Below are 45,595 nucleotides of genomic sequence, written 5' to 3'. Positions count from 1 at the left end.
ATGGACGAGCCCGAGCTGAAGATCATCGACGTCTTCATCTGCAAGCTGCGCAAGAAGCTCGCCAACGCCAGCCAGGGCAAGAACTACATCGAGACTGTCTGGGGCCGCGGCTACATCCTGCACGATGGGAATGGCGGGATGCGAGCCATGGCAAGCTGATGGGCAGGCCCCGGAATGCGGGCTCTATTACTGCAGATCCTACCTCGTCGCGAGACTGGGGCGAACTTTCTCAAAGCATAGGAAGAGCCGTAAGCAGCCCTGGTGTCTAAATATGAGGCCTCCTTGGGGTCTTCAACGATGCGAAGGGCCTGTTTGACGACGCCGGAACTGGGTGGCTTGTAGGTCGGGTCGGCCAAGCAGATGGGGTGGATGGCTCCCGCTCCAACTGACGGCACCTCGGTGCCAAGATGTGGTCGCTGCCGAAGCAGCAGCCACGCAGATGCAGGAGCCATCCCCATGGAGATCGCCACCGTCGGCATCGATCTGGCCAAGAGCATCTTCCAGGTTCACGCCGTCGACGCGGCCGGGCACGTCGTTGTTCGGAAGGCGCTGCGGCGGGCGCAGGTCATGCCGTACTTCGCCAAGCTGCCGCGCTGACTGGTCGGCATGGAGGCATGTGGCACGGCGCACCACTGGGCCCGGGAACTGATGAGGCTCGGCCGTGACGTGCGGCTGATGCCGCCGTCTTACGTGAAGCCGTATGTGAAGCGCGGTAAGACCGATGCGAACGACGCCGCTGCCATCTGCGAGGCAGTGACGCGCCCGAGCATGCGGTTCGTGCCGGTGAAGTCGACCGAGCAGCAGGCGGCGCTGGCGCTACACCGGGCGCGCGACCTGCTGGTCAAGCAACGCACGCAGCTGGTGAACATGATCCGCGGCCTGCTCGCCGAGTTTGGGATCGAGATGGCGCGGGGCCTGCGGCACGCGCTGGAACTGGCGGCCAGGCTCTCGGCCGGAGACGCGGCCGAGGTGCCGCCGCTCGCCCAGCGCGTGGTGACCGGGCTGGCCGATCAGATCGGAGCCTTGGAGAGCCAGCTTACCCGGCTGGAGAAGGAGTTGCTCGCCTGGCATCGAGACAGCGACCTGTCGCAGCGTCTGGCGACGATCCCGGGTGTCGGCATCGTCTCGGCGACCGCGCTAGCCGCCTCGGTGAGCGAGCCCGAGCGCTTCCGCTCCAGTCGGCAGTTTGCGGCCTCGTTGGGACTGACACCGCTGCAGAACTGCAGTGGCGGCAAGGAGCGCCTGGGCCGGATCTCACGCATGGGCGACCGCTACCTGCGTCGCCTGCTCGTGGTCGGCATGACCTCTCTGATCCGCCGCGCGAAGGCGACGCCGACCTCGGTCGACCCGCGGTTGCCGGCACTGCTGCAGCGCAAGCCGGCGCGCGTGGTGACCGTTGCGGCGGCCAATCGCACGGCGCGGGTCGCCTGGGCGATCATGACCCGCGGCGGCACCTACCGCGCACCAGCGACCGCGGTCGCCTGACAGCACGAAGAAAAGCGTTTTTGAGGTTGCGAGGACGATGAGAGTTGATGGCGAACCGGTCAGACCGGGAGCTGGGACACCCCGCGTAACGTCTAGGGCGTCATAGCCCGCAAAGCAGAGTGGGACCCAGTTCGCGGATACCATCAGGGCCAGCAGTCAACATGAACGACTGCATCGACAGGCCGGACACAAGACTGCACCCGACCAACGCGTCAGAAGCTCAATTCGCCACTTGCAATGCGGGAGCCATCCACACAAGACGTTGTTGCCTCGTCTCCGTCCCAGACATCCCGGTTGTCGAAGGCCGTTCATTACCCTTCGGCGGCCATCTCAGGTTCAGGCAACGAACAAGACGGATGCTGAGCGCATTCCGGACAAGTCGGCCCTGGCCTTCCCGACGGTAGATCAGCGGATAGCGGAGAGGCAGTTGGCCCAGTGAGCATTGACGTGGTGTCGCAGAACCACGTGGCTCACAGGTCCTGCTGAAGGCACGCAGGGTTGGATTGATTGCGTCCGATCCGCCACAAGTTGTAGTAAATCAACCTCTGAACGATCGAATGTCGATCCTTTCTGCTCTAGGATAAATAGAAGGAAACGGCGCTCGTTATTCGCTTGTTTACTTTAAATTATTAATTTCTAGATTGTTTCCGCATCCGGCTTGATCTGGCAGCGGCTTTATTGCTCATGAGATTGCCGCAGAAGCGGCATGTTGAGTCAGAAAGATAGCCAATCATGTCTTCGATCACTCTGTCGGCCGCCACGCGCCAGAACCTGCTCTCGCTGCAGGACACCGCCCAGCTGATGTCGACCACCCAGAACCGGCTCGCGACCGGCAAGACCGTCAACTCCGCCCTCGACAACCCGACCAACTTCTTCACCTCCCAGGCCCTCGACGGACGCTCCTCGAGCCTGAACTCGCTCCTCGACGGCGTCTCCAACGGCATCCAGTCGATCCAGGCCGCCAACCAGGGCATCACCTCGATCCAGAAGCTGGTCAGCCAGGCCAAGTCGATCGCCAGCCAGGCGCTCTCGACCCAGCTCTCCACCACCGGCACCGCCGCCAACGCCTACAGCGCCAGCACCGCCTCCCAGACGGTGCTCATGACGATCAACGGTACCTCGGTCTCGGCCACGGTCGCCGCCTCCTCGAGCATCAGCGCCACGGTCGCAGCCCTGAACTCTGCGGTCGGCTCGGCCTCGACCTCGTCCAGCGGCTCGTTCGGCGCCGGCGCGATCTTCTCGGTCGACAGCACCGGCACCAAGATCGTCCTGAACGCCCAGGCGGACGTGGAATTCCAGAACTCCGGCAGCCAGACGGCGCTCGGCTTCACCGCCTCGGCCACTACCGCCTCGACCTACGGCACCGCCGCCAGCACCGTCGTCTCCAGCGACCTGTCGATCTCGGGCGTGACGCAGCGCGCCTCGCTGGCGAGCCAGTACAACAACCTGCTCAACCAGATCACGCAGCTCGCCGGCGATGCCAGCTACAACGGCGTCAACCTCATTGCCGGCAAAGGCAATGACATGAACATCAAGTTCAACGACACCGGCAGCTCGAACCTGAACGTCGCCTCGGTCGACGCGACCGCCAGCGGCCTCGGTCTGTCGTCGATCACCGGCTCGAACAACTCGACGAGCCAGAACGGCCTCGGCAACTTCCTGCTGAACGCGGACGTCAACAAGACGCTCGCCACCCTGACCAACGCCGGCAACACGCTCAACTCCGCGGCGAGCGCGCTGGGCTCGAACCTGTCGGTGGTTCAGAACCGCCAGGACTTCTCCAAGCAGCTGATCAACGTGCTGCAGACGGGCTCGGCCAACCTGACGAACGCCGACCTGAACCAGGAGGCGGCCAACTCGCAGGCGCTATCGACCCGCCAGTCGATGGGCATCTCGGCCCTGTCGCTGGCCAACTCCGCCCAGCAGGGCGTCCTCCAGTTGCTTCGGTAACCCATAACGGCTGGCACGGTTGAACCGCGGCGTCGTTAGTTCTCTGAGCAGGAGGGCCTTGATGGCGCGGTTTGATCTGACGGATGCGGAGTGGGCGGTGATCGAGCCGCTGTTGCCGACGGACGTGCGCGGCAAGGAGCGCGTGGATGACCGGCGGGTGCTTAACGGGATCTTCTGGCGGCTGCGCACGGGCGCGCCCTGGGCTGACATCCCGGCGCGCTACGGCCCACATACGACCTGCGGCAACCGTTTTCGGCGCTGGCGCAAGCGTGGCATCTGGGATCGGCTTCTGGACGCGGTGTCAAAGGCTTACGACGTCGACCTGCAGATGATCGACGCCACCAGCGTGCGGGTTCACCAGCATGCCGCATGCACCCAAAAAAAGATGGCCGATCCGGTGGCATGGGTCGCTCGCGCGGCGGCCTGACGAACAAGATCCACGCGCTGGTGGACGCCGAGGGCCGTCCGGTGGCGCTCAAGGTCACCGCGGGTCAAGCGCACGATGGGCGCGCGGCGGCCGACATGCTGGGCGGTCTGGGCACGGGCCAGATCCTGCTGGGCGACCGAGCGTACGACAGCGACGCGTTACGCGCCCAGATGGCTGAGCAGGGCGCGTGGGCGAACGTCAGGCCGATGCCCAACCGCAAGAAGGTGTTGGCCTTCAGCCCGTTCCTGTACAAGTACCGCAATCTGGTCGAGCGCTTCTTCAGCAAGATCAAGCACTTCCGGGCCGTCGCCACGCGCTACGACAAGGATCCCGACAACTTCCTCGCCAGAGTCAAGCTCGCAGCCGTGCGGGTCTGGCTGCGAGCTTAATGAGTCCGCGACCTAGACCATCGAGGTCACTTTTCAGGAGGCACGTGCCAATCTCGAGGTCGAGACACAGCGGCAGTGGTCCGACACGGCGATCACCCGCACCACGCCCTACCTGCTCGCCCCGTTCTCGACCGTCACACGGCTGACCGCACGCCTCTCGGCTCGCCACCGGCGACGCATCGCTGCGGCTACGTGGTATCCCAAAACGCGCCCAACCTTCGGCGCTCTGGCCGCCGTGCGCTGCGCGATCTGGCGCGAGCGGACTTTGGCAACATCACCGCAACGCCGCGTCCGAATAAAACCCCGCTTCCATTTGTCCGCGCCCAAGCAGGCTGTTGAAGAACTCGGCCAGCCTCGAGCGATGAAGGGGATGTCGTCGCCGGCGTGGAAGCCGATTTCGCCCCAAAGCGGTCGGTTGGCCTCAAGCTCGGCCCGTCCGGAGCCGCAGGCCTCAACCATCCCGTCGCTGCCGTTTCAGTCGAACTCAACGGCAGGCTAGTCACGGGTGAGAGACAGGAAGGACCCGTGGCACCGAAATAAGATGACTGACGTTTATAGACCGCCTGGCAATATGTCTATAGGGTCCAGCGCGATTGGCCTCGCTGGTTCGCGTTTTATATAATATTTGTGCGTCTAGCATATTTTCCATCGCGCAATCAGTATTTCTGAGACAAGATCGGCGGAACGTATAATATCAGCTTTCGAATTGAATATTTCCGCAGATTTCTCTGCCGCCCCAATCGTCAGCAAAACGCCGAAGTTTACATCGAGATTCATACCGATAGGCCTATCGCGTAATACACGTGCTATCAATTTCCGGAACAAATTGGAACCTCGCGCTATAGCCTCTCGATATTCGACCGTGTTCCACATATCTACAGCAGCCGCTCGGATAGCTCTCTTCAACTCCGCCTCCTGCGCTTCAATCAAAAAATATTCTCGGATGAAAATCCGGAACATTTCCGCATCACCCAAAGATTTATCGATCAGAATGGGAGAAAGATGAGCACGCTCCTCCTCCCAACTTAGGTGAATGAGATGCAATAGGAGCGCTTCTTTGTTCGGAAAATAGCGGTAAAGCGACGCGATATTGACATCTGCTTCCTCAGCCACCCGGTTAGTCGTAAACCTCCCTGCACCATCTCTTGTAAGGACGGTTACTGCCGCCTCCGCGATGTTAGCGACCGTCGCCAGAGCGCGTTTCTGCTTGATCTGTCGGCGTAACAGGTAGCTATCACTGAGCATTGTGCGACACAATCCCGATTGACTTTGTTTAAATCACAGATATACGAGAATAAAAATATAAATATGGGAAGTTTTTACGTGTAGAACGATCGGATGTTTTATCGAGTCAACCGAGCTTCGGATATCGCTTGGACAAACATTGCCTGCAAGGCATTATTTATCTCTGCAGAGCTGCTGGCTGTATAGAAATAGCCGTCGGAGGCGCAAGATTTAAGCGAGCCGGGAACGCTCGGCAAAAGAGAATTTACCCTTTGGTTCTCATAACCTACGTTGGTATTAAAAGGCTGTTGAAGTGGCATATATGGGATGTACAGAATTGATATTTTGACGCCTTGATTTTTGAGGGGAGCACAAAGATTAGGATCAAGAAGGTTTGAGTTCGATCCTGTCCACTTGCTCTGATCAAATAAGCTTGCATTACCATTGTAATACTGAGAATTCGCGACCCCGTCCGTGACAAGGAAGACGTAGGGCTGTGCCTTTGCCGATGAAGATCCATCACCAATTCGATTGGCCCGGATTTTATTGAGTATTGCAGGCAAGACATTCTCAAAATGTGTCCCTCCACTCCCGCGGGGGGTGCTGGAGTCGCCGACGTCCATATAGCTTTCGAGATTTCCAGCGAGCGGCATGAGAGTGTCGATCGCGGCGGTAAGATCCGCCGCCGTCTCTATATAGCTCACGAAGGGATACAAGCCGATGCGGAACTGATTGTTTAGCGTCGCTTTTTGCTTCGCAGTACTTATAAGCTGAGCGACGGCGTTGCCAACTGTTGCAATTCTGAGTTCGACGCCGCTTGCTTTTGCAATTCCATATCCGTGATTATTTGTTGCAGTTTCTGGAAAATGGCAGGCAAACGCACAATTATTAGATGTTTGACCATTATTCATGTCAGGGTTCTGCTTGGCGAAGCTCACTTGCTGGTCAGTGCTTGTGGGAAATCCCATTGAGCCGGAAGTATCGAGTAAAAGATAGAAATCGGCGTAAGTTCCCATCTTGAGACGCGAAGATACGTTACCGTTCAGAACTACTATCGGTTGTCCAAACAACCGACCAAACGATGATGAATAGCTACCCTGATAGCTGACGGTGGCAATTAGCTCCTGACTACTCCGCTTGAGGTCAACAGTCGGCTTGGCATGTACGGCAGTAGTCGCGCTTGCGGCATTAGCTTTGAACGCGGCAGAAGCGCGCTGAAGACCCGCGGTAATCGCGTTCGCGGTGGGATCTGCCTCGTTGTTTGGGTTGGCCGAAATGAAGTCACGTGCGGCAGTGATGGCGGCGATCGCCGCCGCGTCGGCAGCAGTGTCTAAGCGAGCTTGGTAGTTCACCTTGCGCAAGTACTCGATTCCGAGACCTAGGCTCCCGACCATGGGCAGGAGAGCAAGGCCGAACAGGATCAGCACGTTGCCGCTTCGGTCGCTGGCAAGGGTTCGGCACCATGTTGCGAATGCGCCAAAGAAGCGCGGACAAAGATGTTGCATCCGAACCTCAGGGTATTGCGCATGACCAAGTGAAGCTAGATCCTGCCGATCTGTCGTAAGTTATGGCAGAAACGTAGCGGGGGGAGATGTAGAACGACCGTCGAATTTGTATATGGCCAACTACGGATTGCAGAAATAAAGGGACGTAGTCGATGCTAACATCGGCCACGATCAGAAAGCCCGAGCCAAAAGTATCGGCTGGCAAGGTCGACGGAGAGGGTTGCTCAGTGTCTGGAGCCGCGTTTAGAGGCACCCCACACGGCCGTCCTATACCGCCGGTCCACGCCACGTAGGGCGTGTAAGTACAATTCTTCTTGCAGTTTGCTCGCGGCTTGAATTGCACGCCAGAAAGAGACGAATGGATTACCGACCAAACGGATTGGCTCCGTGACGTGGCTTCTTTCATAATCTCCGGGAACACCACGAGCTGCGATTGAAAAATAGCATCCATATCTGCTTGATTTATTGTCCCAGTGTCATTTCGGGCAATGAAATTGGCCATAGTACTGGCTGTAAGATGAGCCTTCCGCACAAAGATTGTATATCTCGCAAGATCATAAGCGACCAAAGCCAATACAATGATCGCCGGCATAATTAAGGCAAATTCCAGAGCTGACGTCCCGCTAATGTCAACAATCAACGATCTCCTAGCCCGAGTTTGCACCGTTTTGGGGGAAATCCATCTGCGGTAAAAGGGTATAATCACGGGCAGCTCGTAGTAACACTAGTGCCGGTGTATGGTTCATTTCGAAATGCAGCGGCAGATCGTACAAAGGTCACGATTTTCCCGTTCCAATTTTGTCCGGAAATCAATTTCCATATTGGGCTGATTAAAGGCAGGGCATAAAACACTTGTAAATATTGATATGCTCCTGCAGATCCGGCACAATAGGTAGCCTGATTACTATCCATATTTGCCGGAAGAAGGCCACTCAAATCGGCCTTAACAAAAGCGGCGTAGCCAGGAGCACTTGGCCCCACTGTTGCAGTCTGGAGGCTGATAATTACGTTGGCGCAAGACAAACCTGGCATCAGAGCCGGACATAAGGCAGTGCTCTTGAATCCCGCCGCGGTGCTCGCCTCTGGAGTTAAGCTTCCCACCATGATCGTTCGTGTGGCTAAGCTTGTAGCGCGCTCTACAGCGGCGGAGCAATATAAGTACGCAGCACCTTGAAACACCTCAAGCATAGCCACGAGTATCAGTGGGGAGATCATGGCAAACTCGAGGGCCGCGGCGCCGGATTGGTTGCGACGGAACGTCGAATTTGCTACTCTTTTGTGAGATAGAGCCTGATCAGTCTCCATAGTCCCTCTCGCAGGAGCTGTGTTCCAGATCGATCAAGGTGCATCATATTTTTGCGGGTGTTAATTTTTTCCGATCACTACTTTATCGATGCTATCTGAGTCACCGCATCAACTAGGGATTGATGCCTTGAGCTTTGCTACGGTCATCACATTCAGGAATGGCAATTTGCGGGAAAACTGGCGAGCCCCAGAGGCAAGTAGGGTCGACATGTAGGTTCTTCCGCAGGTTCGGTACTAAGGGCTTTTTGAGGCGTTGCTCCTCGGAGAGTCCCAGGGTCAGCACGAAGGCGATCTCGTATCCGTCGCTGCCCTCGGTTGACGAAGTGGCTGTCGGTGAAGCGAGCCGGATCATGGTTGATGCCCTTGGCGGCGATCCGCTTGCCGCGGAGGCGCTCGATTGTATCGTCCAGTTCCAAGACTACGGGGCCGGTTTGCGCGAATGCCTCGACGAGGAGCCCAAGCAGGATACGGGTTCGGAGCGCGGGCACCACGCTGCGCGGTTGAGGATGCGGTGGACGTTCCCGAACCGTCGCTCCTGCGGGCGATCCGTGATGCGCAGGGCGCTTGTCACGGTGCGCTGCCCCGGTGTGAGGATTGCGCCGAAAAGCAGGTTCTGGGCTTGTCGCCACGAGCGGTGGACGAACAGCGGCGCGAACGTCGGGATGATCCCGGCGAAGCGGGTAGGCAGGGGGAGCATGGCGGTGTCTCTTGGCGGGGACGCCACCAGCCTATTCCTTACTCCCGCTTCGTCACCTCCGCTCGCTCGACCCGCCACGGATGGCCAAAGGTACCATGCAGGGAGCTGGAGATTGGATCACTCTCCAGTTCTCTGACTTTGGACCGGGGTTGGCCATGCATGATCGTGAACAGATCCAGACAAACCTTCCTAAGGTTGCTGTGTTCGTCACGCTGGAACTCAGCAAGTCAGCATGGCTTCTGGCCGCCCAGGCTGTCCCGAGCGGGAAGACCTCCGCACACCGGGTGAGCGGCGGAGACGTGGAGTGATCCTCCCTCGGCATCGCGGACACCTCTGATACGCTCATGCTGAGCGGGGAAGGTGTCGGATGGCGAAGACGAGACGAGAGTTCACGCCCGAGTTCAAACGCGAAGCGGTCGCCCTGCTGGAGAGCAGCGGCCGGCCGCAGATGCAGGTCGCGGCCGAGCTCGGGATCCAGCCCTCGATGCTGAGGCAGTGGCGTGCCACGCTGAACGGGGCCTCACCCAGGCCGCGGTCTGCTGGATCGACGGGCGCCTCGCCACCAAGCCCAGTTGCGTCCCCGTCCGATCAGGCCGCCGAGATCGCCCGCCTGCGGCGTGAGCTCGACCGTACGCGCATGGAGCGCGACGTGCTAAAAAAAGCCATTGGCATCTTCGCGGAGATGCCCAAGTGACCTTCGCCTTCATCGAGCAGCATGCGCGGACCTGGCCGGTGCGTCTCATGTGCCGCGTGCTCGGAGTTTCACCCAGCGGCTTCGACAGTTGGCGGTCACGGCCTGAGAGCGCCAGCTCGGCCTCCAACCGCCAGCTCCTGGACGACGTCCGGCGCATCCATGCCGCCCATCACCGGCGCTACGGCTCCCCGCGCGTGCATGCCGCCCTGCGGGCCGAGGGCCGGTCTGTCAGCCGCGGACGGGTGGAGCGCCTCATGCGCCGGCACGGCATCCGTGCCCTGGCGGGGCGTCGGTTCCGGCCCTGTACGACCGACAGCCGTCACGATCTCCACATCGCGCCCAATCTCCTCAAGCAGGACTTCTCAGCCGCGCGGCCAAACACGGTCTGGCTGGCCGATATTACCTACCTGCCGACCGGCGAGGGCTGGCTGTACCTGGCCGCCGTCCTTGATCTGGCCACGCGCAAGATCGTCGGCTGGTCGATGCGCGATCACATGCGCACTGAGTTGAGCGTGGCGGCGCTGATGATGGCCGCCCAGCGGCAGCGACCAACTGCCGGGCTGATCTGTCACTCGGATCGCGGCAGCCAGTACGCGGAGGAGGCCTACCGGAGGCAACTCGCCGGCATGGGAGCAAGGCCGTCGATGAGCCGCACGGGTTGCTGCTACGATAATGCCCCGATGGAGAGTTTCTTCCACACGCTCAAGGTCGAGCTCGTCCATCAGCGACGATGGGCGACCCGAGATGAAGCGCGGCGCGATCTGTTCGCTTACATCGAGGGCTACTACAATTGGCAACGCATCCACTCGGCACTCGGCTATCTCACGCCCGAGCAAGCCGAGAGGACCGCGAAATGATCTCCCTGTGTCCGCGACACCGAGGGAGGATCACAGCGTCGCCACGTCGAGCATCGCCTCGGCTAGCAGCTTCTTGAGCTTGCGGTTCTCCTCGTCGAGCGCCTTCAAGCGGCGCGCGTCCGAGATCTCCATGCCGCCGTAGCGCGAACGCCACGTGTAGAACGTCGCATCGCTGATGCCGTGGCGGCGGCAGATCTCAGTGACCGGCAGCCCAGCCTGCTGCTCCTTCAGGATGCCGATGATCTGCTCTTCGCTGAACCGGCTCTTCTTCATCGTCCGTCTCCTGATCCACGGACTCTAGCTTCAGAATGAGGGCAGACCAGGGGGCAAGGTCAGGGCGTGCGCACCGGCCGGCGTGGTCGCCCGCGACGCAGACCGGACAAGCTGCACGCCGACAAGGGTTACGATCACCGTCGCTGCCGGCGCGAGTGCCGGGCCCGCAGCATCACACCACGGATCGCGCGACGGGGCATCGAGAGCAGCCAGCACCTCGGCCGCCATCGCTGGATCGTGGAGCGTACCTTGGCTTGGCTCGCCCGCTTCCGCCGACTGACCATCCGATACGAGCGACGCGTCGACCTGCATCTCACATTCACGACCCTCGCCTGTGTCCTCATCTGCTGGGCACAGATCGACCGGTTTTGTCCCTGACTCTAGGGGGCTTGCCTCAATGTGTACCAGAGAGCTGCGGCCTCACCGGCCAGCCGGCGCGCCGCTACCAGATCGGCAATGTCGGACTGGTTTGGCACAGCGCCGAGGACCCAATCCGGCGCGTGGACGGCGATTTCCGCTTCAGTGCTGGCGATCCCGGCGGCACGCCGTGTCGCGGCTGTAAGCGCCGTATCGCCAGCTTTAACGGCATCGAGGTAGGCTTGGTTCGCCGCGAGTGCGGCACCCGCCAGAGCTGCGGCAGCGGGGCGTTGCTCAGGCCAGATCAACACCGTCACGGTGATCGCGACGATGCTGCCGAGAATATTATCAATCATACGCGCGAAAGCTATCCCATCGCCGGGATGTAGGATGCCCATCGTCAAAACGAAGAGAAGGGTGAGGAAGACGACGAAGAGCGTGTAGTTGACTAAACGGACCGCGATCGTCGCGGCTGTTGCGGCAACGATGAAGCCGAGCAGCGGCCAAGCCGCGGGAACCAGCGTCAGGAGGATGTTCGCGAGAACACCGCCGATCACGGAGCCGAAGGTGCGTTCGATCGCCCGGCTCCAGCTCATCTGCCTCACAGGAAACAGGATCACGACCACAGCCATCGCAGCCCAATAGGGATAGCCAAGCCCAAGCCCATGCGCGACGAGTGTGACGATACCGACGCCTGTCCCGCTCCGCGTCGCAGCCTGCACGATCCTTCGGCGTGAAGCCGCCAAAGCGCCGCTGTGTGGAAGCCAGGATGGTGGTGTACAGGAATCAGGATCGCTCAAGACAGCCGCAATCGCCCGTATCGCAGCGGCGTCCGCACCTGGCCGGCCGGCCATATGTCGTACCAGCACGTCAGCCTGCCGGCCGACTTCAGCGATCGCGAGCGCTTCACCAGACAAAGCGCGTCCACTCGCACGAAGGAGCAAGGGTATGGCTTCCAGCGCGCTCTTCGTGTCCTCATCAAGCTGAATCCGTAAATGATCCAGGGCCAGAAGTGCGTGGAAGATCTCGTCTGCCGTCAGCAGTGCCAGGCGCAGCCGTACGGCCATCGCAGGATCATCCAACTCGACATGGCTGAGACTCGCATGAGCGCGCTCAATGGCGGTCCGAACGGCCCGGCGATGCTGGCTCTGCCCGACATGCTGGCCGTCCACACGCCGATGCACGAGGTCCGAAGCCATGTCGTCGATGCGTGCATAGACCGCTGACACGGCCTGCCGGGAGGGAAGCCAGCGATCCGTCCTCCAGACCGCGGTCAGGATCAGAGTCGCCCAGGCGCTGCCACAGAGGAACGAGAGAGCAAGTATGGCGGCGTCGGCCGGCGTCCGCGGGTAACCCGCTGCCACCACCGCTACGACACCGAGCAAGGTGGCAACGAGGGAAGATTGCGTCCACCAGATTGGCAGGAGCGCGGTCATGAAGACCAACAGAGGCCCTGCAGTCACAGCTTCCCCTGGACCCAACCCTGCAAGGGATGAGGCTGCCAAGGTAGTGAGGCTTCCGAAGGCTACGAAGCCGACAAGGAACGAGCGGCGTGTTGGCTCAGGGCCGCCCGTGTCCGCGAGGCATGTCCAGAACGCTGCGAAAATGGCCCAGCCGAGCGGCTTCCATCCCGTCATGAGAGCGAGGAGGAGCGGCACACCCGTGATGAAAGCCGCGCGTGCACCGTCGGAGGGATGGAAGTACTCCGGCATCAGCCCGACGGCGCGCAGCTCAAGCCAGCGTGCGACTTGACGCAGCTGTGTCGGCCCGTCGAGGACCTGACGCAATTTGCCTGACGCTATCTTGGCTAGTCTACTCAATTGCAATCCGTGCCCCAATTAAAGCACATCATAATACTCGCTCGGCACGGATTGATCAAGATCGAGACATAATTCAATTTAGACTGCATTAATTCGCCATGCATGGCCCAGAAAAATGCAAATATGAATTTTACAGCTCTGTCGGAGAGCGCCGGGAAATTTACGTATCATCCTGGATATATATGCCGGTCTCGATTTTTTCAATATTTTAATTTGCAATACTGTAGATAATGGTATTAAATTGACGATCGCGTGGAGAATTTCACACCTAGGAATATTTGGTGACTCGCTCTTGTTATGATGATTGGCGTCGGCAGACATTCCAAAAGATATCGCATCATGTATCGTGGCACCGATTAAACTACTCAACAAGACCTCTGCTACATCATGGAAAGGTGTCCAGATCAGCGGTTGACGCGGTCGCCGCTTCGTCGAGGGTTGAGTGTACGGCTCCGCCGACATCTGGCCCGATCATGTAGCTTGACGCTGCACTAACTTTGAACTCGGATAACCTCGTGAGGGGTGTTTAACGCATGGATCTTACGGTTGAGATCCGTATATCTACCTAAGGCAAGTTCCTAACTGAAATAGACGGCAGATCGTCTATATCAATACTACAAATGCCGAGACTGCCAATCACGGGAACCCCGAAGCACCGTGCAGCTCCGCGTGAACGTCATCGCTCTCGCGCGAATGGCGATCGTAGATCAATCGGACGCAAGCCGGGGCTTGACCGAAATGGAAAGGCGATCGGCGTTTACGAGCCGAAGCAAAGGTGAACATGCCATGGAACGTAGAGATCTCCTCAAGACTGGCCTGATAGCGTCGATCGGCTTGGCCGCCGGGGCTGTCACGCCTACCGTGGCCTCCGCGTCAGATAGCGCCGACGTCGGCTCGCGAGCCGCAACCGTGCCGACCGCCCCGCCCACATCCGACGGCGGCGGCTTCCGTCTCGAGACCGATAGCTTGGGTGAGGTCAGGGTTCCGGCCGACAAGCTCTGGGGCGCTCAGACGCAGCGGTCCCTCGAGCATTTCAGCATCGGCACCGACCTAATCCCGAGGGAAATGATCCCGAGTTACGCGACGCTCAAGAAGGCAGCCGCCAACGTTAACGCTGCCGAGGGGCGCCTTGGTGAACCGCAACACAAGCTCATCGTCCAAGTCTGCGACGAAATCCTGGCCGGACAGCACGCCGACATGTTTCCCCTGCACGTCTGGATGACCGGTAGTGGTACGCAGTTCAACATGAACATGAACGAGGTGATCTCAAACAGGTGCTGCCAGATCGCTGGAACATCGCTCGGGAGCAAGTCCCCTGTTCATCCGAACGACCACGTGAACATGTCGCAGTCGTCGAACGATTCCTTCCCGACCGCTGCCTACATGGCCGCGGCAATTTCCGTCAGGCGGACGCTGGTGCCGTCCGTAAGAGGCTTGCGGGATGCGATCGCAGCGAAATCCGAAGAGTGGAAGGATATCATCAAGATCGGGCGCACCCATATGCAGGACGCGGTTCCTATTACGCTCGGTCAGGAATGGTCAGGTTACGCCGGTATGCTGGACGACAACCTCGAGCGGCTCGACGACGCCCTGAAGGGGGTCTACCGACTGGCCCTGGGCGGCACCGCGGTTGGCACTGGGCTGAACGCGATGCCTGGCTTCGCCGAGGCGGTCGCCAAGGAGATCGCGCGCCTGACCAACCTCCCCTTCGTCACTGCGCCCAACAAGTTCACCGTGCAGGGCGCGCACGACGCGCTGGTTCATATGTCCGGGACGCTGCGTACCCTGTCAGTGTCGTTGTACAAGATCGCCAACGACATCCGTCTGATGTCCTGCGGACCCCGCGCGGGCTTCGCCGAGTTGATCATCCCCGAGAACGAGCCTGGCTCATCGATCATGCCCGGGAAGGTCAATCCGACTCAGGCCGAGGCTCTGACCATGATCGCGATCCAGGTCATGGGCAACGATGTCACCACCGGGTTCGGAGGTGCGAGCGGCTACCTCGAGATGAACGTCTACAAGCCGGTCATGATCTTCGATGTTACGCAATCCGCTCGGCTCATGGCCGACGGATGCACGAACTTCCGCAAATTTCTTGTCGAAGGGACAAAGCCGAACCTCAAGAAGATCAAGGAGTACGTTGATCGCTCCCTGATGCTCGTGACCGCGCTCGCGCCGGCGATCGGTTATGACAAAGCCTCGAAGATCGCCCACTACGCGAGCGATAACGACCTCAGCCTGCGGGACGCGGCGTTGAAGCTCGGCTTCGTCTCCCCGGCGGATTACGATCGGATCGTCGATCCGCGGAAAATGGTGACGGCCTACGTCGCCAGGAACTGACGGCGTCCCACACGAGGCGACCCAATCGGTCGCCTCGAGCACGCCGGAGATCCACGATCACCGTTCGGGTGGCGGGTCGGCGAAGGGGGAGCCGCTGAGGGCCATCGCCATGCGAACGAGCTGCGACAGACTGTCGGCATCCATCTTGGTCATCACGTTCGCGCGGTGGGCCTCGACGGTCCGGGGGCTGATCCCGAACTCGCGGGCGATCGCTTTGTTGGATTGACCGTCGACGAGCCTATCGAGCACCTGCCGCTCGCGCGCAGTCAGCGCCGTGGCTCGTTCACGGATAGCTTTCAAAGCTTTCTGATTGTCGCTTACTTCGCTCCCGCGGCGAAGCGCAAAGTCTACTGCGTGCAGGATCGTGTCCTCATTGAAGGGCTTCTCGATGAAGTCGGCGATGCCCGCCTTCATGGCCTGGACCGCCATGGGCACGTCCGCGTGCCCGGTGATCGCGATGATAGGGAGTGACGTGCCCCTTTCCTTCAGCCGCGCGATCAGTTCGAGGCCGCTCAAGCCAGGCATGCGGATGTCTGTGACGATGCAGCCGCAGCCAGCTTCGTCGAGCTTGCCCAGGAACTGATCGGCCGACGCGTAGGTCCGCGCGGCATGCCCAGCGGACAGGAGCAGGAAGGCAAGCGACTCGCGCACCGCCTCGTCGTCGTCGATTACGTGGACGATGAATATCCCGCTCATACCTCGTCGGCCTCGTTGCGGGCCAGAGGGAGGGTGAACCGGAAGGACGAGCCGCGGCGCGGTCCCGGCTCCACCCAGATCCGCCCGCCATGCGCCTCGACGATCGTGCGGCAGATCGACAGTCCGACGCCCATGCCTGAGTCCTTGGTGGTCGTGAACGGGTGAAACAGACGCGCTTCGACCTCGGGGCTGATCCCCGGTCCGGTATCATCTACGCTGATCTGCGCCATTTCTTCGACCTCGGAGGAGGCCACGAGGAGGTGACGCACATCGGCACCGTCCATCGCCTCAATCGCGTTGCGGATAAGGTTAAGGAGAACCTGCTGGATTTGAATTTTATCCGCGATCACCACACTGGCGGACGGGTCAAGTTCGAAGCGAACATCTACGCCTGACTCGGATACGCCGACGAGCGCCAGCGCGGCAGCCTCCTCGATCAGAGCGGGTAGGTTCTCCATGCGCGGTTCCCCTTCGCCGCGCGCCACGAAGTCCCGTACGCCGCGAATAATCTGTCCAGCTCGAAGCGCCTGGGCGGCAGCCCTTTCCATCGCTTCGAGCGCACGGTCCTGGGCATGCCCCGTCTGTAGGAAGCGCCGCCCTCCGTTGAGGAAGTTCGAGATCGCCGTGAGCGGCTGATTCAGCTCGTGCGCGAGCGTGGCGGCCATCTCGCCCATCGCGGATAGGCGCGAGATATGGACCACCTCCGCTTGCAGCTGGCGCAGGCGCCGGTCGGCCTCCTGGCGCTCCGTGAGATCACGCACGAAGACGACGGTGAGCGAGCGTCCACCCGACACCAGCTCCCCGATGGACAAATCGACGGGAAAGGTCGATCCGTCCTTCCTGCGCCCGACCGCGGTGTCGGCGTGGTGAGAACCGGGCTCAACCCGCTTCAAAGCCGGCACCAGAACGTGGCCGCACAGGCCGTGGGCGTCCCGCGCCGCCCAGCCGAAGAGCGCCTCGGCGACGGGACTGAACGACTGGACATGTCGCTGCTCGTCAAGGACGATCATGGCATCCGGAACAGCATCAAGGACCGCTTGGAGATGAGCCTCACGCTCGCGGATGCGGTGGGCCATCTCGACCGTTCGCTTGCGGGTGCGCCGGAGCCGCTCGCCTCCGAGGGCGATCGCCACGCATAGGGTAGCGAAGAGCGTGGTTTCGATCCGGTTCTCCAGAACCGGCGCGCCGCCGCGTGCCAGCAGGATGTAACCAGCAATCGAGCCCAGGAACGCCGCGGCGATGCCCGGCAGAAAGCCACCCAATGCCGCACCGACGATGACACCGGGGATGAACAGCAGGAAAAGCATGCGGTCGCCGACGACGGGGATGATCGCGAAGCGTCCGGCGATGCCGAGCAGCACCAGCACCAGCGCGATGGCGCTGGCGGTCACGACGCGCGGCGGCTCGATCCAACACGTGTCCTCCTGATCCAACAGCTTCCATACATCCTTCATCGGGTCACTACCTCGCCGCTTATGGCGAGAGCCTTTTCCGCGTGCACCCTCGCTTCTCTCCGTACGGGGTTTCCCGGATGCCAAGGGGCCGGGATCGATCCTACCTCAAGTCTTGTCATGGAGCGATCACTTGGGGCCTCCCCGAAGGCAACTGTGAAGATCCAACTGCCGTGGGACTTGCCGCGGCGGCCTCCAACGATCCAGGGGGCATCGGATTCTATGTTCCCGCACGACAGGAAATTAAGCATGGCTTCCACCATCTATGCGACGGTGCAGCTAATACCGGTCGGCATTGCAACCACGGGCACTCGCCACGAGACGGACTCGATGGGCGGGATCGACGTGCCGGCGGACGGTTACTAGGGCGCGCAGACCCAGCGCCCGCTCCAGCACTTCTCGATCGGCAACGATCGCATGCCCAAACGGGTCTACCACGCCTACGGCTACGTCAAGAAGGCCGCCGCCCTGGTCAACGCCGCCGGGCGCCTGGAGGACTGGCGCGCGCAGGCCATCGTCCAGGCCGCCGACGAGACGATCGCGGGGAAGCTCGACGCGAACTTCCCGCTCCTCGTCTGGCAGACCGGCTCCGGCACCCAGTCCAACATGAACGTCAACGAGGTGCTGTCGAACCGCGCCATCCAGCTCCTCGGCGGTACGCTCGGCTCCAAGAGCCCGGTCCACCCGAACGACCACGTCAACATGGGCCAAATCGCAAAACTATCTCCTCACACATCGTGTTCCTTTCACCAAAGAACAGGATCTCGCCATGAATACAAACCCTTTTGTTCTGACGCTGTCTTGCCCGAACCAGCCGGGCATCGTCGCAGGGATTGCCGCGAACCTGTTCGAGGCCGGCTGCAACATTCTTGAGGCCAGTCAATTCGACGATACCGACACCGGTCGCTTCTTCATGAGGGTGGTCTTCAACGTCGTGCGAGAGGGCGTGACCCTCGACGCCATCCAGGCAGGCTTTGCCCCTGTCGCCGGGCACTTCGGCCTCGACTACATCCTGCGTCGGCGCGATGAGTGCCGGCGCGTGCTGATCCTCGTGTCAAAGTTTGATCATTGCCTGGCCGATCTGCTCTACCGCTGGCGCTCGGGAGAGCTGGCGATGGACCTCGTCGGCATAGCCTCGAATCATTCGGAGGAAACTTATACCCATCTCGACTTCGGAGGCGTCCCCTTTCACTATCTCCCGGTCACGCGGGCGACGAAGGCGGACCAGGAGGCGCAGGTCTGGGACCTCGTCCGCGCGACAGACGCCGACCTCATCGTGCTTGCCCGCTACATGCAGGTGCTATCCAACGACCTAGCCGCCAAATTGTCGGGCCGTGCGATCAACATCCATCACTCGTTCCTGCCGGGCTTCAAGGGAGCGAAACCATACCACCAGGCCCATGCCCGAGGCGTGAAGCTGATCGGCGCTACTGCGCATTACGTCACCGCCGATCTCGACGAGGGCCCGATCATTGAGCAGGACGTCGAGCGGATCAGCCACCACGATACGCCCGACGATCTCGTTCGGAAGGGGCGCGATATTGAGCGCCGGGTTCTCGCCCGTGCGATCGCGTGGCACCTCGACGGCCGGGTTATTGGCAACGGTGCCAGGACAGTCGTCTTCCGTGACTGAAGCTGAACGGCATGGCCGCGCCTCTCATCTCGTGTCTGGTATATGGTCCCGGGATGAGGTGTGACGAGTCGATCCTGAAGAGCGCGTCGGATTGGCCATCAACGCTCGAGCCGGTGCGCGCCTGCTGGCAAATCTCTCCATGCCGGCGAGCGCCTCGATGCTGCTGCGCCTCATGCACTTCGCGCCCCTGCCGCGCGTTGCCCGAGCGTCGCCGTGCCGAGGGATGCGAGAGCGGATTGCAGTTTCTGCGCGAACGCGGTTACGCAGGCGGCTCGCGGCAGATCCACGAATGGCTGCAGAGCCGACGGACGAAGCTCGCGATCACCACGCCGCGACGCTGGCGCGACGCCCTCCCCGTCGTAATGGGCCCCGGCTCGGCCGAGCTGCCGGCGCGGCGAGCGCGATTACCGAGATCGAAGGTCCTCGCCTGGATCATGATGGTGGCGTCGGACCGGCTGAGCACGGGTGATGGCGCGCTTCTGGCGCCCATCGTGCAGGATCCCAACGCGGCCACGCTGCACGGGCTGGTCCAGCGCTTCGTCGCGCTCGTGCGCGAGGCTGGGACGAATGGGAACGGATCGGCCGCGCTCCGCATCCGACGTCTGTCTGCCTTCGGGGCCTGGATCGTCGAGGCGAAGGCAAGCGGCATCCGAGCCGCGCAGACGTTCGCCAGCGGGCTCCTTAATGTTGCGGCCGCGGTGAGGGCAGCGTTGACGATGCGGTGAAGCAACGCCCAGTCCGAGGGACAGATCACAAAACTGAAGTTGATCAAGCGGCTGATGTATGGCCGGGCCGGCTTCGACCTCCTGCGACGTAGCGTGTGCCTGGCTCCTAAACCACACGAAATAACAAAGAGCCAATTTTTGCTGTGCAAGTCCACAGACGCGCTCCTCGCTGCGCGGTGCCAACTTATTTTTCGGATGGGGGATGTCGTGAGAGATTACTAACGGCAGATTGTCGCCCTGCAACATTCCTACATCTCATATCTGGTCGTCGTTCTAATCAAGATCGCGACGTTAACGCTCAAGCCGGAGAATCGCGGGAATCGCGCTTTCGTGACATGCCCGGACTAGACCTACGTTGAATATGCAAGCACTGCGGGCATACTAAATCTGCCGCCGGACGCAACGTTCGGTTCTTGGGAACGGACGATGGAAGTCAGACATCTACGCTACTTCCTTACGACAGCAGAGACGGGCAGTTACAAGCTCAGCGCGGAACGCTTGAATCTTGGTCAAGCGAGTCTCGAACGAGCTATGCGGGCCTTGGAGGTCGATCTAAAAACGCGGCTGTTCGTTCGGCGGCACCATACCCTGGAGCTGACCCGTGCTGGGCATGTGCTGAAACAAGCGGCCGCGAAGATGGTTGGCGAGGCCGAGGCGCTGCCGGACCGCGTCAACAGGGGTACGCGCGGTGAGATCGGGACTCTGCAGATAGGTCTGACGGGGTCGGCCTCGTTCAACCCACTGATCCCGACAGTCATTCAGGCTTACCGGCAGATCAAGCCGGGAATCGATCTTGTGCTTTCGGAGGGCAACAGCCAGGATCTCTGCGACAGTCTTTTCCATGGTCGCCTCGACGTGGCGTTCGTGCGCCCGATGCAGGTTCCCGGCACGGAACTCGACTGCTACGTGCTGATCGAGGAGGAGATGGCCCTCATCTTCCCGCCAGCTCATCCCCTTGCAGAGCGGTCTGCGATCTCGGCTGCCGACCTCAAGGACGAGCCGTTCGTCATGTTCCGGCGCGATCTGAGCCCAACGCTGTACGATACCGTGATCAGTGCGTTCGTGCGCGCTGGCATTACGATGCGGATCGTCCAGGAAGTTCCGCAGCTCACCAGTCTCCTGAGCTTCGCGGCGGCCGGCGTGGGACTGACGGTCCTGCCTGTTTCGCTCAGCCGGCTCTCTCTCGGCTGCACAGTGCGGCGGAAGATCGACGGCCTGTCCCTGAAGATTCCGCTCAGCCTCGCTTCCCGCAGCAATGACAGCCGAGTCATCGTGTCCGAGTTCGTGTCGTACCTGAGACGGACAAGCGCTTGCCTGGCCAGCAGCGATGCCGCGCTGCTGCCGAGCACGTGTGAGCGCGATGCCACCCTTATATACGCGCGCGGGGACCGAGCCAGTTCGTCCGTAGCCTGCATCGACTGATTGTGGATCCTGCAGGCTGGCGCGGCGCGACCTTACGTCCTGGGCAGCGTGTTCGGAAGCATTCAATCAGAAGGAGAACACGTGGACTTCCGGCATCTGCATTATTTCATGACGCTATCCCAGGAGCGAAACTTCCGGCGAGCCGCTCACAAGCTTGGGATCTCGCAACCACCGCTCTCTCAACTGATTATGCGGCTCGAGCAGGAATACGGCCATAAATTGTTCATTCGCCACGCCCGCGACGTGGAACTCACCGATGCCGGGCGGATCCTGCTCGAGGGCGCCCGTTCAGTCCTGGCCTTAGCCCGGGAGACGCGCCACCAGATCGAAAGAGTCGGGCAGGGCGAGATCGGGGAACTGGCGATCGGCTTCACCCCCGGCATCTCCTTCCATCCTTTGATTCCGGCCTTGGTCCGCCGTTGGCGGCGTGAACTGCCGGACATCGAGCTGAAGCTGAGGCAGGCGCCGACAGACGAGCTCTGCACCGCCCTCTTCTCAGGTACGGAGGACATCGTGCTGATCCGTCCGCCCGTTGAGGCACCTCAAGCCCTGACCCTTAAGGTCTTGGAGTACGAAGAGATGCGGATCGCGCTCCCGCCGGAGCACCGCTTGCGGCAGGCCGCGCAGGTCGGTCTCGCTGATTTGGCCGACGAGCCCTTCGTGCTCTGGCCTCGATTCCTCGCGCCCGGCCTCTACGACGCGATCATCCAGCGCTGCTTCAGCGCTGGATTCACGCCACGGATCCGCTTCGAGGCGCCTGAGAAGGCGACGGCGATCGCCTTCGTAGCCGCCGGCCTCGGCGTGACGCTGACGCCAGCCTCGCTGTGCCAGATCCACCCCGGCGAAGTCGCCTACCGCCCGATCGCGGACGCACCCTTCTCGGCGCCCATCGCCATCGCCACGCGCCGCGGAGAGCGCAGTCCGGTGATTCATCGCTTCCTGAAACTAACCCACCAGCTCGCCGAGGCCGGAGCGCGAGGACCGCTATGCGCCCCGGCGGGCTAGCTGTGTGGTCCCGATATGGGGTGTGCCGCCCGAGCCTGAAGCGTTTGGGCTCTTTCGTTCAGGCCTGAATGACGTGTTCGTAGGATGTGAGGCCACGCAGGGTCTTCATCCAGATCAACACACCAAAAGATAAAGCACTGTGGGCTGGGATCGCCGGCCGGACCCCATATCGGAGGGATCCGGCATCACGCGCCGGCGACGCCCACCCCCACCATGATCTTCGGGTTGCACACCTTGTCGAAGGTAGCAGCGTCGACATTGCCGGACTTCAGTGCCGCTTCCCGCAGCGTGGTGCCCTCGGCCTGCGCTTTCTCGGCGATGTGGGCAGCCTTCTGGTAGCCGATGACGGGCGACAGCGCCGTAACCACCATCAGACTGCGGCCTACGTATGAGCCGATGCGCTCCTCGTCCAACTCCGTTCCCTCGACTGAGAACATGCGGAACTTCTCCGCACCATCGGCCAGGATGCCCATCATGTGCAGCACGTTGTCGATGATGATCGGCCGCATGGCGTTGAGCTCGAAGTTGCCCTGGCTCCCCGCAAAGGCCACTGCGGTGTCCTCGCCGATCACTTGGATCGCGATCATTATGATGGCCTCACACTGGGTCGGGTTGACTTTGCCGGGCATGATGGACGAACCCGGTTCATTCTCGGGCAGCTTCAGCTCGCCGAGGCCGCAGCGCGGGCCCGAGGCTAGCCAGCGCATATCGTTGGCCACCTTCATCAGCGCAACCGCCAAGCCACGCAGCGCCGCCGAGGTCCGCACCATGGCGTCGAGCGAACCCTGCGCCATGAATTTGTTGGGTGCGGTCACGAAAGGTTTCCCTGTTAGCTCAGCGATCTTGGCCGCCACTGCCTTCGAGAAGCCCTTGGGCGCGTTCAGCCCCGTGCCCACCGCGGTGGCGCCCACTGCCAACTCGTAGAGCCCGGCCTTTGAGGCCTCGACGGCCTCGATGGCCGCGCGGATCTGGGCCGCATAGCCGGACCATTCCTGGCCCACCGTCAGCGGCGTCGCGTCCTCGAGATGGGTTCGGCCGGTTTTGATCACGCCCATCCAGCGGTTCGCTCTGGCCTCGATGGCGGTCGCGAGCCTATCCAACTCCGGCAGCAGGCGAGCGTCGATGGCCTCGACTGCCGCGACGTGCATCGCAGTCGGAAAGGTGTCGTTCGACGACTGTCCCATGTTGACGTCGTCGTTGGGGGCCACAGGCTTCTGGCTGCCGAGCGTGCCGCCCAGGAGCTGGATGGCGCGGTTCGACAGGACCTCATTGACGTTCATGTTCGACTGCGTACCGGAGCCCGTCTGCCATACGAACAGGGGATAGTGCTCGTCGAGCTTACCCATGATGGTCTCGTCGGCAGCGCGTATAATAGCCTCGGCCTTCCAGTCGGGTAGACGCCCTTCCGCCTGGTTGACCATGGCGCAGGCCTTCTTAACCACCCCGTAGGCGTGGTAGACCGCCTTAGGCATGCGGTCGCCGCCGATGGAGAAGTGCACCAGCGACCGCTCCGTCTGGGCGCCGTAGTACTTGTCGGCTGGCACATCGACGGTGCCCATGGAGTCGAACTCCTCGCGTGTGCCGCGAGCATCGAGGCCGATCGGCACGTCCTGCACGACGGGATGACCCTTCGAATCAAATGGGAACATGTCCTCGTCCTTCAACGATAGTCGGGTTTATAGGTGAGCGACTCGAGCCAAGCGCGGATGTCCTTCGGACGCTCGACCGTGGCCTTATTCTGGTCAAAGATCCACTCGGCGAGCCGCGCCGCGGTGGTAATTTCGGTATCCAGGATGTTGCGCTGGGATGGAAACAACATGCCCTTGGCACGTAGGTCCGGCCCGACCTGATCAGCGCTAGCGCGGGCAGCCTCGATGAACAGCGCGTCGGTGATCCGCTCCGGCCGCGTCGCGTAGACCGCAAGCCCGACGGCTGGGAAGATGTAGAAGTTGTTGGCCTGCCCCGGATGGTAAGTCTTGCCGTCGATCTCGACGTCGGGGAACTGTACGCCCGCCGCGTAGAGCACCCGACCCTCGGTCCAGGCATAGGCGTCCTGCGCTGAGACCTCCGCCTTTTCGGTCGGGTTCGACAGCGCGAAGATGATCGGCCGCTGGTTCAGCTTGGCCATGGCCTCGACGATCGCGCGGTCGAACGCCCCGCCGGCGGTTGAGACGCCGATCAGCACAGTCGGCTTGAGTGCCTTCACGGTCATCAACAAGTCGTCGGACGGTGCCGCCTCGTGGGCGAAGACCCGCTGCTCGGACGAGAGGTCCTTGCGCTTTGGCTCGATGAGGCCGTCGACGTCGAACAGAGAGATCTTGGCGCGCGCCGCCTCCGGCGACAGTCCCTCCTCGACCAGGGCCGAGACGATCAGGTTGGCGATGCCGATACCGGCTGAGCCCGCGCCGAGGAACAGGATGCGCTGGTCGCGCAGCGCCTCGCCCTTGATCTGGAGGGCGGTGGCGAGGCCGGCCAGCGTCACGCTCGCGGTTCCCTGGATGTCGTCGTTGTAGCAGAGCACTCGATCTTGGTAGCGGGCGAGGTAACGGATCGCGTCCGTGCCTTTCCAGTCCTCAAAGTGGAGGCAGCAATCCGGGAACACCTCCTGCACCGCCGCGACGAACTCGTCCACGAAAGCGTCGAGTTCCTCGCTCGCGGGTGGCTCGCGGCGCAGGCCGAGATAGAGCGGGTCGGCGCGCAGGGCCGCGTTGGTTGTGCCGATGTCGAGCAGCAGCGGCAGCAGGGTCTCGGGCGGGACGCCGGCGCAGGCGGTGTAGAGCTGGAGCTTGCCAATCGGGATACCCATGCCATTGGCGCCGATATCGCCGAGGCCGAGGATGCGCCCGCCGGTGGAGACACAGATGAAGCGGACCTCCTTCACCGGCCAGTTGCGCAAGACCTGGGCAATGCGGCCCTTGTGCTCGAGCGAGACGTACATCCCGCGGGCGCGGCGGAAGATGTGTCCGAACTTCAGGCAAGCCTCGCCGACCGTGGGATCGTAGAGGATTGGCAGAAACCGCATCGGGTCGTCCATCACCACCCGGTAGAACAGCGTCTCGTTCCGATCGAGCAGACCCGTGAGGTAGACGTAGCGTTCGAGATCGTCCGGCTTGGCAGCGAGATGATTCGCCACCCGCTCCGCCTGCCGGTCGAGATCCTCGACCGAGGACGGCAGCAGGCCCTCGAGGCCAAGGGCCTCGCGTTCGGGCCGCGTGAAAGCCGTGCCCTTGTTGGTGACGGGGTTCTCGATAAGGGCGACGCCCCGCGTTTCGTGCGAGCGCTTGTTCATTGGTTGTCCTTTATGCTGGTTGAGTACGGGATTGGCTCCGGGACCGGTCAGGTTCGGGGACGCATTGCGACGGTGAGGGAGCGGACCCCTTGCGCGCCGTGGATCAGCACGCCCTCGATGTCGGCGGTAGCCGATGGGCCGGTGTGGAAGGCGGCGTAGCGCCGGTCCTTGAACTCAGGCCGGTGATAGGCGTCCTGGGTCGAGGCCACGAGGTCGGCGGGGTCGAGCAGCACCAGGAGATGTTGGGCCAAGTAGGCGAGCGCGTTGACCCCGAGCTCCTCTTCGCTGAGCAGGATCGAGCCAGTCTCGACAATGGCGAAGGCTGCGCGCACCACAGCGACGTCAACCCAGGCAAGATCCTGCGGCCGGCAGGCCGCGACGTCGAGGTCGCTAACCAGTTCCGGGACACGGGAGGCCACCACGCCAGCCTTCGGGAACAGCGTGCGCACCAGGGCGGCAATGTCGTCCTCGCACGAGGGCGCGGGCTTGCCGCCCATCGCCTTCAGATTAGTCTCGAACACGTCGACGTGTTCGCCCTGCTCCAGCGGCCTTCCGTCGTGGAGCATGGGGAAGCGGGGCACGTCCGGCCGCGGATGCGCGCCCGCAGGCCGATTTTCGCGGATCCGGGCTAGGATGGTATCGCGGGCGTTCACGGCTTCGTCTCCGGGCTGCGTACTTCCTCGGCGGCCGGGTGGTTGGCGGCATACCAATCGTGGAAGGTGGTCTTCGGAGCGGGCGGCATCTCGCGTCCCTGCGTCCAGGTGTTAAGCGGGTTGTAGACGACGAAGCGGGGCAGAACCCGCAGAGCGGAATCCGACGCTCGGATCGACGCGCGATACAGCGCCGGGTGGGATAGAACCTGACCGGCCGCCGACATCATCGCTTTCTTGACGAGCGGCAATTCGCCTGTCTCGGACAAGACCTTGCGCCAAGCGAAAATTTGTTCGTGGATGTTGATCTTTACCGGACAGACGTTGGTGCATGATCCGTTGAGCGTCGAGGAGAACGGCAGTGTCGAGTATTTGCGTTTGTCGAAGGTTGGGTCGAGGATCAGCCCGATCGGACCCGAATAGGTCGCGCCGTAGGAGAGCCCACCCGAGCGCCGGTAGACTGGGCAGGTATTCATGCAGGCACCGCAGCGAATGCATTTGAGCGAGGTCCAGAACTCCTTCATACCGAGCCGGGTCGAGCGCCCGTTGTCGACCAGCACGATGTGCATCTCGGTGCCGGGCCGCGGGGCACGGAAATGCGAGGTGTATTGAGTCATCGGCGAGCCCAGCGCCGAGCGGGACAAGAGGCGCACGAAGACTCCGAGATCGGCAACCTGCGGGATGATCTTCTCGATGCCTACCGAGTGGATTTGCAGCGGCGGCACGTTGGCCGAGAGGTCGGCGTTACCTTCGTTGGTGCAGACGACGACGCTGCCAGTCTCGGCGATGGCGAAGTTGCCCCCGGTGAGGCCGGCATCGGCCTCCAGGATCAGCGGCCGCGTCGCCTCGCGCTGACGCTCCGCGAGGTAGTGCACATCGTCGTTACCGGGATCGGTGCCGAGCGTGCGGGCGAAAACGTCGGCCACGTCGGCACGCAGCTTGTGCACCGCCGGCACTACGATGTGGCTCGGATCCTCGTCGTCGAGCTGCTGGATGCGCTCGCCGAGATCCGTCTCGATCACTTCGATTCCGGCGGCCGCCATGTAGTGGCGCAAGCCGCATTCCTCGGTAAGCATCGACTTCGACTTGATCAGGCGCTGGGCGCCGTGGTCACGCAGAATTCCGTGGATGATCCGGTTGTGTGCCGCCCCGTCCTCGGCCCAATGTACGTGGACGCCGTTGGCTTTCGCCGCAGCCTCGAACTGTTCCAGATAGGTATCGAGATGACTGAGCGTGTGCTGCTTGATGCGCGAGGCGATCTCGCGCAGCTCCTCCCATTCGGGGATGGCGCGCATCTGCCGGTCGCGCTTCTGACGCAGGTCCCACAGGCGCTCGTCGTGCATGTGCTCGTGCTCGGGAGCCGCAATGAAGCGCGCGGCCGCCTCGTTCTGGTCGATTGGTCGTTGGCCGTGGACCTGCGCTCCCCGAGGCTCTGGCTCGTGCGGCTTCGGACGCAGCGGCCGGGACGTGCCGGCCCCGTGCTCCAGCCGGTGGCCGTCGGGGCTGCGCGGCGCCTCGTCGTCGGGGGCCGCGAGATCGGGATGGATCATCCGGTGACGATCCATTTCCTGCGGGCGGCTCATGCTGCGGCTCCGTTGAGGACCTGGGCAATGTGGATGAATTTGAGCGGAAGCCCCAGGCGCTCGGCCGAGCCGCGCTGGTGCATCATGCAGGAGGAGTCGGCTGAGACGACGTATTCGGCTCCGGCCCGGGCGTGGTCCCGGACCTTGTCGTGGCCCATCTTTGCCGAGACCGCCGGCTCGAATACGCAGAAGGTGCCGCCGAAGCCGCAGCACTCGTCAGGCCGGGCGAGTTCGACCACCTCAATACCCCTGACATTGGCGAGCAGGTCTAGGGGTTTGGAGTAAAACCGCGCGTGCAGCTCGGACGGGCGAGCATGGCCGATGCCGCGCAGGGCGTTGCAGTTGTTGTGGTAGCTGATCCGGTGTGGGAACTCGGCCCAGGGGAAGGCGTCCGCCTTGAGCACGTCGTGCAGGAACTCGACCAGCTCGTAGGTCCGCTCGCGCACCGCGACGACATCTGGGGTCTGCGGGATCGCCGTCATGTGCTCGCGCACTTGGTGGGTGCAGGAGCCGGACGGCGCCACGACGTAGTCGAACCCGGAGAAGTTTCGGACGAAGAGCGCCTCGGTGGCTGCAGCCTCCGCGTGGCAGCCGGTATTTACCATCGGCTGGCCACAGCAGGTCTGATCGAACGGATAGGTCACGTCGAGATCGAACCGCCGCAGAAGTTCGAGGGTGGCGATGCCGACCTCGGGCTCGAAGGCATCGATGTAGCAGGGGATGAACAATCCGACTCGCATCGCGATCTCTTTCTCGGTGGTCTCGTCGCGCATCACGCGCGGAAAAACATCTCTCGGGAGGCGCGCCGCTACCCGGCGCGGCCCGTTCCCCCGTCTCCCGGACGTCCACGGTCGAGGGCCTGGCGAACGCACCATTCGATCGCGCTGTGCATCCCGCCGCCCACGAGCCCGCCGAGGATCACTTCCCCGCCCCGGTGCAGGGCGGTGAGGCCGATTGGCGCCTCGGGCGTGGCGGTCAGCAGCACGAGGGGGCCGGTCCACATGCACACGCGGATCGCAGGACGCTCTCGAGCCGCGACGGCGCAGAGCGCCGTGATGACGGCGACCTGCCCCGCCATGGTGTCGAGGCCCGACCACCGGAACGCGGCATGGACCGCGACGGCGGCCGTGACCCCCAGCAGTGTCCCCAGGATCCGGCCGCCGAGGGAGCGATGCGTCTCGGCCAGGCTTTCCTGGGACACGATCAGGGCCGAGACCAGCGCCCAGACCGGGTGGCCGAGGCCGAGTGTGGAGGCGATGAGGAAGGCCGCAGTGGAGGACAGCGAGCAGCGCAGAACGAAGAGGAGGCCGCGCAGGCCGAGTGGCCTCATGCCGCGCGGTCCGGTGCCCACCGGGCCGGACGGCACGGCGCCGCCTTCGTCGAAGACCCGGCGCGGCTCCTCCGCTGTCATCGCAGCAGGTTGCTCTTGGCGAGCTCGACGATTTCGTCGCCGCGCCCGTTCATTACTGCCCGCAGCATGTAAAGGCTGAACCCCTTCATCTGCGCCGCCTCGATCTTCGGCGGCATGGCGAGTTCCTGGCGGTTCGTGACCACATCGAGGAGGGCCGGACCGGGATGGTCGAGGATCTCGCTGATCGCAGCCTCAAGGTCGCCCGGATCCTCGACCCGCAGGGCGTGGATGCCGGCGGCTCGTGCCACAGCGGCAAAATCCGGGTTGCGCAGCGCGACGCCGGTCTCGAGATAGCCCGCGGCCTTCATCTCAAGCTCGACGAAGCCGAGGGTACCATTGTTGAAGACCACGACCTTCACGGGTAATTCGTGCTGCACCAGGGTGAGCAGATCGCCCATCAGCATCGCGAAGCCCCCGTCGCCCGACAGCGACACGACTTGGCGCGTGGGCTGGGCCGCCTGGATGCCGATCGCCTGAGGCAGGGCATTGGCCATGGAGCCGTGCGCGAACGAGCCGATCAACCGACGGCCCTCGGACATCGCCAGGTAGCGCGCCGCCCAGATCGTCGGCGTGCCGACATCGGCCGTGAAGGCGGCGTCGGGGGCCGCCGCCTCGCTGAGGAGGCGGGCGAGGTACTGCGGGTGGATCGGCTTGCGCCCGGCCTTGCCGGTGGCGAGGTCGTCGAGGCCCTCGCGTGCCTTAGCGTAGTGCTTCAGGCAGGCCTTGAGATGGGCGTCCTCGCCCTTCGGCCGGAGCTTCGGCATCACGGCGTCGATCGTCGCCCGCACGTCGCCGACAAGGCCGAGGTCGATCCGGCAGCGGCGCCCGAGATTGTCCGGTCGGATGTCGACCTGCGCGATCTTCGCATGTTCGGGGAAGAACTGACGGTACGGGAAGTCCGTGCCGAGCATCAGGAGCGTGTCGCAGGCCTCCATGGCCGCGTAGCCCGATGAAAAGCCGATTAGGCCGGTCATGCCGACGTCATAGGGGTTGTCGTGCTCGACATGCTCCTTGCCGCCGAGCGCGTGCACGACCGGCGCCTTGAGGGCCTCGGCGAGCCTGATCACCTCGGCCCGCGTTCCGGCACAACCGCGGCCGCAGAACAGGGTGACCTTCTTCGCTTCGTTGAGGAGGTCCGCGAGGGCGTCAATTTGCTCGTCCGCCGGAACGATCCTGGGCCGGGGCGGGATCAGGCCGGCATTCGGCGCGACGGCGCGCTGGGGTGCCTCCTGGAGCGCGACGTCGCCGGGGATGACCACGACGGCGACGCCCTGGTGCCCTATGGCGGCGCGCACCGCCGTCTCCAGCACGTAGGGCAGCTGGGCCGCCGAATTGACCTGCTCGCAGTAGCAGCTGCAATCGCGGAACAGCTCCGTGGGCTTCGTCTCCTGGAAGTAGTTCGAGCCGATCTCGGCAGACGGGATCTGCGCCGCGATAGCGAGCACCGGCGTGCGGGTGCGGTGGGCGTCGAACAGGCCGTTGATGAGGTGGAGGTTGCCGGGACCGCAGGAGCCGGCGCAGACGGAGAGTTCACCTGTCACCTGGGCCTCGCCGCCGGCGGCGAAGGCGGCAACCTCCTCGTGCCGGACGTGGACCCACTCGATTACGCCCCGGGCCCGGATCGCCTCGGTGAGGCCGTTGAGGCTGTCCCCCGCCACGCCGTAGACGCGCCGGACGCCGATCTGCTGCAGAGTCTCCGTCAGGAGATCTGCGACGTTCACGATTTTGGCCACGCGTTCAATGACTCCAGTGGGCGGCAGCGCCGATGGGGATCAAACGTGACCGGTGGATCATCGCGCCATAGGCAAAGGTCGGTCTTTCGATATGATAGAGATGAGTCCCGCGGCTCGGTCTTCGCGAGCGGAGGCGCGGATCGGCCTAAGGCGACGGTTTCGATGGTGGATTTCGGCGCTGCCCCTGACGGGGCTCATCGGGAGGCTGCGTCATGCCCGGGGCGACACCCGGTGCCGCGTACTCCATGGGGATGGTGCTCGGCGTCGGGACCGGGATCGACGCCCGCGTCGCGGTTCCACGCACCTGCGTGGTCGCCTCCGGATCCAGCGCCAGCGCCGCTCTGTCGCGGCCGAGGATCCTGTCAATTAGGCGAGACAGCCCCGCGCCGGGCTCCCGACCGTCGCTACGGATATCGATGGTGGCCGTCGTTCCGGCCACGAGAGGAGCCCCCTTCGGCATATGCTCGATGCGGATGCGCACCGGCACGCGCTGAGCCAACCGGACCCAGGTGTAGACCGGATTGACGCTTGGCAGTCCTTGGGTGCTCGGCGTCGCGTTAAGCGTGCTGATGCCCCGGGTGATGCTGTCGACCCGCCCCCGCAGCGGCCGGTCGTCACCCATCAGGCGGATGTCCGCGTCGGCGCCGACACGGACATGGCTCATCTTCGTCTCCTCGAAGTAGCCGTCGATCCAGTAGGAGTCGCTGTCGAGGACCGAGATGTTGGCGATGCCTTTGGTGGCGAAGTCGCCGACGCGCAGCAGTAGGTTGTTGACGTAGCCGTTGACGGCGCTGCGTACCTGCGTGCGTTCGAGGTTGACCTTGGCCTGTGCGAGTTGCGCCTGAGCGAGATCGTAGGCTGCCTCCGCCTGCTTTGCCGCGCCGGCGAAACGCTGCTTCTCCTCTATCGATGTCGAGACGGTGGTCAGAGACGCCCGGCGCTCGGCCTGGACGCGCTTCACCTCGAGGTCCGCGGCACGATCCTCGTTTTCGGCGCGCGCCTTGTCGACCGCGACTCGGTAGTCGAACGGGTCGATCACGTAGAGAACGTCGCCCTTGCGGACGAACTGGTTATCGGTGACGCGCAAGTCCACAATCTGTCCGCTGATCTGCGGCGCCATGCGGGAAACCTGCGCGCGCACGCGGCCGTCCCGGGTCCATGGACGCGCATCGAGATCCACCCAGATCACCGCGGCTGACGCCGTGCTCGCCGCCAGGATTCCGAGGGAGGCCAGCAACCGCCAGAGCCTCCGCGGCCTCGTCGTCCGCCTACGTGCCATGGGGCGTGCCTTCCGTGACGTTGTGCACGACATCGGGAAGGATGCGTCCGCCCAGCCGGGCACGGTCGTGAGCGAAGCTCATGGGGAGAGGTGCAGGGCCAGACGCCGCAGTATCCGGGCGTCGTCCTCGGCACTGTGGGCCACGGTCATCAGGTCGGCGACGATCGCGGCGACGACGTCCAGGGTTTCCGTGTCGGCAGCCGGTTCGCGGGCCGCAGCCAAGAGCTTTACCGCCGCGCTCTTGAGGGCGTCGGCGTCCAGGGCTTCCAATGCTGCGCGCGCTGCCTCGATCGGCGCGTCGAAGGCCGGGTCGTCGACGAGGAGGTTCAGGCCGGTCTGGGCGCCGGCCGCGGACGTGTCGAGCGAGGCGAGGGCAAAGGCGTGCCGCATCCAGGAGCGATGACCGATCTCCGAATCCGTCCGGAGCTTCGAGAACCGGGCGAGCCTATCACCGTTCAGGCTCTCGCGTTGCGCGGCATGGGCCGGCTCGGCCGCCAGCGACTCGATGAGGCTTCCGCGCAGGGTCTCGAGGGACCACGCCCGACGCTTGGCATCGCTGGCATTCAAGAACATCGTGCTCAGGAGGCTTACGAGGCTCGAGACCGCGAACAGCACCGCTTGGTCCAGGAATGCCTGGAGGTCGTAGGTCTGAGGGTTCGCAGGCGCGAGAAACAGTGGGAAGAATACGAGCAGCACGAAGCCGAAGCTCCCGGTCCGCTTCCCGCGGCTCAAGAAACAAGCAACGAACACGACCGGCGCCATCGCGATCGCAAGGAGCGGGAAGCCCTGGCCGCCATTCAGGACGACGAACTTGACGATTCCGGCCGACACGATGGCCGCAGGCACGCCGATCAGCGCACCGCGCGCGAAGTCAACCGGCTGCGGGTTGATCGCCATGATGCCCGCGAAGGCCGCGATCTGCAGAAGGCCGGTCGTGGTGCCGGGCCAGCCGCTGAGGATGAACAGCGCCGAACTGATAGCCACGGCGAGCACAGCGCGCAGCGCCTCCCGAAATGCATCCGGAAAGTCCCGGTGCACCGGGAGGTCGATAGCCCTCTGAGGGCGCCGTCCGGTCGCGACAGCGGCGAACCCGTCCGCAATCCAGGTCTCCTGCCTCAGCACGTCCGCGGCGCGGCGCAGCAGCAGAACCGTCTCGGGAGAGGCGCTCCCGGCCGTCGCCAACCGGAGATCTCCCTCAACGGCTGCGGCTGCGCCTGGGTCGCCGTCGAGGCCCTTGAGAATATGCCGACCGAGCTCATGCCCGGCAGACAGGTTCCGGGCGGCTGCGCGGGCGAATACGCGGGCGGCGCCCATCTGTGTAATTATTGCAGCGGCGGCGCTGCGCGCGCCTGCGGCCCGTTCGGGCCCATCGTCGAACTCGCCCGCCACGCCGATCATGTCGGCGTGCGTTCCGCTGATCGCGCGCAGGACGGCCGCTACCGCGTCCGGTGCGGGTGCGTCGTCCCGCAAGGCGTGCCGCACGAGGGCTCCAGCCTGCGCCCGTGCCTGAGCGAGCCCGTTCCATAGGCTCGTGAACACCCGCGGCGCGCCCAGTGCGTCGTTGATGAAGGTGACCGAGACGATTCCTAGCGTGATCGCCGCCACGCGGGCGAGGCCCGCCTCGAAAACGTCGAAGGGCTGATCGATGTGGGCGATGGCGATGATCGCGACTGTGTAGCCGGAGAGCACCGCCCCATAGGCGCGCGGGCCTTCGAGATGGCTCGCGAGGAAAACGCACAGCCCTAGCCACGTCGTGAAGGCGACGAGCATCAGAACGCGGTCCTGACCAAAAAGGGCCGTCAGCACCACCGAGACTGCGAAGCCCAGCAGCGTGCCCCCAATGCGGTAGAACGCCTTGGACAGCGCTTGGCCGCGCCGCGGCTGTGCCAGGATGGCGACGCAGACCGCGGCCGAGGAGGCGCTTTCGAGCTGCAGCAAGAAGGCGGCGTAGAGCGCGAGCATCATCGCGCACCAGATCCGAAGGCCGTAGATCCAGGCGCCGGCCGGAGGGACCAGACGGTCGAGGACCGCCACCCACCCGTCCCGGCGGTCGAGCGTGTAGGTCACAGGGTACCCCTCCGCAGCAAGACTCAGCGCCCGAATATGAACACCCTGCCCTTCTCAATCGCAGGGTGTTTCAAAAAACGTCCGATCACCGGCGGTCCCCGCGCCGGCACCGAGCGGGCAGCGAACGTTGCGCGCGTGACACTCAGCTGCCGCGACGGGGGCTCATCGGCATCATGGTCCCGTTGAGGTGGCTCATGATCCAGAGAGAGCCAACCAGCACAAGGACGACGATGAGCAAACCGAAGGCCAGGGCCATGATGTTGTTCATGTGGTCGGGCCCGCTGCCGAGATGCAGGAAGAAGACGAGGTGCACGCCCATCTGCGCGACCGCCAGCACCATCAGAACGACCGGAATCGCGGGTCCCCAGATCAGATCGGTATTGGCCAGCCCGAACGAGGCCACCGTGAGTCCGCAGGCCAAGCCGAAGCCGATGAGGTAGCTGAAGAGGGGATCGTCGGTCTCGTCCGCCCCCGGTGTCCTATCTGAATCGCCGTTCCCAGCAGGTTGAATCTGCGTCAGGGGGCGTTGCAGGACCTCGGGCCGGGGAGCGGGCTCTGGGTCTGGCCGCCGGAGATGCGCCGCCTGGAGCCGGAGGACATGTCGCAGCAGGAAGGCTAGGCCGAGCAGCCATGGCGCGGCGAGCCGGGCGAACGGCGACGACAGGCGGCTCATCAGCGGCTCCCTAGCAGGTAGACGGTGGTGAAAACGCCGATCCAGACGATGTCGATGGCGTGCCAAAACAGGCTGAAGCAGAGCAGCCGCCGCCGGACCATTGGCAGTAAGCCGAGGGTTGCCGCCTGCAGCATCATGATGCCAAGCCAGAACAGGCCGACCGCGACGTGGAGCCCGTGCATTCCGACCAGCATGAAGAAGGCAGACAGGAAAGCGCTGCGGGCCGGACCGGCATCCGTCGCGATCAATCCGGCGAACTCGCGCGCTTCCAGCCCAAGGAAGGTGAGTCCTAGTAGAAGTGTCGCACCCGCCCAGAGATAGAAGTCACGCCTCAACACGCCCCTGGCCGAGCGCATCATCAGCCCGCCGGTCAGGCTCGATCCAAGAAGCAGCGCGGTCTCGATGAAGGCGCTTCGTTGATCGAACAGGTCGCGCCCTGAGGGACCACCGTCGGTCGCGTGCGACAGAACTGCGTAGGTCGCGAAAACAGCCGCGAACATCACCATGTCGCTAAGCAGGTACAGCCAGAAGCCGAACCCCACAACGACCCGAGCCGAGGCCGGACCGCGCTCGGACACCGGAATGGAAACGGATCCCTTCGGTCCGCGCTGAAGCGCGGCCGGATCCCGAACAGAGGCCGCGACGCTCACGAGGCTCTCCGCGCGAAGGCCAGCGCCTCCTCGTATGCCTGGATCGCCTCTTCAGGAACCGGGCGCTCGGTCTCGCTGCGCCAAGCGTGCGCAAGGATCACGGCGACAGCGCCGACGAGGCCGCCGATCGCGAGCCACCAGATGTGCCAGATCATAGCGAAGCCGAGGAATACGGCAAAGAAAGCCGTCACGAAGCCCACCATGCTGTTGCGGGGCATCTCTACCAGGTCGGGCTCGGCGGCCGCGCGTTGCGCCTTCCCGGCCTCCTTCATGTCCCAGTAGGCGTCCAAGCCGTGCACTTGTGGCAGGCGCGAGAAGTTCCAGGGCGGCGGGGGCGAGGCGGTTGCCCATTCCAGGGTTCGTCCGTTCCAAGGATCGCCGGTCGCGTCGCGCAAGACTTCGCGCTGGCGGATACTGACGACGAGTTGCACCACCAACAGGACGATGCCGGCAAGAATGACGACGGCGCCGGCCAGCGCTACGTACAGCCACGGAACCAGGGCGGGATCGGTGGTGTGCTGCATCCGCCGGGTCATGCCCATCAAGCCGAGCACGTAGAGTGGCATGAAGGCGAGGTAGAACCCGATCAGCCAGCACCAGAATACCGCACGGCCGAGGCCGTCGTGGAGACGGAAACCAAAGGCTTTCGGAAACCAGTAGGTGTAGCCGGCAAAGGCCCCGAACAAGACGCCGCCGATAATCACGTTGTGAAAATGGGCAACGAGGAACAGCGAGTTGTGAAGCACGAAGTCGATCGGCGGCACCGCGAGTAGGACGCCTGTCATCCCTCCGATGACGAAAGTTACCATGAAGCCGAGAACCCACAGCATCGGCACCTCAAAACGGATGCGCCCTCCATACATCGTGAACAGCCAATTGAAGACCTTCACGCCGGTCGGCACCGCAATTATCATCGTGGTGATCCCAAAGAAGGCGTTCACATCAGCACCCGCCCCCATGGTGAAGAAGTGATGCAGCCAGACCATGAAAGAGAGGATGCAGATCGCCAAGGTGGCCACGATCATTGACCTGTAGCCGAACAGGGGTTTGCCCGAGAAAGTGGCGATTATTTCGGAGAATACGCCGAACGCCGGCAGTATCAGGATGTAGACTTCCGGATGGCCCCAGGCCCAGATGAGGTTGATGTACATCATCGGGTTGCCGCCACCGTCGTTGGTGAAGAAATGGAAGCCGAGATAGCGATCCAACATCAGCATCCCGAGAGTGGCGGTAAGAATCGGGAAGGCCGCGACGATGAGTAGGTTCGAAGCGAGCGCTGTCCAACAAAAGACCGGCATCCGGCTGTAGCCCATGCCCGGCGCCCGCAGCTTCAGGATCGTGGTGACGAGGTTGATGCCCGACAGCAGCGTGCCGATGCCCGAGATCTGCAGCGCAACGAGGTAGTAATCGACCCCGACATCCGGCGAGTAGGCGATCTCAGACAGGGGCGGATAAGCGAGCCAGCCAGTTCGGGCGAATGCGCCGATCACGAGCGACATGTTGATGAGGAGTATGCCCGATGCTGTCAGCCAAAAACTTACGGAATTGAGCGTCGGGAAGGCGACGTCCCGCACGCCAAGCTGGAGCGGCAGCACGAAGTTCATCAGCCCGATTGTGAACGTCATCGCTACGAAAAAGATCATGATCACGCCGTGAGCGGAGAAGATCTGGTCGTAGTGCTCGGGCGGCAGATAGCCGGTAGAGCCGCCCGTCGCGAGGGCGAGCTGCGAGCGCATCATGAGTGCGTCGGTGAAGCCGCGCAGCAGCATTACCAAGGCGAGAAGCACGTACATCACGCCGATCCGCTTGTGATCGACGCTAGTCAGCCACTCGCGCCACAGGTAGGGCCACCAGCCCTTCAAGGTGACGAGGGCCAGCACGCCCAGGATGACGAACATGACCAGCCCACCAGCGAAAAGCGGGATCGGTTGGCCGAGCGGTAGCGCGCTCCAAGACAGTTTGCCGAGCATCACTTGTCTCCGCGCAGTTCGGCGGCCCGGCAAAACGGAGCGCAGAGCAGGGCTGCGGACGGCGACACCCGCTGATTCTGGATCCCGTCGAAGAGGTTCGGCACGACGCCGCCGAACTCCTGGGCCGAGGCGGCTTTGCCGGGCTTCGCGAGGACCCGGTAGCCCGCGCGGTCGAGCATTCCGCCACGCGCTCTCAGCTCGGATGCCCAGGCCTCGAATGCGGTCGGCTCCTGCGCGACCACGTCGAAGCGCATGTCCGAAAAGCCGCCACCACTGAATTGTGCGGAGAGGCCCGCATAGGTGCCTGGCCGATCCGCCTGCAAGTGCAGACGCGTCTCCATGCCTGCCATCGTGTAGATCTGGCTGCCGAGTTGCGGGACGAAGAACGAGTTCATCACGCTCGCGGAGGTTAATCGGAACCTCAAAGGCGTCTCCGATGGGATCACCAGACGGTTTACCGTCGCGATGCCCTGATCGGGATAGATGAACAGCCATTTCCAATCGAGCGAGACAACCTCGATTGTAAGGGCCTTCCGCTCGGAGGCGAGCGCGCGGGCTGGATCGAGGTCGTGCGTAGCGACCCATGTCATGCCACCGAGGAACAGGATGACGAGCGTCGGGACCGACCAGACCACGAACTCGATGCGCCCCGAATAGGACCAGTTCGGTCTGTACCGAGCGCGTCTATTCCCGCTACGGAACCACCATGCGAAAGCAAGCGTCGCCAGGATGACCGGCGCGACAATCGCCAGCATCACCGCGGTGGCGTTCAGTAGGATGGTGCGCTGCTGGAGTCCGATCGGCCCCTGCGGATCGAGCACCCCCCCGCAACCGGACAAGAAGAGGGCGAGGCCAAGCGTCGATCCCAGCGCGGCGAGCGTTCGCCACCGTCCGCTCGTTCCGGCGCAGATCGGTGCGACGCGCTTCATCGAAAGCACCGTTTACCATGATACGCCGACCAGAAGCCGAACCGCTTCCGGCATTGAGTGGGAACGAGTTGCGTCGCTGGGCATCCAATAGCCGGCGCCCCAGCCGGATTGCGTTGTAGCGGAGGACCATACATGACCATCGTGCTACCGGGCGGAGCGATATCTTTCGCGCGGAACGTTGATATCAGACCCCGGCAGCGGCGGTGGTGTGTAACGTGCGACACGTCGTTTGTTCTCGCGTGCGCAAATGTCGACATACACGGCAAGCAAAGAACCGATCAGTAACAGTATTCGGCGATAAGCGAGGGAATTGTTATCGGTGAAACAGAACGAATAGCTTGAGATCTTATATTTCATGATGCGTCAGCAATATTCGAACTACGATATTCTCCATTCACCGAAAATATAAGAGGTCATGGACGGTCTACGTCAGAACCCACACAGCCGTCGCCGGCCACATCTATACCTAGACGAAATTCCGAACGCACTCGTGAGCCACTGGATCCAGCCGTCCAGCAAGCGGGGCACCTCCAATTACCGTGACGAGGGCGTTCTCTGGGAGAGTTCCGCGGAATGCTGGGCGCTTTGGGGATTTGAAGCTGTCCTCGCGCGGGTCGCGAGCGGGGCGAAGAGCCCTTTGTCCCGACCCTCAGGCAGTCCTCGCGCGGGAGCCGGTGAGCCAGACCGCTCGGTTCATGTTGCACGCGAAGTTGGCCAGGCCGATCTTCATCCGGGCTCTCGCCAAGCCGATCGTGCGCACCACGAGCCCAATCGGCCCCTTCTGCCGGGCGATGACGTGCTCGACGGCCGCGCGGATCTTGGACCTCCCGCCGTTGGCCCGTGCGACGTTCCTGGCCATCGGCTTGCCCGGCGGCATCTTGCGATGGATGCGGGAGCGGAAGCCGTTGCCCGCCAAGTGTGCCTCGGTGGCCTTCGAGCGGTAGGCCGTGTCGGCCCAGACATCGCCGGAGGTGTTGGCCTTCGAGAGGAGACCGGGCAGTTGCGCCCCGTCGTGGCGGGCCGCGTCGGTGGCGGTCCAGGTCCGGATCAGGCCATGACGGCGGCCGATGCCGACGTGGTTCTTGTAGCCGAAGGCCGGCACCGCGAGGTCGATCCGCTTTGACCCATGTCAAGCCGGCTTGGCCTTCGACCACTTGATCGTCCAGCGCGCATCCCGATCCTTCTGGGCGAGCTTGGCGGGCTGAGCCCTCCAGACGACAGGCACACGGCCGGCCTTCAGCTCCGCTTTCTCGGCTTCAGTGTTGCGTTCCTTGGGTGCGGCCACCACGGTCGCGTCGACGATCTGCCCGCCCATCGCCAGAAAACCGACTTGGCGCAGGGCCGTGTCGTAGGCCGAGAACAGAACCTCGATCGCAGGCTTGCCCGCGATCTCGGCTCAGGCGAGCGCCTCGCGGAACGTCCAGATCGTGCTGGCGTCGGGCACCGGGTCGGACAGCCCCAGCCCGAGGAAGCGCTCTGCCCGACAGCCGGTTCTTGATCAGGAACTCCGTGGGCTCGTCCGACAGCGAGTTGCTGGCCTGAAGGATCAGCACCTTGAACATGAACACGAGGTCGAACGGCGGCCGTCCCCCTTTGACCCGTCTGAGCGAGGCACGGCCCGGGCGAGGTCATCCCGGAACAGCTCGAAATCGACGATGCGGCTCAACCGCTCCAGCGCGTCGCCCTCGACCGAGAGATCCTTCAGACGCTCATCGACGTCGAAAAAACCGGGCTGACCGCGCATCGAAGCACCTCACCCACCGTCGACGCCATCACACCACGAAACCCCTTACACCGCGAGGTTCTTGGAGGTGTCTAGCGATGGCAGCCGCCATGTAGGGTCGTCTCACGCCGCTTGGTCCAAAATAAAGGCAAGCGAATGCCAAGCCGAAGCTCACACAAAGCAAATGCGATCTACTAATAAATTTCGCCATTCGCACAAAGGCGGGAACTTTCTATGAACAAAGCAATCATGATGAAGCCCTTAAACTGCATCAAAGGCGAATAACAATCTTAGATCCGACAATCGCCCTAAGAAGCGGTATAATTTTCCGCCATATCAGCCAATTTAGAGGCAGAATCCAGGAATTGGACGAGTAGCGAGCACTGTTGCTGTATATCGAGGACGCCGGATCGATTCAAAGACTCTATTAGTAAAATGATCGCAGACTGCAAATCTTTAATTTCCTTCTGTAGACTGGATCCGACTGCTCGTATCTGAGGAACCCGCGAGCCGAGTTCCTTTCCCGAGGCAATCGCCCGTTCTATTTCCGCTTCCAGACGAGCGGCTTGAATATCCGGAATACCACCAACAGGTGCGAAGTGTACGAGATTCATGACTATTTCCATTATTTCGTTAGACGGGAGTTGTTTAAATACAAACCCAAACCATCTGAAGAGCAAATTCCGAGACCGCCAAATTTGCCTGAAGTAACTTCAATGGTTTGTGCGTTCCAGCGACTGATCGTATGATCATAGAGGACGTTCACTCGGGAAGGACTAGAATGCTTTGCTATCCAATCGCCCGGGCGGCATCTCGAACCTGACGTGTCGCCTGATCCACTTGCACGCTAGCTGCTGCGATCGTCTCCATGCTCGACGCGAACGTCGAGACACCGTATGAGGCGGTCTGCATGCTGCCCGACATCTCGCGGGTTACTGCAGACTGCTCTTCAACAGCAACAGCAATGGCGGACGAAACATTGTTCAAATTGCGGATGGTGGATTGGATGGCTCCGATCGCTTCAACGGCCTCGCGAGTCGCAGCCTGAGCCGAGACGATCTGTCCGCGGATCTGATCAGTAGCCTGCGCGGTCTGCTCCGCTAGCGCCTTCACTTCTGTCGCAACGACCGCGAATCCGCGGCCTGCTTGTCCCGCCCTAGCGGCCTCAATAGTTGCGTTCAGTGCCAGCAAATTCGTTTGCGCAGCGATCCCGGCGATCAGACCGACCACGGCTCCGATCTGGTCTGCTTGTACGCTCAGACCCGACACAATGTCGCCTGTATGCTGCGCCTGTGCGACGGCATCGCCCGCAATGCGTGCGGCGTGGCTAACCTGCTGGCTGATCTCACCAACAGATGCAGACATCTCCTCTGTGCCAGTGGCAACAGCCTGGATCTCAGATGAAACGCGCCCGGCTGTTTCGGCAGCCTCGCCTGATTGGCGCATGACATCTTCCACGGCCCTCCCAATCGCATCGAGATCGTTACCGATTACGCGCTGCGTTTCTGCGAGTTGCTGACGTTGACGAACTCGTGCGGTGACATCAACTGCAAATTTGACCACTTTAATGACCTGCCCGTCAGAATCAGTAATTGGATTGTAAGTACCTTGAATGAAAACCTCAGACCCGTCTTTAGCGATACGACGATACTCAGCCGTCTGAAATTGCCCGCGCGCGAGGCTGGCCCAGAACAGATGATAACCGCTCTCCGAACGTTCAGCCGGCGGCATAAAAATGGAATGGTGCTTTCCAAGAATCTCGTCCAGACTGTAGCCCATAACAGACAGGAAATTCCTATTTGCTTCCAGAATGAACCCTTCCGGGGTGAATGCGATAACAGCTTGAGAACGATCCAAGGCCGAAAGACGCGCGTCCGCTTCCAAGCTGCGCAGTTTAGAAGCGGTGATATCGGTCGCGAACGTGATCACCCTCACGACTTGGCCGGTCCTATTAACAACGGGATTGTAGCTTGCCTGGATCCAAACGTGGCCGCCGTCTTTAGTCACCCTCCGGAATTCGCCACTCTCGATGTCACCGCGGAGTAAGGTCGACCAAAAAGTGCGGTGAGCTGCACTGTCGCGAATGCTTGGATGAATCAGATCTGAATAATTGCGGCTCTTTAATTCGTTTAAGCCGTAGCCAAACAATGTTAAAAAATTTCGATTGGCTGATATAATCGTTCCGTCAGGCTCGAACTCCATGATCGCCTGGGACCGAGATAGCGCCATCAGCTTGGCGCCATTGTTAAGGCGAAACATCATTTACCCCTTCCGATTTTGCACAAAAACTGTCTTAGTTCTTACGCGGAACTCAAGCAGAAATTACTCATTGACATCTTTAACACTAGGGCGTCGCAGATTTTGTGCTATGTAAATTTTTTAAAATCGGAAGCGTCAATCTCAGCTTGCGAGAAAGTGTCTCGTCAGCTGAGATTGAGGCAGCAAATGCCTCAACAAGTCCAGACTCAAGTTTGGAAGGAACCATACTTCTCAAGATTTTGAAGGCTTCTTCCTGCGGCATTGCGGGGCGATAGGGTCGGTCTTCGGTTAGTGCGGCGTAGATGTCGCAAATCGTTAGCAACCTGATGACGTCACCAATCTCTTCGCCTTTCAGACCGTCTGGATATCCCGAGCCATCCAACATCTCATGGTGGTGGCGAGTTCCAGATAGTCCCAAATTATCAGTCATGCCGGAAGCAAGTAGTATCTCATGACCTATAGAAGCGTGCGTCCTCATGATCTGCATTTCTTCGTCATCGAGACGTCCCGGTTTATTCAATATACCGAGCGGAATGCGAGCTTTACCGACGTCGTGCACTAGGGCGGCACGAACCAAAGATGTGCGGTCCGATCGTGGAAGATGGAGGAATACTGCAAGATTCGCGATCAAGCCGGCCACGAGAAGAGAGTGTCGAAGCGTCATATCGTCGTGGTTCTGAATCAGCTTCAGCCAATGAAAGACCCCCCCATCTTTCATCGCCTGAAGAACCGGATCTATTAGTTCATCGACCTCTCTCAAATTAACGGGCCCGATTGTAGCATCAACATTCATGTTATTTAAAATAGTGACTGCTCGCGCGATGCTATGTTCGACTATAATCTCAGTAAAAGTTTTTTGTGGTGCAATTTGGCGGAACAACGCTGCAACCACAACTGAAGGTTCAGTCATTGCAGACAGACAGGCTGTCGCACCAAGCCGTTCCGCTGCGCTTAGTTCTGAAACGGCTTTTGATCTCAGAAGGTAGATTACGGGAATCGATCGCCCCTCTATTCTTTTCGAAAATGCTTGCAGCCAGACGCGCGTTCGCGCTCGATCGATGGATGCATCTACGATCAGACCTTTTACGGCAACGATATCATATTTGGCCTCACTGGTGGTCACGATCTGAGACCGTGCGACCATACGTACCGCTTCCGCGAGATCTAAGCCTCGATTGCTGCGCTCAGTGACGACGATGACATCGGGCTTCATCGACGGAAGCAGTGCGTGTTTGAATGGACTAAGCCTCCGGGTTTAACCCCGTTATCGGACACGATTATTCTCGGTTTGCTCGCCATTTCTAGCTCTATTGGATAATGCATCAGCCTGGGGCCAAAAAGCAGTATTTGGGCAATTTATAACTGCCTTTTTATTCTAAAAATGGTTAATTGGTTTGCGATTCTAGCGAAATGAAATTTGGCTGAGAGCGCGGCCGCAGAAGCATGATCGCCGCAAAACGATGGCCTCATAGGCGACGTGATGGATGCAAAATTCAGGAACGTCAGATGCTGGCTAGGCGATCACGATAACGCGAGTTTGGCCTAACCCTATTGACGACATGCTCTTCTGCCACGAAGCGAGTGACCATCTGCACTGAGTCTAAGATCTTCCGGCTATCATTATTGTGCACCCGGGTGAACGATATTTGATTGCGCGAACGCTACCTAAGGATGCGGCATGCTCTGTAGCACAACCTTGTGTTTTCCAAGCGATAACTACCGGATCGTCTCCTTCTGATTTCTGGCAGGCATGAGAAAAATCTGAATATGGAGACTATTTTTTCCACGGATGAATTTCAGGCGAGTGCTCGCTTCCGTAGGTGGCGTGAAGTTTGTGAAGATCGCTTGGTGCCTATGGCGCAGCAACAGTTAGGTAGTGATCCATTCCATGCTCATATCGAAGGGGGGATTGTAGGATCGCTTGCGTTCACGAAGTTTACATTGGGAAATGTAAAAGCGGCCACGACACCGCAGACAATTCGACACGAAAATAATAAAACTGATCAGCTTTTCTTCAGTCTTGTTCTTTCCGGAGTTGTGTGTTCAGAGCAAAATGGCCATTCGAACAGGGACGTTTCTGGGGATATTTGTATAAGAGATACAAGCAGTCCTTGGACCATCGAACATAGGGGCAACAGCGAAGTTCTCGCCGTCGCAATTCCGCGCACAAAACTGGAAGGAATATTAGGTTCTTCTCGCAGATTTACGGGCTTGACCGCGAAAGGAAACTTGCCGACTACGAGGCTTGCCACGTCGTTTTTGCGCGGCCTTTTGAGCGAAAATAGTCAATTGAGTCACGCGGCGGCGGACAAAATGTCATCCATCGCGATTGATCTTATAGCTGCGAGCCTTGCAGAGCGTATGGCTTTGGATACACCTAAGACACTTCATAGTACAGTCCTGGTTCATCGCGCTAAGACGTACGCCATGACAAATTTGGCGGATCCTGATCTAGAGCCGAGTCGTGTGGCTGCTGCCGTTGGCATCTCGCTGCGGCAGCTGCAATCGCTGTTTCGGGAGCACGGACAGAGCGTCGCTGCTTGGATTTGGCAGCAGCGAATAGAGAGAACCGCTCAATGGCTGACTAATCCTGCTCTTCTTCGCCTCCCCTTGGGAGAAATTGCTCGCCAGTGCGGCTTCGCTGACCAAGCCCATTTTTCAAAAAGATTTCGTGATCACTACGGTCTTACGCCGAGTGCTTATCGCGATGCCGCTGTTGATACATTAGGAAAACGCTAAGGGTTTGTGCATAGTTCAGTAATAATTATGTTCCCGTCCGCCATGTTTATTGTTTGCGAAGTAACAGACGCGGATTACATGCAAAGTCAATGCTGCAGCCTTTCCCCTCCGGCCGAGCCGCGCCGAGCGTGTAACGCACCACTATCGCCGGCATGGCACGCTCGACCTGTATGCCGCCCACTACGTGAAAGCCGGAACGGTGATCGGGAACTGCAAGCCGCGTCATCGCAGCGTCGAGTTCCGCGCCTTTCTGGAGCAGGTCGAGAGCAGCGTCGCACGCGATCTGGAGGGTGCGCATCCGGCGAAGGCCGCCTTGTGAGCTGGCCCGTCGAGGCTGAGGTCATAGGAGTAATCCTAGGTCCTTGAGCATGACTCCGGCAGGTAT

31 protein-coding genes and 7 pseudogenes are annotated in these 45,595 nt (G+C 61.7%); 14 read left to right on the top strand and 24 right to left on the bottom strand.

The annotated features are described in order from the left end of the window. The 4 genes and pseudogenes from ACQKQD_RS31375 to ACQKQD_RS31360 all read left to right on the top strand — a co-directional run. On the top strand, positions 1 to 159 hold a 159-nt coding region (locus ACQKQD_RS31375; protein WP_427510599.1), incomplete at its 5' end, for a winged helix-turn-helix domain-containing protein. A 297-nt stretch (positions 160 to 456) separates the two neighbouring features. Continuing rightward, a pseudogene (locus tag ACQKQD_RS31370) lies at positions 457 to 1,485 on the top strand (IS110 family transposase). 732 nt (positions 1,486 to 2,217) lie between these two features. Continuing rightward, on the top strand, positions 2,218 to 3,435 hold the full coding sequence (locus ACQKQD_RS31365) for a flagellin (protein ID WP_427510593.1): 1,218 nt from the start codon (positions 2,218 to 2,220) through the stop codon (positions 3,433 to 3,435). Positions 3,436 to 3,496: 61 nt separating this feature from the next. Then, positions 3,497 to 4,251, top strand: a protein-coding gene (locus ACQKQD_RS31360) for an IS5 family transposase (RefSeq protein ID WP_427510592.1) whose coding sequence is annotated in 2 segments (ribosomal slippage) — positions 3,497 to 3,821 and positions 3,821 to 4,251 — 756 coding nt in all. Because the reading frame shifts where the segments join, the coding sequence is not laid out codon by codon here. 633 nt (positions 4,252 to 4,884) lie between these two features. Here ACQKQD_RS31360 and ACQKQD_RS31355 read toward each other — a convergent pair. The 3 genes from ACQKQD_RS31355 to ACQKQD_RS31345 form a co-directional block, all read right to left on the bottom strand. After that, complete coding sequence (locus ACQKQD_RS31355) at positions 4,885 to 5,496, bottom strand: TetR/AcrR family transcriptional regulator (protein WP_427510591.1); 612 nt, start codon at positions 5,494 to 5,496, stop codon at positions 4,885 to 4,887. A gap of 98 nt (positions 5,497 to 5,594) precedes the next feature. Beyond that, positions 5,595 to 6,902 carry a phosphomannomutase gene (locus ACQKQD_RS31350; RefSeq protein ID WP_427510590.1) on the bottom strand — a complete coding sequence of 436 codons (1,308 nt, stop codon included), beginning with the start codon at positions 6,900 to 6,902 and terminating at the stop codon, positions 5,595 to 5,597. A 780-nt stretch (positions 6,903 to 7,682) separates the two neighbouring features. Then, the gene (locus tag ACQKQD_RS31345; RefSeq protein WP_427510589.1) at positions 7,683 to 8,285 is read right to left on the bottom strand and encodes a TadE/TadG family type IV pilus assembly protein; all 603 of its coding nucleotides are present in this window, start codon (positions 8,283 to 8,285) and stop codon (positions 7,683 to 7,685) included. A gap of 1,064 nt (positions 8,286 to 9,349) precedes the next feature. Here ACQKQD_RS31345 and ACQKQD_RS31340 point away from each other — a divergent pair. Beyond that, positions 9,350 to 10,533, top strand: a protein-coding gene (locus ACQKQD_RS31340) for an IS3 family transposase (RefSeq protein ID WP_427510588.1) whose coding sequence is annotated in 2 segments (ribosomal slippage) — positions 9,350 to 9,635 and positions 9,635 to 10,533 — 1,185 coding nt in all. Because the reading frame shifts where the segments join, the coding sequence is not laid out codon by codon here. Between the two features lie 33 nt (positions 10,534 to 10,566). Here ACQKQD_RS31340 and ACQKQD_RS31335 read toward each other — a convergent pair. After that, a pseudogene (locus ACQKQD_RS31335) lies at positions 10,567 to 10,806 on the bottom strand (transposase); the annotation flags it as partial. 66 nt (positions 10,807 to 10,872) lie between these two features. On the opposite strand from ACQKQD_RS31335, the pseudogene ACQKQD_RS31330 reads away from it, so the two are divergent. Further along, a pseudogene (locus tag ACQKQD_RS31330) lies at positions 10,873 to 11,184 on the top strand (transposase); the annotation flags it as partial. Positions 11,185 to 11,186: 2 nt separating this feature from the next. Here ACQKQD_RS31330 and ACQKQD_RS31325 read toward each other — a convergent pair. Then, a complete protein-coding gene (locus ACQKQD_RS31325) occupies positions 11,187 to 12,950 on the bottom strand; it encodes an FUSC family protein (RefSeq protein WP_427510587.1) in 1,764 nt (587 codons plus the stop codon). 819 nt (positions 12,951 to 13,769) lie between these two features. Between ACQKQD_RS31325 and fumC the strand changes: the two genes are divergently transcribed. Continuing rightward, positions 13,770 to 15,323: a class II fumarate hydratase gene (gene fumC / locus ACQKQD_RS31320; protein ID WP_427510598.1), complete on the top strand. Its 1,554-nt coding sequence runs from the start codon at positions 13,770 to 13,772 to the stop codon at positions 15,321 to 15,323. A 57-nt stretch (positions 15,324 to 15,380) separates the two neighbouring features. Here fumC and fixJ read toward each other — a convergent pair whose 3' ends face one another. Together fixJ and ACQKQD_RS31310 are read right to left on the bottom strand one after the other, a co-directional pair. Continuing rightward, a complete protein-coding gene (gene fixJ / locus ACQKQD_RS31315; protein ID WP_427510586.1) occupies positions 15,381 to 16,019 on the bottom strand; it encodes a response regulator FixJ in 639 nt (212 codons plus the stop codon). Next, a complete protein-coding gene (locus tag ACQKQD_RS31310) occupies positions 16,016 to 17,473 on the bottom strand; it encodes an ATP-binding protein (RefSeq protein ID WP_427510585.1) in 1,458 nt (485 codons plus the stop codon). The genes fixJ and ACQKQD_RS31310 overlap by 4 nt, the downstream gene beginning before the upstream one ends. Before the next feature lie 246 nt (positions 17,474 to 17,719). On the opposite strand from ACQKQD_RS31310, the pseudogene ACQKQD_RS31305 reads away from it, so the two are divergent. The 5 genes and pseudogenes from ACQKQD_RS31305 to ACQKQD_RS31285 form a co-directional block, all read left to right on the top strand. Beyond that, positions 17,720 to 18,181, top strand: a pseudogene (locus ACQKQD_RS31305) (lyase family protein); the annotation flags it as partial. Between the two features lie 58 nt (positions 18,182 to 18,239). Then, on the top strand, positions 18,240 to 19,103 hold the full coding sequence (purU, locus tag ACQKQD_RS31300) for a formyltetrahydrofolate deformylase (protein ID WP_427510584.1): 864 nt from the start codon (positions 18,240 to 18,242) through the stop codon (positions 19,101 to 19,103). Between the two features lie 185 nt (positions 19,104 to 19,288). After that, positions 19,289 to 19,936 (top strand): annotated as a pseudogene (locus ACQKQD_RS31295) (transposase); the annotation flags it as partial. A gap of 318 nt (positions 19,937 to 20,254) precedes the next feature. Further along, entirely contained in the window at positions 20,255 to 21,250 is a 996-nt protein-coding gene (locus ACQKQD_RS31290) for a LysR family transcriptional regulator (RefSeq protein WP_427510583.1), read from the top strand. An 81-nt stretch (positions 21,251 to 21,331) separates the two neighbouring features. After that, on the top strand, positions 21,332 to 22,255 hold the full coding sequence (locus tag ACQKQD_RS31285; RefSeq protein WP_427510582.1) for a LysR substrate-binding domain-containing protein: 924 nt from the start codon (positions 21,332 to 21,334) through the stop codon (positions 22,253 to 22,255). 185 nt (positions 22,256 to 22,440) lie between these two features. Here the strand turns inward: ACQKQD_RS31285 and ACQKQD_RS31280 are convergent, their stop codons facing one another. From ACQKQD_RS31280 to ACQKQD_RS31200, 17 genes and pseudogenes are all read right to left on the bottom strand, one after another. Then, positions 22,441 to 23,904: a class II fumarate hydratase gene (locus tag ACQKQD_RS31280; protein ID WP_427510597.1), complete on the bottom strand. Its 1,464-nt coding sequence runs from the start codon at positions 23,902 to 23,904 to the stop codon at positions 22,441 to 22,443. Positions 23,905 to 23,915: 11 nt separating this feature from the next. Continuing rightward, a complete protein-coding gene (locus tag ACQKQD_RS31275; RefSeq protein WP_427510581.1) occupies positions 23,916 to 25,544 on the bottom strand; it encodes an NAD-dependent malic enzyme in 1,629 nt (542 codons plus the stop codon). Between the two features lie 47 nt (positions 25,545 to 25,591). Next, positions 25,592 to 26,197 carry a LutC/YkgG family protein gene (locus ACQKQD_RS31270; RefSeq protein ID WP_427510580.1) on the bottom strand — a complete coding sequence of 202 codons (606 nt, stop codon included), beginning with the start codon at positions 26,195 to 26,197 and terminating at the stop codon, positions 25,592 to 25,594. After that, on the bottom strand, positions 26,194 to 27,777 hold the full coding sequence (locus ACQKQD_RS31265) for a lactate utilization protein B (RefSeq protein ID WP_427510579.1): 1,584 nt from the start codon (positions 27,775 to 27,777) through the stop codon (positions 26,194 to 26,196). Before ACQKQD_RS31265 ends, ACQKQD_RS31270 begins: the two co-directional genes overlap by 4 nt. Continuing rightward, a complete protein-coding gene (locus tag ACQKQD_RS31260) occupies positions 27,774 to 28,517 on the bottom strand; it encodes a (Fe-S)-binding protein (RefSeq protein ID WP_427510596.1) in 744 nt (247 codons plus the stop codon). Before ACQKQD_RS31260 ends, ACQKQD_RS31265 begins: the two co-directional genes overlap by 4 nt. 68 nt (positions 28,518 to 28,585) lie before the next feature. Further along, positions 28,586 to 29,188, bottom strand: coding sequence for an FUSC family protein (locus tag ACQKQD_RS31255; RefSeq protein ID WP_427510578.1), 603 nt, complete (start codon positions 29,186 to 29,188; stop codon positions 28,586 to 28,588). After that, positions 29,185 to 30,912, bottom strand: coding sequence for a ubiquinone-dependent pyruvate dehydrogenase (gene poxB, locus ACQKQD_RS31250; RefSeq protein ID WP_427510595.1), 1,728 nt, complete (start codon positions 30,910 to 30,912; stop codon positions 29,185 to 29,187). The genes ACQKQD_RS31255 and poxB overlap by 4 nt, the downstream gene beginning before the upstream one ends. A gap of 154 nt (positions 30,913 to 31,066) precedes the next feature. Next, positions 31,067 to 32,233 (bottom strand): biotin/lipoyl-binding protein, encoded by a 1,167-nt coding sequence (locus ACQKQD_RS31245; RefSeq protein ID WP_427510594.1) that lies wholly within the window; start codon positions 32,231 to 32,233, stop codon positions 31,067 to 31,069. 45 nt (positions 32,234 to 32,278) lie between these two features. Further along, positions 32,279 to 34,267, bottom strand: a complete 1,989-nt coding sequence (locus tag ACQKQD_RS31240; RefSeq protein WP_427510577.1) for an FUSC family protein — start codon at positions 34,265 to 34,267, stop codon at positions 32,279 to 32,281. A gap of 142 nt (positions 34,268 to 34,409) precedes the next feature. After that, positions 34,410 to 34,940: a cytochrome o ubiquinol oxidase subunit IV gene (gene cyoD, locus ACQKQD_RS31235; protein WP_427510576.1), complete on the bottom strand. Its 531-nt coding sequence runs from the start codon at positions 34,938 to 34,940 to the stop codon at positions 34,410 to 34,412. Then, positions 34,940 to 35,590 (bottom strand): cytochrome c oxidase subunit 3, encoded by a 651-nt coding sequence (locus ACQKQD_RS31230; RefSeq protein WP_427510575.1) that lies wholly within the window; start codon positions 35,588 to 35,590, stop codon positions 34,940 to 34,942. Before ACQKQD_RS31230 ends, cyoD begins: the two co-directional genes overlap by 1 nt. Further along, on the bottom strand, positions 35,587 to 37,560 hold the full coding sequence (gene cyoB, locus ACQKQD_RS31225; RefSeq protein ID WP_427510574.1) for a cytochrome o ubiquinol oxidase subunit I: 1,974 nt from the start codon (positions 37,558 to 37,560) through the stop codon (positions 35,587 to 35,589). Before cyoB ends, ACQKQD_RS31230 begins: the two co-directional genes overlap by 4 nt. Continuing rightward, positions 37,560 to 38,489 carry a ubiquinol oxidase subunit II gene (gene cyoA / locus ACQKQD_RS31220; RefSeq protein ID WP_427510573.1) on the bottom strand — a complete coding sequence of 310 codons (930 nt, stop codon included), beginning with the start codon at positions 38,487 to 38,489 and terminating at the stop codon, positions 37,560 to 37,562. The genes cyoB and cyoA overlap by 1 nt, the downstream gene beginning before the upstream one ends. Positions 38,490 to 39,138: 649 nt before the next feature. Further along, positions 39,139 to 40,233: pseudogene (locus tag ACQKQD_RS31215) on the bottom strand (IS5 family transposase). 287 nt (positions 40,234 to 40,520) lie between these two features. Then, positions 40,521 to 40,826: a hypothetical protein gene (locus ACQKQD_RS31210; RefSeq protein ID WP_427510572.1), complete on the bottom strand. Its 306-nt coding sequence runs from the start codon at positions 40,824 to 40,826 to the stop codon at positions 40,521 to 40,523. Positions 40,827 to 41,001: 175 nt separating this feature from the next. Continuing rightward, complete coding sequence (locus ACQKQD_RS31205; protein WP_427510571.1) at positions 41,002 to 42,474, bottom strand: methyl-accepting chemotaxis protein; 1,473 nt, start codon at positions 42,472 to 42,474, stop codon at positions 41,002 to 41,004. Positions 42,475 to 42,556: 82 nt separating this feature from the next. Then, positions 42,557 to 43,684, bottom strand: coding sequence for an HD-GYP domain-containing protein (locus ACQKQD_RS31200; protein WP_427510570.1), 1,128 nt, complete (start codon positions 43,682 to 43,684; stop codon positions 42,557 to 42,559). A gap of 554 nt (positions 43,685 to 44,238) precedes the next feature. On the opposite strand from ACQKQD_RS31200, the gene ACQKQD_RS31195 reads away from it, so the two are divergent. Then, positions 44,239 to 45,210 carry a helix-turn-helix domain-containing protein gene (locus ACQKQD_RS31195; RefSeq protein WP_427510569.1) on the top strand — a complete coding sequence of 324 codons (972 nt, stop codon included), beginning with the start codon at positions 44,239 to 44,241 and terminating at the stop codon, positions 45,208 to 45,210. A 91-nt stretch (positions 45,211 to 45,301) separates the two neighbouring features. Further along, positions 45,302 to 45,499 (top strand): annotated as a pseudogene (locus tag ACQKQD_RS31190) (IS630 family transposase); the annotation flags it as partial. Positions 45,500 to 45,595: the final 96 nt, after the last annotated feature.

The sequence above is a fragment of the Methylobacterium sp. NPDC080182 genome, assembly GCF_050281105.1.
GTDB lineage: Bacteria > Pseudomonadota > Alphaproteobacteria > Rhizobiales > Beijerinckiaceae > Methylobacterium.
This window is presented reverse-complemented; position numbering and strand designations above follow the sequence as displayed.

Excerpts from the sequence above, each read along its gene's own strand:
- fixJ (WP_427510586.1), bottom strand. The coding sequence starts at position 16,019 with ATGAGCGGGATATTCATCGTCCACGTAATCGACGACGACGAGGCGGTG.
- cyoD (WP_427510576.1), bottom strand. The coding sequence starts at position 34,940 with ATGAGCCGCCTGTCGTCGCCGTTCGCCCGGCTCGCCGCGCCATGGCTG.
- ACQKQD_RS31260 (WP_427510596.1), bottom strand. The coding sequence starts at position 28,517 with ATGCGAGTCGGATTGTTCATCCCCTGCTACATCGATGCCTTCGAGCCC.
- ACQKQD_RS31345 (WP_427510589.1), bottom strand. The coding sequence starts at position 8,285 with ATGGAGACTGATCAGGCTCTATCTCACAAAAGAGTAGCAAATTCGACG.
- purU (WP_427510584.1), top strand. The coding sequence starts at position 18,240 with ATGAATACAAACCCTTTTGTTCTGACGCTGTCTTGCCCGAACCAGCCG.
- cyoB (WP_427510574.1), bottom strand. The coding sequence starts at position 37,560 with ATGCTCGGCAAACTGTCTTGGAGCGCGCTACCGCTCGGCCAACCGATC.
- ACQKQD_RS31255 (WP_427510578.1), bottom strand. The coding sequence starts at position 29,188 with ATGACAGCGGAGGAGCCGCGCCGGGTCTTCGACGAAGGCGGCGCCGTG.
- ACQKQD_RS31210 (WP_427510572.1), bottom strand. The coding sequence starts at position 40,826 with ATGAATCTCGTACACTTCGCACCTGTTGGTGGTATTCCGGATATTCAA.
- ACQKQD_RS31245 (WP_427510594.1), bottom strand. The coding sequence starts at position 32,233 with ATGTCGTGCACAACGTCACGGAAGGCACGCCCCATGGCACGTAGGCGG.
- ACQKQD_RS31195 (WP_427510569.1), top strand. The coding sequence starts at position 44,239 with ATGGAGACTATTTTTTCCACGGATGAATTTCAGGCGAGTGCTCGCTTC.
- ACQKQD_RS31280 (WP_427510597.1), bottom strand. The coding sequence starts at position 23,904 with ATGTTCCCATTTGATTCGAAGGGTCATCCCGTCGTGCAGGACGTGCCG.
- ACQKQD_RS31290 (WP_427510583.1), top strand. The coding sequence starts at position 20,255 with ATGGAAGTCAGACATCTACGCTACTTCCTTACGACAGCAGAGACGGGC.
- ACQKQD_RS31355 (WP_427510591.1), bottom strand. The coding sequence starts at position 5,496 with ATGCTCAGTGATAGCTACCTGTTACGCCGACAGATCAAGCAGAAACGC.
- ACQKQD_RS31205 (WP_427510571.1), bottom strand. The coding sequence starts at position 42,474 with ATGATGTTTCGCCTTAACAATGGCGCCAAGCTGATGGCGCTATCTCGG.
- ACQKQD_RS31265 (WP_427510579.1), bottom strand. The coding sequence starts at position 27,777 with ATGAGCCGCCCGCAGGAAATGGATCGTCACCGGATGATCCATCCCGAT.
- ACQKQD_RS31275 (WP_427510581.1), bottom strand. The coding sequence starts at position 25,544 with ATGAACAAGCGCTCGCACGAAACGCGGGGCGTCGCCCTTATCGAGAAC.
- cyoA (WP_427510573.1), bottom strand. The coding sequence starts at position 38,489 with ATGAAGCGCGTCGCACCGATCTGCGCCGGAACGAGCGGACGGTGGCGA.
- ACQKQD_RS31200 (WP_427510570.1), bottom strand. The coding sequence starts at position 43,684 with ATGAAGCCCGATGTCATCGTCGTCACTGAGCGCAGCAATCGAGGCTTA.
- fumC (WP_427510598.1), top strand. The coding sequence starts at position 13,770 with ATGGAACGTAGAGATCTCCTCAAGACTGGCCTGATAGCGTCGATCGGC.
- ACQKQD_RS31310 (WP_427510585.1), bottom strand. The coding sequence starts at position 17,473 with ATGAAGGATGTATGGAAGCTGTTGGATCAGGAGGACACGTGTTGGATC.
- ACQKQD_RS31365 (WP_427510593.1), top strand. The coding sequence starts at position 2,218 with ATGTCTTCGATCACTCTGTCGGCCGCCACGCGCCAGAACCTGCTCTCG.